Raw genomic sequence first — 57,671 nt, forward strand, 5'->3', positions numbered from 1 at the left:
GCCCCGGCGAGCCGGCGCAAAGCGCGCGCAACTTCCTCGGTTTTCGCGACGGTTCGGCCAACCCGAACTCCAACGACAACAAGGCGATGGATCAGATTGTGTGGGTCCAGCCAGGCAGCGACGAACCGGCCTGGGCCGCCAACGGCAGCTACCAGGCGGTGCGGATCATCCGCAACTTCGTCGAACGCTGGGACCGCACCCCGCTGCAAGAGCAAGAAAGCATCATTGGCCGGATCAAGACCAGTGGCGCGCCCATGGATGGCCAGAAAGAAACCCAGGTCCCGGACTACAGCAAGGACCCGGAAGGCAAGTTGACCAAGCTCGATGCCCACATCCGCCTGGCCAACCCGCGTACTGCACAGACCCAGGCCAACCTGATCCTGCGCCGGCCGTTCAACTACTCCAACGGCGTCAACAAAAACGGTCAGCTGGACATGGGGCTGTTGTTCATCTGCTACCAGGCTGACCTGGAGAAAGGCTTTATCAGCGTGCAAACCCGGCTCAACGGCGAGCCTCTGGAGGAATACCTGAAGCCGGTTGGCGGCGGTTACTTCTTCACCTTGCCAGGCGTCACCGGGGCCCAGGATTTCATCGGGCGCACGCTGCTTGATGCGACACATCCACAAACCACTGCCAAAACCTAAAACAAACCCCAGAGCGGAAATCGTCCCATGAAGAAGTCGTCTCTCGCATTGTCGTTGTTAATGAGCCTTTCGCCGCTGGCCGCCTTCGCCGCCACCGCGCCGCTGGACCTGGTAGGGCCGGTGTCGGACTACAAGATCTATGTCACCGAAGAAATCGGCGAGCTGGTCACCCAGACCCAGGCGTTCACCGACGCCGTGAAAAAAGGCGACCTGGCGACCGCCAAGAAGCTGTACGCGCCAACCCGCGTGCACTATGAGTCGATCGAGCCGATCGCCGAACTGTTCAGCGACCTCGACGCCTCCATCGACTCCCGCGTGGACGACCACGAGAAAGGCGTGAAAGCCGAAGACTTCACCGGCTTCCACCGCATCGAGTACAGCCTGTTCTCCGAGAACACCACCAAAGGCCTCGACGCCCTGGCGGACAAGCTCAACAGCGACGTACTGGACCTGAAAACCCGCGTGGACGGCCTGACCTTCCCGCCGGAAAAAGTCGTGGGTGGTGCTGCTGCTCTGCTGGAAGAAGTCGCCGCGACCAAGATCTCCGGTGAAGAAGACCGCTACAGCCACACCGACCTGTATGACTTCCAGGGCAACATCGACGGCGCGAAGAAAATCGTCGACCTGTTCCGTCCGCAGATCGAGAAGCAAGACAAGGCCTTCGTTGCCAAAGTCGACAAGAACTTCGCCACCGTGGACAAGATCCTGGCCAAGTACAAAACCAAGGATGGCGGTTTCGAGACCTACGACAAGGTCAAGGAAGCCGACCGCAAAGCCCTGGTTGGCCCGGTCAATACCCTGGCGGAAGACCTGTCCACACTGCGTGGCAAGCTTGGCTTGAACTGATCCAGACGCTGCATGCTCTCGCCCGGCCTGCCGGGCGAGAGCCTTCCTCAGGCTGACGCCACCTGCACTCCGTCCGAAGGCCGCAAGGCATCGCGGATAGTCCGCAGCTTCAAGCACGTTTCCTCGTACTCACTCCCGGGATCCGACTCGGCGACAATGCCGCAGCCGGCGAACAGGTGCGCCTCACAGCCTCTGATCAACGCCGAGCGCAACGCCACGGCAAATTCACCATCACCCTGCGCATTCATCCAGCCCACTGGCGCTGCGTACCAGCCACGGTCGAGCTGCTCGTGCTCTCGGATATAGGCCATCGCCTCACGTCGCGGCAAGCCACCCACCGCCGGCGTCGGGTGCAGGGCCTGCACCAGTTGCAGCAATTGCACCTGGGGATGCAAGCGGCCCATCACCGGCGTCAACAGGTGCTGCACGTTGGCCAGCCGGTGCAACTGCGGCTGGCTGGCAATGTCGAGCATCGCGCAATAGGGCTGCAATGCTTCGCGCAGGGTTTGAACCACCAGGGTGTGTTCGTGGCGGTCCTTGGGGCTGTCCATCAAGGCCTGGCCAAGTTCGGCATCGTGCTGCTCGTGACGACCACGCGGGCAAGTACCGGCCAACGCCACCGTGTTCAGCGTGCCACGAGTCACCCGCACCAGCCGCTCCGGCGTTGCGCCGAGAAAGCAGCTGTCACCACGGCTGAACGCAAACAGGTACGCCTGGGGATAGGCCGCCTTGAGGTTTTCCAGCAGCGGGCCACAGGGGATCGTCCGTGAGGTGGTCAACCGCACTTCGCGGGCCAGCACCACCTTGCGCAGGTCGCCGGCGTTGATGCGCTGCACGGCCGTCGCCACGGTGTCTTGCCATTGCTGCGCGCTGATGGTGTTTTCGTCGCTCGGTGTGCCGAGGGGAATCTCCTGGCGTGGCGCACTGGCGTAGCGGGACAGAAGCAACGTCCACTGGGTTTCCAGGCTCTGGGCGCAACGCACCGCGTCCGCCCCGGGCTCCAGCCACTGGCTGAAGATCACATGATGTTGCTCGGCTTCCCGCAGCAGCAGGATGCGCGGCAGCACCAGGGAGGTGGCGGCGAATGACTGCCATTTGAGCGAGCGTGGGCCCTTCGGGTCAAACGCAAAGCCGCCACACAGCAACGGCTGGCGCGGCCCCACCTGATGGGCCTGGCTGAGCAACGCCTGCCACGCCAGGGCACTGGCGTTGAAGCGGTCATCGGCCCCGGGGCTGATTTCCTCGGTACAACCAAAGCCGGCCATGGCCAGTGCGCCCCGGTCACTTGACCAGAACAGGCTTTGCCCGAGTACCTGGCGGTTGGCGGCAAATAACCGCAGCGGGTCCAGGCGCTCCGAGGCCAGGCTGAACACCACCAGCACTGCGCCGCCCTTCTCGCGCGCCAGGCGTTCGCCCTCGGTCAGCGCCTGAAGCAATCCCGGCAGACGTTCACTCATGCTCCGCTCCTTGATGCTGCTGGCGCCAGTGGCGCACTTGCTGGTCGATATTCCATTGGATGATCTGCGCAAACAGCGGGACCACGAACATCGGGTCCAACCCTTCGCGCTCGGCCCAGCGGCGGCGATGGGGCAGCATGGCGGCCACCCGCTCGGGGGCGGCGATGCTGGCTTCGTCAGGCTTGAACTGCGCCGCAGCTTTCACATAGGCCAACCGCTGGCCGAGAGCGCGGATGATCTGTTCGTCCAACGTGTCGATACCCAGGCGGACGTCTTCCAGCCCGCTGCACTGCTCAGGTGTTTTCATAGGATTCTCCGGTCATGGGGTCGACGGCCAGCACTGCCACGCCGGTTCGGCGGGGCTGCCCAGCAACAGTTCCAGGTGCTCGATCAGGTCGGCCTGACTGTCGCGCAGGTAAAAATGCCCGCCGTTGAAGGTTCGAAAGTCGGTGACCTGGCGCGTCACTTCCGACCAGGCATGGGCTTCCTCCCGATCGACTTCGCGGTCGGTGCTGCCCAGGCATACGCTCACGGGCACGTCCAGCAGCTCGCTGATATCGCCGCAGTAGTTTTCGATCAGGCGGTAATCATTGCGCAATGCGGGCAGGTAAAGTGCCTGCATCTCGGGTTCGTCCAGGGGTGATGGCGCACCACCCGACAGGCGCCGCACATCCGCCAGCAGACCGGCATCCGGGCCCTGGTGCAATTGGCTGTGACGTTGCCGGTGAGGGGCCGGATGGGCGGAGACGATCAGCCGTTGCAGGTCCTTGCCCTGGCGGTTCAGGCGCCGCGTCACCTCATAGGCCAGCGCCGCACCCATGCTGTGGCCGAACAGCACCAGCGGCCGGTCGGACAGGTCCCACAGCGCCCGGGTAATAGTGCCCGCCATCCATTCCAGGCTGCCGGGCCAGGTTTCACTCAGGCGCTCTTCGCGGCCGGGGTATTGCACGCTGACCAGTTCGATGTCAGCCGGCAACAGTGCCTGCCAACCGCTGAAAAATCCCGCGCTGCCGCCGGCGTGGGGCAGGCAGACCAATCGGCAACGCGGCGTTTGATGCTGCGGGTAACGTCGCAGCCATGGGCTGGGGATTTTCTTCATAACACGCCCTCCTCCAGTTCAGTGGTGACGTGGATCCGGGTCTGCGGCAACCAGCGCAGCACCTGACGCAAGCAGTCATCGGCGTCCATCACCTGGGCAGCGTAGTGCGTGCCTTCGGGCAGTTTGGCCAGTTGCAGGGCGCAGATTGCCGCCACTGTGCCGGTCAACGCCGAGCCGTCGGCGGCACGCAACCAGGCGGTGGCCTGCTGCGGTTCGCCGTGTTGCAGGCCTGCCATTTCGACTGCGAGCAACTGGTAAGGCGTGCGCCCTGCCAGGTCCAGCGCACTGGCCTGTACCAGGGCGGCAATGTTCTCTGCCGTGTGTCGCAGAGCCGGTGGCGAGCCCTGAATGCGCCCGAGTGCGGCCCGCAGGTGGCCGCCGTCGAACAGGTTGTAGGCCTGGGCTTCGCGCACCCGCAAGTCAGTAAACAAGCGCTGTTGCTCAGTGGTTAGATACGGGTGGGCCGTTACGGGACCGCCCACCAGCCAGGGCCGCTCGAAGTGTTCATCGACGAGTACGGCGGACTTGATTGCACGGCCATCGCACCAGCCCATCGAGGCCTGGCCATAGCCGTTGCCGAGGCTCAATAGAAAGTCCTCGGCCGCCGTTGTCGACAACCGCCCAAGTCCGACGGCATAGCAATGCACGGCATCGACGCGCTCGAACGACGCCGCAAGCACCTTGGGAAACAACCCCGACAGCCCGGGCAACATGCCGGCTGATAACACCACACGACGACCCGGCGGCAACTGAGCGGGCAGCAGCTGATGCAGCGGATCATCGCCGCCGACATCGATGTAATCGGCGCCACTGGCCAAAGCGGCCAGCGCCACCCGGTCGAGCACCTGGTAGCTGGGGCCCGCGCAATTGATCAGCAGGTCGCAGCCGCTGCAAAACGCCGCCAGGCTTTGGGCGTCCCACAGGTCCACTTCACGGATCTCGGCCTGCCCGTTCAACTCGCCGTCGTTAAAACGCTGCCCTTGCCCAGGGTCGCGACCGCCCAGGCGCAAGCGGCAATGGCCGACCAGCACCCGCGCAACCTGCCGACCGACATGCCCATAGCCGCCTACAATCCCGACTCTCACGCCGCCACCTGCGCCAGCCGTTCGAACGCGCGGGCCACGGCTTCGACCTGGGGGCTCTGCATGCAGCTGAAGTGGTCGCCCGGCACGTCCACCACCTGCAATTCGCCAAGGCACAGGGCCTGCCAGTATTGGCTCATGTCGCGGTGCATGCCGGGCAGTACCTGGACTTCACCGCACTGGCGGATAAACACCATGTCACCGTCGTAAGGCGTGGCCTGATGCAAGGCGACGGCGGCCAGGCTGTGGCGCAGCACCTGCAGTTGCTCGCGCAGCCAGTCCAGGTCGCTCAGTTGCGAGCCGGCGTGGCGCATCGCGTCTGCAATTGCCTGCAAGCGCTCATCTGCCGACTTGGATGCCAGGGCCCGCAGGCAGGCCAGGGCCGTGGCACAGTCGGGCTCATCCTGCAGCGCCAGCAACGCACCTTGGGGCACGCGGCCCGGAGTTTGGCGCAGCACCTTGGCAATCGCCCGCTCCATCGCCTGTTCATCCACCGGGTAACCCAGGGTGTGCGGGTCGGCCTGCATCACGCGGGCGAACACGTACTCCGCCAGCAGGTCATCCTCGATCATGAACGGCACGCGGTAGCTGCTGATCACTGTCAGTTGCAGCACCTCGATGTCCCTCGCCGCGAGGCATGACGCCAGCTCCGTCGCCAGCAACCCGCCGAGGCAATAACCGACGATGCTCACCTGGCGCCGGCCTTCGGCGTGCAAGGTGTCGGCATAACGCTCGGCCAGTTCACGAATCGCCGTAGCCGGTGCCAGAGCCAGGTAACCCGGTACATCATTGAGCACCAGCCCCTCCAGTGGCGCTTCTTCCCCGAGTGCAGCAAACAGCGCGCGATACGGTGCCAGGGTGCCGCTGCCATCATGGACAAAGATCCGCGCCGGGCCTTGCGCCTCCTCACGAATCCGCACCAGCGGCGACAGGCTCTCGCTGCCCTGCCCCCGCAGGTAATCCGCCAGGGCCGCAACGGTGGGCTGGTTGATCAACTGGCGCAGCAAATCCCCCCAGGGCACGTTACGGGCCTGGGGCAGGCTTTCCCGCAGGCGACCAACCACCTGCGCCACCAGCAATGAATCACCGCCCAACTCAAAGAAGCCCTGTTCACGGCCCACACTGGGCACCCGCAACAGGGTTTGCCAAACCTCTGCGATACTGCGCTCCAGCGCATCCAGCGGTGCAGCCCCGCTGTTGGCCTGTTGCGTGGCCTGGGCCATGCCGAGGTTGGCCAACGCCTGGCGGTCGACTTTGCCGTTGACCGTCAGCGGCATTTCATCCAGTACCCGCCACTCGGTGGGTACCATGTAATCCGGCAGGCGCTGGCCCAGATGCGCGCGCAACGCCTCCGGCTCAAGGGTCTGGCGCTCGGTCTTGAAGCGCGTGATGAACAGGTGCTGGCCGATCTGTGACATCGCATCGTCAGCTGCCGGCATGCACAGCGGCGTCTGCGCGCCGGCTTCCTGCAACAGTTGCTGCCACTGCTCGCGGCGGATGAACGTGGTGTCCTGCTCGGCGCGGAAATCCTCGAACGCGGTCAGGCCCTCCTTGAACTCCATGGACGCCATGATCTGGTAGGTGTCGCGGGTGGCTTCGATAAAGATCAGCCAGCCGCCGGGGGCGAGCATTTCCCGCAGCCGGGCGAGTACCTGGCTGGCATGCCGCGAGTTGTGCAGCACGTTGGCACACAGAATCACATCCAGGGAGTTGGCGGCGATGCCTTGGGCCCAGTGGTCGAGGTTCAGGTCAAACAGCCCGTAGCTGACCCACGGAAACTCGACGAAATGCTCCCGCGCTTCGTTGAGGAAAAACTGCGACAGGTCGGTGAACTGGTAGTCCACCGCCAAGCCGTCCAGGGCCGGAATCAGGTCGGCACTGGTGCCGCCCACGCCTGCGCCGATTTCCAGCAACTGCAGACGCCAGCCCGCCGGTTGCAGTGCGGCGATTTCCTGCACCGCCGCACACACCGCCTGGTTCAGGTACTGGCTGATCAGGTTCTTGCGATAGGCGCCTTCGGCGGTGTCGGTACGGCCTTCGGGAAACAGCAAGTGCAACGGGTCGAGCCGGTCGCTCATCAGGGCAGGCAATTGCTCCTGGCTTTCCCGCAGGTAGCGCAGCACTTCACCGCCCCAGCCCACACTCGGTTCCAGCGCCTCGATGCGCTGCCACAGCTGACGGTATTCAGCACCCGAGACCCGCAGTGACGAATAGGCGCCGGTGCCTGGGTTGCGGTCTACCAGTTGTTCGCGATGCAGCGCTTGCAGCCAGCGGCGGATCAGCCGTTCGTTGCGTGGCGCCACTTCGCACAGGCTCATGATCTGGGCCAGGTCGTGCTCGACGCCCGGTTGATCAAACAGCCCCGGGCGTTGCAGGGCCAGGCCCATGGAGAGCAACGCGGCACGCTCGACGCAATCGGACATCTGCGTAATCAGCGCTTCCGTCAGTTGGCCTTTCACGCCGTTGGCCGCCGCCAAGGCGTTGGGTGCCAACCGGGTCGGCCAAGGCAATGGAGTATCACGCAAAGTCCCGCGCACGCAGGCCTGCAAACGCCGCTCGAACGCGCCCTCGCCCGCAGCGACCACCACGGCCGATTCGACATGAGGATGACTGAGCAAGGCACTTTCGACTTCCGCCAACTCGATGCGATGCCCGCGAACCTTGACCTGGAAATCCTCACGGCCAAGGAACTCAATCAACCCGCTTTCAAGGTAGCGCCCCAGGTCGCCGGTGCGGTACAGCCGCTCGCCGCTGTGGGCATGCTCGATAAAACGCTCGGCGGTTTTCTCCGCGTCCCCCAGGTACCCCATCGCCAACCCCGTGCCGGCGATGAACAGCTCACCGGCAACGCCTTGCGGGCGATCGCGGCCTTGTTCGTCGAGCACCATGAAGCGTTGATTGGCCAGCGGCGCGCCGTAGGGAATGCTGCGCCATTGTGCGTCCACCTCGGTGATTGGATAGGCAATCGACCAGATCGCCGCTTCTGTGGCGCCGCCCAGGCTGATCAGTTGGAGCTCAGGCAACAACGCAGCGATTTCGGCGGGCAGGTTCAGCGGGATCCAGTCGCCGGACAGCAAGGCCAGGCGCAGGCTCTGAGGTGCCGCGGCCGGCACGGCTTGCAGGTAATGGGCAAGCATCTGCAACTGCGCGGGCACCGAGTTCCACAGGGTCACACCGTGCTCGCGGGCGCATTCGGCCCAGTGGGACGGGTCGGCGCGGCGTCCGGCGTCGGGCAACACCAGGGCGCCACCTACGGCCAGCAGGCCGAAGATGTCGTACACCGAGAGGTCGAAGCCCAGGCTGGCCAAGGCGAGTACCCGGTCTTCGGCGCCGATGGCGAAGCGCTGATTGATATCCACCACCGTGTTGAGGGCCGCCTGGTGACTGATCATCACACCCTTCGGAATCCCGGTGGAGCCGGAGGTGTAGATCACGTAGGCAAGTTGTTGCGGTGTCACCTGCGGCGCCGGCAGTTCACGTCCGGCACTGGCTGCGGCCTGATCAACGGGTATGCACTGGGTCACCTGGGCGGGCCAGGCCACGTCCTCGCTCAACCACGACTGGCTGAGCACCCGGCTGACCTCGGCGTTCTCAAGAATCAACGCGCGCCGCGCCATCGGCTGATTAGTGTCCAGCGGCAGGTACGCCGCGCCGGCCCGCAAGATCCCGAGTACACCGACCACCTGGTCGATGCCTTTTTCCATGCATACCGCGACCCGCTCGCCGGGCTGGCAACCGCCATCCAGTAACTGCTCGGCAATCGCCTCGGCACGGGCGGCGAGTTGCGCGTAAGTGAGCTGTCGCGCGCCCTGGATCAGGGCGACACGTTGGGGTTGCGCCCGGGCCTGGCGAAAGAACGGTTCATGCAGCAAGCCTGGGGGAATCGGCTGCGCCGTCTGGTTGATCAACTCCCGCACCAGTCGCTGGGGTGCCGGCAGTTCAAGGCAATCGTCCAGGGTCCAGGCCGAAGGCTCCCGCGCCAAGCGCTTGAGCAGACGTTCGAAGGTGTCGAACATCGCTTCCAGCATGGCCTCATTGAACACGCCCTGGCGAATGTCCCAATTGATGAACAGGCCGTTGTCGCGCTCGCTGACCTGGCAATCAATCAACACTTGCGGGGTCTGGCTGATGCCGTGCACCAGTTCTGCGCCGGGCATAAATGCCCCGCCGCCACTTTCGCCACCGGCGCCCAGGGTGCTGGTGAAGGCATAGGGCATCAAGGCCGCATCACGGCCTTTGCGCCGCGCCAGTTCGCGCAGTACTTCAATGCCGGAACACAGGCGGTGGTCCATGTCTTGCCACAGTCGCTCCTGCAACTGCTGGCTGCGTTCACCAAAGCTGCCGCCTTGCAGGGTCTGGACTTCCAGCAATTCCACCGAGCTGAAATCCCCCACCAGCCGATCGACCTGCGGGTGCAGCGACAGGCGATTGAGCAAGGTCAGGCTCAAGCAGAAATGCCCCTTGCGGCTCCAGCGCCCCAGGGTTTCGGCATAGCAGGAAAGAATCGCCGCCGACGCACCCACGCCGGCCGCCGCTGCATTCAGGCGCAGGGCGTTGAAATCCCGGGCCTCCAGGTTCAGGGCGCGGCGCTCGAAACGCGGTCCGCTGGGAGCGCCCTGCATGGGCAATTCCGGAGCACCGGGCAGGCTGTCGACCCGCGCCCACCAGTACTGGCGGTCACGCTGGTAACGCGGCTGTTCCCGCAACCGGCGCTCGCCCAGTACGTAGTCGCGAAAACTGATGGGCGCCGCCGGCGGCAAGGCTTCGCCACGATAGACCTGCTGCAACTCGGCCAACAGCATGCGCACGCTCTGGTAGTCGCACACCAGCAGATCCACTGAGAGATGCAGGCGCGCATGTTCACGGCCCTGGCTGACGCACAACTCGATCAGCGGCCACTGCTGGGGCGACGCCAGGCGAATTTCCATGCGTTCGCGCAGAGCGGCCAGTGCACGGCCGTCGTCTTCGCGCAGGTCATGCCGGGCGATCAGGTAATGCGGCACCTGGGGCAGGATTTGTTGGTAGCCGTCTTCCAGCACCACCGCCCGCAGCATGTCGTGACGCGCAATCAGATGGTTCCATGCCTGCTCCAGGCGCGCCGGGTCCAGTTCCCTGAGTTCAAATTCCAGGTAACCGTGGCACGCCACCCCGCCGTAGCTGAATGCCTGGGTGCGGCCCATCAGGTAAGCGGCCTGCACGTCGGTCAGCGGAAACGGTTCGCTGCGGGCAGCCAGGTCGGCCGAGACGGTGGGCATCACCGGTTCCATCAATTGCTGCAACAACGCGTCCTTGTGTTCGCGCAATTGTTGCAGGCGGCCTTCATCCATCACCCCGGCGGGCGCCCGGTAGCGCAGGCGGCCCTGCTCTTCCCAGAGTTCCACACCCAGTGCTTCGAGGTCCTGTTGCAGTTGCTGCAGTGTCATAGCGCACCCTCCACCATTGCGTTCCGGTTGACGTGGTCCTGTTCTCGTCGGGCGACAAGCCATTGGGCCTGGCGGGCGACGGTGGCCGCGTTGAAAAAGTCCTTCAGCGACAGTTCGACGTCGAACTGTCGGGCGATACGTTCGATCAGGCGAGCGGCCAACAGACTGTTGCCGCCGAGGGCGAAAAAGCCCTGGTTGCGTCCCACCAGGGGAATGTCGAGCAATTCGCGCCAGAGCCCGGCCAACAGTTGTTCGGCTTCGCCTTGAGGCGCGTCTTCATGCTCGGGTCTGGCGCCCTGGCGTTGCTCCTGCACCAGCCACAGCAGTGCGGCGCGGTCGACCTTGCCGTTGGCGCTCAGGGGCAGTTCGGTGAGGTTCAGCCAGTGGTCCGGCAACATGTGTTCCGGCAACCATTGGCAGAGCCACTGGCGCATGGCTTCGGCATCCGGCAGCGCGTCGCCCATCAGGGTTGCTGCCAACTGCGGGTTGGCCCCGGGCAACACCAGGGTGACGGCACGACTGACGGCCGGATGGCGTTCCAGGGCCACGTCGATCTCACTGAGTTCGATGCGGAAGCCACGGACCTTGACCTGCTGGTCCATACGCCCGAGAAATTCGAGGCTGCCGTCGGGCCAATAACGGCCCTGATCGCCGGTGCGGTACCAGCGTTGCCCGGCGTGCTCGACGAAGCGTTGGGCGCTGAGATGCGGCAGGCCACGATAGCCCTGGGCAACCCCGGCGCCGCCGATCCACAACTCCCCCGCCACCCAGTCCGGGCAATCGCGGCCCTGGCTGTCGACGACTCGAAAGCTTTGGTTATCCAGGGGTTTGCCGTAGGGAATCGAGAGCCAGTGAGCCGGCACTTCGTCGACGTCCTGGACGTTGGACCAGATGGCCGCTTCAGTGGCGCCGCCGAGAGCGGCGAACCGGGCGCTTTCGCCGGCTGCCAATCGCAGGCGGCGTGGCAGGTCCAGCCCGACCCAGTCACCCGAGACCATCGCCAGGCGTAATCCGCTCAGGGCATTCGGCTCGCGGGCCTTGAGGGTCAGCATGTCGAGCAACGCCGGTACCGAGTTCCACAGGGTCACGCGCTGCTGGCGGATCAGCCGCAACCATTCGGACGGCTCCTTGCGCCGCGCATCCGCTGGCAGCACCACGGCGCCACCGACACTCAGCAGGCCAAACAGGTCGTACACCGACAGGTCGAAATCGAGGGCGGAAACCCCGAGCACACGGTCATCCGCGCCCACCTGATAACGCCGGTTGATCGCGGCGACGGTGTTCAGCGCCGCCTGGTGGGAAACCTCGACGCCCTTGGGTTCGCCGGTAGTGCCAGAGGTAAAAATCACATAGGCCAGTGCGTCCGGCGCCACCTCGATCGGTTGTTTCAGGGCCCTGGCCGAACGCGCCTGGGCCAGGTCCACCACTTGCAAGTCCGCCAGCCATACACCGCGATCACGGTGGGCCGTATCGGTGATCACCACCTTGGCTCCGGCGCGTTGATAGATCATGTCGCGACGGGCTGCCGGCTGTTCGATACCCACCGGCACATACACCGCGCCCGCCGCCAATATGCCGAGCACCGCAACGATTTGCGCCTGGCCTTTGGGCAAGGTGATCGCCACCGTATCACCCGGTTCAATCCCCCACTGGCGCAGGGCACCTGCCACTTGCAGGGCCTGGGCCGCCAGCTCGGCGTAACTCAACTCAGCGTCCTCGGTGATCAATGCCACCCGCTGCGGGTGCACCTGCGCCTGTTGGAAAAAGCCATCGTGCAGCAAGCCTTTGCCATAGGCCCAGGGCGTGTGGTTGACCGCTGCACGGACCTCTTGCTGGCCTTGGGGCAACGGCAGCGGCGCGGGTTGGCGCCAGTCACCGGTACACAGCCACGCCAGCAGGTCGCCATAGGCGGTGAACATTTCGTCCAGCAGGCCTTCGGGGAACAGCGCATCTACCCCGTCCCAGTTGAGCAACAGGCCATCGGGCAGCGGATAGCTCTGGTGGTCAAGCCACACTTGGGGCGTTTGCGACAAGGCCCAGCCCGGTTCGCCCAGGTGCTGCCGGCAAGTGGCGTCGACAAACGCTTCGCCAAGGTTGCAGGCAAACACTACGGGGGCGCCGCCTTGCCGGGTGCGGGACAACTCACGCAGCACTTCCACACCAGGCCAGGCGCTGTGGGCGATGTCGCGGTGCAGTTGGCGTTGCAGGGCTTGCGCCTGCTGCGCGAAAGAACCCGCCTGGCGCTGGTCGATCTCCAGCAGCACCAGGTTGGAAAAATCCGCCAGCAGATGCGGGACGCAGGGGTGCAGCTCCTGGCGGTTGAACAGCGGCACGTTCAACAGGAAATGCTGGCTGGCGCTCCAGCGGCCCAGCACTTGGGTATAGGCGCAGCACAGCACGCTGGCCAGGGTCAGGCCGTGTTGGCGGGCCTGGTCTTCCAGGGCTCGCAACTGCGCGCGGCCGAGGCGCATCGCCAGGCGACGAAAACGCGGCGGGCCGAGGGATTGCGGCTCGTGTGCCAAGGGGAGTTGCGGGCCGTCGGGCAGGTCATCCAGACGTTGCAGCCAGTAGTCCCGCGCGCCGGCATCGCTGGTTCTGGTGGCGCCCAGGTAGTGGGCAAAATCCCATTCCAGACGTGGCAGCTGCGCCTCTTGCCCGCTGTAGATCAGCGCCAGATCCCGCAGCAGTACGCTGATACTCAGGACGTCCGCCACCAGCAAATCGATGTTCAGGTGCACCCGGCTGCGGCCGTCGGGCAAGCGGCTGAGTTGCACATCAAACACCTCGCCCTGGCGCACATCCAGGCAGCGGTGGGCCAGGCGCTCACGCAAGGCCAACTCATCCGGCCGTTCATGCACGGTCAACCCAGGCCACGGGCTGGTCGGCAGCACGCGCTGGCAAGTGGCGTTCGGGAAACAGGCGCGCAGCATGGGATGGCGGTGAGTCAGGCGCATCACCGCGCTTTCCAGGCGTTGAGCGTCGACCTGATACCCGTCCAGCTCCTGATACAGGTGACAGCCAACGCCCCCCAGCGGCATGGCCGGGTCGCGACCAAACCAATAAGCCTGCTGCAACGGTGTGAGGGCGAAATCGTTGTCGGCGGCGACGGGCTTGAGGTGCGTCGCCTGCCCGCGACGGCGGTCGATCAGCAACCACCAGGCCTCAAGGGTCGGCTGCTCAATCAGTTCGGCAAAGCTCACCTGCACACCTTCGCGGGCGAGCAAGGCCGGCAGGCGCATCATGCTCACCGAGTCCAGGCCCTGCTCGATCAGCGAGGCATCGGGCTCCAGGTCCTGGGGGGCATAGTCGAGCAACTGCGCGACACCGGCGCACAGCGCCTCGGGGCTGTGTGCGAGGCCGCCGGGTGCAGGATGAACGCATGCCAGTGATGGGTTATCGGTCATGGGGGACGGTCCTTTGGGGAACGGTAGGGTCTGGGCGCAAGCGCCAGCGATTGATCGCTTCGCGCTCGTGGAACAACTCGCGGTAACGGCCGGGCGTGGCCATCAACGCGTCATGGCGGCCGACCTGGGCCAACTGGCCGTGGTCGAGCAGCAGAATCTGGTCGGCATGGGGCGCCAAGGTCGGTTTGTGGGTGACCAGCACCACCGTGTGCCGGCGGGCCAGTTGCAACAGGGTCCGATTGACCCGCGCCTCGCTGATGGCATCGAGGGCGGCGGTCGGCTCGTCCAGCAGGATCAGCGACGCGTCCTTGAGCAACACCCGCGACAACGCCAGGCATTGGCGCTCGCCGCCGGACAGGCTGACGCCCTGCTCGCCCAGCACGGTGTGCCAGCCCTGGGGCAGGCGCTCGGCGAGGCGGTCGAGGCCGGTGGCGCGGGCGGCGTGTTGCCATTGCTCTTCGCTGGCGTCGGGGCGGCCCAGCAGCAGGTTGTCCAGCAGGCTGCCCGGCAACAGCGGGCTGTCCTGGAACATCAAGGCGACCTGGGTATCTCGGGCCAGGGCCGACAGTTGCCGCAGGTCGACACCGCCGAGGTGAATCGCGCCACTGCTTACATCGCTGAAGCGCGCCAGCAGGCGCAACAGGCTGGACTTGCCGGAGCCGGACGCCCCCACCACCAGGTTCAGCGAACGCTCCTGCAACGTGAAGTCGATGCCTTGCAAGATCGCCTGGCCCTGGCGGACCAGTCCTACGTCCCGCACTTGCACGTCGTAACCCAGGGCAGGTTGGGGTTCGAGAGGCTCAGGCAACCCCGGCATCTGCAGCAGGTGGCGCAGGCGATTCAAGCCGTGGCGGGTCTGGCGCAACGTGGTACCGAGGTTGACCAGCGCGCCCATTGGCTCCACCAGGCAGGTGGCGAGAATCGCCAGCGCCAGGAACTTCGCCGCATCGAGGGTGCCACCCAACACGGCATACAGGCCGCATAACAGGATGGCGCTGTAGCCGGCCTGCAACACCACCGCCAAACCCAGCGCGGCGGGAAAAGTGCGCCAGTGGGCGTGACGCTGTGCCTGTTGCTGCTGGGCCAGGGCCTCGGTGAGCAGGTCGAAACCTTGCTCGGTGCGCCCGCTGGAGCGCAGCAACGGTTGCTGGCGCAGAAACTCCATCACCCGGGCCGCCGCTTCATTGGCTGCGGCTTCGCTCAGTGCTTCAGCTTGCCCGCCCCAGCGCACGCCCCAGTGGTACACCAGCACCAGCAACGGCAACGCGGCCAGTGCCGCCAACGCCATGGAGCGGTCGTAGAAAAACAGCGCCAGCAGGAGTGCCAAAGGCGTCAACAGCGCATTGGCCATTGGCTGCAAAAGGTGCGCCGGGGTGCTCATGATTTGCAGCACGGTGTGAGTCACCAGGCGATTCAGTTCAGCGCTGCGCCGCTCCACAAACCATTCCAGCGGCAGTTGCACCAGCTTGTCACCAATGCGTCGGTTCAACGCCTGGGCTGCTTCTGCACCGGCGCGATAGCCCGCCAGCTGGGCATACCGGCGCAGCCAGAGGCACAACAAGGCCATGCCGGTGAAACCGATGGCCCAGGCCCAAGGCGTGGTGTTGCCGAACCACTGGGCAAAGGCCATCGGCAACAACGCCAACGCTGCGCCCTGGGCCAACGCACTCAACGCCATCGCCATCAGCGCACGCCGCAACAAGCCGGCTTCACGGGGTTGCAGGCTGCGTAACAGCGCGCGAATCATGCCCGTGCCCTCTTCAGTGCGGCCGCCGAAAACTGCTCAGCGGCCCACAGCCCGGCGTAAGTGCCCTGCTGGTCCAGCAAGCCGTGATGCGTACCGCGCTCGACAATCCGCCCGCCTTGCAGCACGACGATCTGGTCGGCGTCCTGGATGCTGCTCAAGCGGTGGGCGATTACCAGCACCGTGCGGGCACGGGCCAGGCGAGACAGCGCCTGCTGGATCGCGGCTTCGGATTCAGGATCACTGGCGGCGGTGGCTTCATCGAGAATCAGGATCGGCGCTTCACTGAGCATCGCCCGGGCAATGCCCAGGCGTTGCACTTCACCGCCGGACAGTTGCACGCCGGCTCCGAGGACGGTGTGATACCCCTGGGGCAGCGCGAGGATGCGCTGGTGAATCTGCGCGGCCCGGGCGGCGGCTTCCACCTCGATTTGCGTGGCGTCGGGGCGCGCCAGGCGCAGGTTGTCGAGGACGCTGGTGCGCAGCAGGCGCACATCCTGGAACACAAAGGCGACCTGGCGATACAAGGTGGCGCTGTGCATGTCCCGCAGGTCGACGTCGCCGATGCGGATCGCCCCGGCACTCACATCGGCAAAGCGCGCAAGCAAAGTGGCCAGGGTGGATTTGCCGGCGCCCGAGTCGCCCACCAATGCGGTCAGCGTGCCGGGCGGTAGATCCAGGTCAATGTCATGCAGCACCTGCGTGCCGTCGGGGTAGCGAAAGTCCACGCCTTCAAAGCTCACCTGGCGGCCCTTGGGCTCGCGGGATTCGCGAGGTTGCGTCAACGTCGCGCTGTTGAGCACGGTGGCGATACGGCTGGCGGCCATGCGGCCCTGCACCAGTGCATCCGCACCATGCCCGACGGCCGCGACCGGCGCTGCCAGGGCCGGCCCCAGCAGCAGGAACGGCAGCAGTTGCACCGGCATCAGCCAACCGCCAGCCACCAGCGACGCACCGCCCAACAGCACCAGGGCCAGCACCAGCAACGGCGAAAGCAGCACCTCGACACTCGCCCCAAGCCCGGCCCAGCGTTGGGCCCAGCAGGAAAAGAAACTGGCGAAACGTTCCACCGCACCGAAGAACTTTGACTGCACCCGATCGGCCCGGCCGAATGACTTGACCATGGCGATGCTCTGCACAAACTGCTGGGTGGCCAGGGACAGGTTGCCCAGCGCGGCGCCCAGTGCCTTCTGGTCATCCCGATAAGCCTGGGAGCGCAAGGCTCGCAGTCGCCACAGCGCCAGCGCTGGAGGCAGCAGCACCACAACGGTCATCGGCACACTTACCGTCAGCAGGTACAACAGGCACGCCAGGGGCGCCACCAATGCGGCGGCGAGGTTGTTTGGCAAGTGCGCCACCAGTTGATGCAGCGCACCTACGTCGTCGAGCAAAACACGGTCGACTTTTTGCCCACCACGGGCGCTGAACCAAGCCAGCGGAACCCGCGCCAAATGCGCGGCCAGCCGTTGGCGAACCTGGCGTTGCAGGTCGCTGTCGGCCAGGTGGGTCATCTGCAAGGCGGCAGCCAGCCCGAGCATGCGCAACAGCAAAGCGCCCGCACCGGCCAACAACCACCAGAACCCATCGTGCAGATCGAGTTTTCCGTCCAGCAACGACGGCGCCAACTCCGCCACCGCGATCAACGGCAGCAGGCCGATCAGGGTCGCCAGGGCTTGCAGCAGCATGGCGCAGATCAACCGGCCACGTACAGGCGCGAGCAGTTCACGCAGCGAGTCTTGATCAGCCACGGGCGGCGCTTCCCTCAGGTTGTTTTGCCCCGAAATACAGCTGCTGGATAGCCTCCCGCAGGTGCTTGCGGCTGACCTTGCCCACGCCGGTTTGCGGGAAACCGGGGATAAATTCGAAGCGGTCCGGCAGCTTGAAGGCCGCCAACCCTTGCTCACGCAGATGGCGCAGCAGTTCCGGCGGGCGCGGTGCCGTGCCACGGGGAATCACGAAGGCGCAGGTGCGTTCGCCGAGGTAGGCGTCCGGCATCGCCACCAAGGCCACATCGGCGACGGCAGGATGGCTGAGCAGGAGGTTTTCGACTTCTTCGGCGGCGATCTTTTCGCCGCCACGGTTGATCACGTCCTTGTCGCGACCTTCGACCATCAGGTAGCCGTCGTCGGTGAGCATTACCCGGTCGCCGGTGCGGTAGAAACCGTCAGTGGTAAACGCCTGGGCGTTGTGCGCAGGGTGGCGGTAGTAACCGCGAATCGTGTACGGACCACGGGTCAGCAATTGGCCGACCTGGCCCTGTATCACGTCCTGTTCGTTGTCGTCCACCACCCGGATTTCGTCGCCCGGGGACATGGGTTTGCCCTGGGTATGCAGGACTCGTTGCGGCGGGTCGTTGGGATCGGTATAGCAAATCAGCCCCTCGGCCATGCCGAACACTTGCTGCAAGCGGCAGCCGAGGGTGGGTTCCACGCGGCGGGCAGCCTCGAAGCTCAGTTTGGCGCCGCCGACTTGCAGCAGTTGCAATCCTGGCAGGCCCTGCCCGCGCGCCTGGGCGGCATCCAGCCAGACCAGCACCAGTGGCGGCACCAGCGCGGTATGGGTCACGCGTTCATGCTCGATCAGGGCGAAGCAGGTTTCGGCGCTTGGCGAGCCGCTCAGCACCACACGGCCGCCCATCAGCAAGGTGCCCATGAACCCCGGGCAGCACATGGGAAAGTTATGGGCCATGGGCAGCGCGGCGAGGTACACCGTGGCGTCGGTCAGGCCGCAACGTTCGGCGCTGGTCCGCACGTTGTAGAGGTATTCATTGTGGCGACGCGGGATCAGTTTCGGCACGCCGGTGGAGCCACCGGACAACTGGAAACACGCGACGGCATCCGCGGGCGGCGCAGAAAAGGTTGGCTGCGGGTCGTCCAGATAAAGGTCTTCGAGCGCGATGAATTCTTCAGCCTCACCGGCCACGATCACCCACGCAAGGTCGCCATGGGCCGCCTTCAAGCCACGGGCCATGCCCCGATAATCAAAACCTGCCGTGACGTCAGCGCAGAGGTATGCCCTGGCCTGGGCAAACTCGCAGAAGCGGCCGATTTCCAGATGACGATGGGCCGGTAACGCAAAGATTGGCCGTACGCCGAGGCGATACAGGGCGAAGCACACTTCGACAAAACCCACGCAGTTCGGCAGTTGCACCACCACGTTGTCCCCTGCCACCAACCCCAGCCGGGAGAACCCGCCGGCCAGTTGATCGACCCGTTGATCCAGTTGGCGATAGCTCACCCGCAGCGTTCCATCGGTGATCGCTTCACGCTCGCCAAAGGTGCGGGCGGCGTTGCGCAGCAGGTCGCCAAAGGTCTCGTCGCGCCAATAGCCTGCGTCGCGATAGCGTTGGGCAAACGCTTCGGGCCAATCGGGGCAGTCGTCAATGATAGTCATGGGGTCTCCAGAGTTTTTTTCGGCAATAAGGGGCCGATGCCGTGAACAAAAGGCCTGCGGGGCAAGGGTGAAAAGGGCTAGGGAGAATGGGTCATTGAGCGGTTCATCCATGAGTCGCCAAGGGCTGCGGAAATGAGAGTGATTATTAATAGGCAAAAGCCGCAGCACGGCAACCGGCAGGACATTCGTTTGCGCGGCTTTTTCTTTTGATTGCGCTACAGCGTGAGTTTCTGCGGCCTGCAGCGATGAGGCGTGGTCCGGGCTTTCGGCTAAAGGATAATCATTCTTAATTACAGGTAAGAAATTTCCTGCTAGCGTATGCCCCTCTTTTCCGGTTCACAGGGAGTCCGCCATGCTCAGCCCACACGCTGCGCCGCTACCGACCCAAAGGGATTTCACCCTCAATTTTCCCAACACTTTGAACACGGGTGCCGCCACCGTCGTGCCGGAAATCACCCTGTCCGCCGGGACTGTGTTGATGGACAGCCAGATGTGGATGCAAGAGCCGCTGTGGCAAGGTTTGAAGATCATCCTGGTGCTCAGCGGCCAGCTCAATTGCCGGGTCGAAGGCCAGCAGGAAGTGGAGATTCGCGGGCCGACCCTGTGCGCCGTGGCCAACCAGGGTGAACATTGTGGCGATCACCTGTTCGCCAGTGGTGTGCCGGTGCGCTACACCACCGTGCAGCTGGATTTCCCGTCGATCCGCAGCGTCGGCCTTGAGCCTGAGCGCCTGCTGGATAAACGCGGCGGCGGGCCGATGATGTTCTGCCAGCCCGCGAGCAAACCGTTGCTCGCCCTTGCCCAACAGATTTTCACCTGCCCGTTGCAGGGCCCTGCCCGCTCCTTCTATCTGGGCGGCAAGGCCCTGGAGCTGACAGCGCTGGGGGTGGAGGGAATTCTCGCGCAAACCGAGTCGCGCCCGGTGCAGGACGCCCATTGCAACTCAGCGGACATCGAACGCATTCATGCCGCCCGCGACCTGTTGCTCGGTTCGTTGCAGGCTTCGCCGTCATTGGCCGAGCTGTCTCGCGCAGTCGGCCTCAACCCGCGCAAATTGACCGCGGGCTTTCGTCAGGTATTCGGCACCAGTGTCTATGTGTACTTGCAGGAACAGCGCCTGGCCGAAGCCTATCGCCTGCTCGCCAGCGGTGAGACCAATGTGTCCAGCGCCGCGTACCGCGTGGGTTACAGCCCGGCGCATTTCTCCACGGCGTTTCGCAAGCGTTTCGGGGTTTCGCCCAAGGCGTTGCGCTGACGGGTTGTGAAAGTTCCGCCCTGCCCCGCAAACGAAAGAAATGATCGCTCGACCCAAAGCAATAGCCCTGCGTCACAACGCCTGGATGAGATACGTTTGCATTCGCATTGAACACCTCATCATGGAGTGAAGCATGGGCACCCGCGTTCTGTACCGAGACACCCCAGGTTTGCCAATCGATACCGCAGTCCCGCACTTGAAAACCAGTCGCAAGCCCTTGGCAACCCTGATCCATGGCGTTGCCCTGGGCCTGTCGCTGACCCAGATGAACCTTGTGCAGGCCGCCGAGGCGGACACCGATCACGCCCTGGTGCTCGACAGCAGCGTGGTCACCGGGACCCAAGCCGACAGCCCCACCGGACAACAGGCCGGCTACGTGGCCAAGCGTAGCCTCAGCGGGACCAAGACCGACACCGCGCTCAATGAAATCCCCCAGTCGATCTCCGTAGTGACCCGCGACCAGATGGACGCGCAGCAAGTGCAATCGGTGAGCGAAGCGTTGCGCTACACGGCCGGCGTGCAGGCCAACACTACCGCCGCCAGCCAGCGCTTCGACAACCTCTCGATTCGCGGCTTCGACGTGACCAGCACCGGCATGTTGCGCGACGGCTTACGTGGCACCACCACCCAGGCCTGGCCAAAAGCCGAAGCCTATGGCCTGGAACGCATCGACGTGCTCAAGGGTCCGGCCTCGGTGTTGTTCGGCCAGAACGCACCGGGCGGTGTGGTCAACCAGATCAGCAAGCGGCCACTGGACCAGTCGTTCCATGAAGTGCAGCTCCAGGGCGGCAGTTTCGACCGCGCCCAGGGCCAGTTCGACTTCAGCGGGCCACTGGATGACCAGAGGCAATTCCTCTATCGGCTGGTGGGCCTGGAGCGCAGCAGCGGCACCCAGTTCGATCACATCAAGGACGACAAAACCTTCATCGCGCCGTCGTTTACCTGGCGGCCGAACGACGACACCAGCCTGACCGTACTGGCCGATTACTCGGAGGATGAATTCGGCGCGCCCCGGGTGTTCCTGCCGACGGTGGGCACGCTCAAGCCGAACCCGAATGGCAAGGTCAAACACAACGTCTTTCTCGACGAACCCGGCCTGGACAACGGCCGCACGCAATACTCGCTGGGCTACCTGTTGGAGCACCGGATCAACGATGTGTGGAGCCTGAATTCCAGCGCACGTTATGGCCACGTCAACCTGCTGACCAACACCGCCAGCGGCATGTCCCTGGCGCCGGACCTGCGCACCTTGAACCGGTCGGCCTACCGCTTCCGCATCGTCGGCGACGTGTACTCCCTGGACAACAATGCCCAGGCCCGCTGGAACCTTGGCGAGGTGCAGATGGTGTCGCTGCTGGGGGTCGATTACCGGCGCACCCGTGAAGACTATTACCTCAACGGCGGCGCGGCATCGTCGATCGACATCTACAACCCGGTGCACGGGGGTGTGTTCGCGCCGAACACCCCGTTCGCCAGCACCTTGCAGCGCGCCGACCAGACCGGGCTCTACGCCCAGCAGCAGATGACGTTCAACGACCGTTGGGTACTGACCGTCGGCGGTCGCCAGGATCATTCGAGTGCGCGCACCGACAACCGCCTGACCGACACCGGGCAGAAGCAGGACGACAACAAGTTCACCTACCGTGCAGGCCTCGTTTACCTGGCCGACAACGGCCTGTCGCCGTACATCAGCTACGCCACCTCGTTCGACCCGGTGCTCGGCACTGATTTCTACGGCACCAGCTTCAAACCGAGCACCGCCAAGCAGTCGGAAGTCGGTATCAAGTACCAGCCGCCCGGGATCGACAGCTACATCACCCTGTCGCTGTTCGACCTGACCCAGCAGAACGTCAAGACCACCGACCCGAGCAACCCGCTGAACAGCGTGCAGACCGGTGAGGTCAACGTGCGCGGCGTGGAGCTGGAAGGCAAGGCCAGCCTCGCCAAGGGCCTGGACCTGCTGGCAACCCTGACCTACAACGACGCCGAAGTCAGCAAGAGCAACAACCCGCTGGAAAAAGGCAACCGCCCCACCGACACCCCGGAAAAAATGGCGTCGTTGTGGGCTGACTACACCCTGCCCTTTGGCCCGCTCACCGGGCTCGGATTTGGCGTCGGCGTACGCTATATCGGTTCCACCGAGGCCGATGCTGCCAACACTGTGAGCGTGCCCTCCTACACCTTGCTCGACGCGGCGGTGCACTACGATTTCGACAAGCTGATCCCGGCGGCCAAGGGCCTGCGCCTGGCGGTGAATGCCACCAACCTGACCGACAAGCACTATTACGAAGGCTGCTCCCTCTCCAGCTGCAGTGCCGGGTATGACCGCAGTGTCATCGCCAGCCTGCGCTATCGCTGGTAACTGCCATGCGTGGGTGGTGGCTTCGTGTGCATCGATGGCTGGCGCTGAGCGTCGGCCTGCTGCTGGCGCTGATTGGCTTGAGCGGTGCGCTGCTGGAACTCAAGGGGCCGATCCTGCGCTGGGAGGTCGGCAGCCAGGCCTTGGACCTGGCTCCGGTTGAACACGGCGCACTGCTGGATGACGCGCAGTGGATCAGCGCGGCACTGGGTGCCTACCCGCAATTTCAGAAAGTCTTTGGCGCCGCAAAACCGCGCCAGGGTTTCCTGGAATCGGACAACGCGATCGTCTTCGGAGCCCTGGAGGATCGGCCCGGCATCGGCATTGCGATGATCGATCCCTACAGTGCCGAGCCACGGGCATTTTTTGTGTTCGATGACCTGTGGCTGGCGAAGCTGGTGGCGCTGCACCGGGCACTGCTGTTGCCGCCGCCCATTGGCGCCGTCGCCCTGTTTGCCTGTGGCCTGGTGCTGCTGGGCTCGGTGGGCAGCGGCCTGTACCTGTGGTGGCCGGGGCGGCGCAGCTGGTGGAAAGCCGCCAGCTTGCGCCCGGGCAGCCAGGGCCTGCGCCGCCTGCGGGAATGGCACAACGTCGCAGCCGCCTGGCTGTGCCTGCCGTTGGCGGTGATTGCCGGCAGCGGCGCCTGGCTGGCCCGGCCCGACTGGTTCTTCGCCAACCCCGCCGCGATCAAACCGCTGTTCTCCGCCGCCCACGGCCACCTGTTGCTCGGGTTGCCCGGCGCGGCCCTGGCCTTTCTTTGCGGCCTGGCATTGCCGCTGCTCTATCTCACCGGGCTGTTGTTGTGGTGGCGCAAACGCGTCCGCCACGTGCGCCCAACTGTTCAAGGAAATTGTTCATGAAACACCCTCTGTTGTTGCAACGCGGCCTGCTGCTCGGTCTTGGCCTGTTAATGAGCGGCCTGGCCTGCGCCCACACCGTCACCGACCTGGCGGGGCGCAAGGTCGACGTACCGGACAAGGTCTCGCATATCCTGCTGGGTGAAGGCCGGATGATCTACTCGCTGTCGCTCCTTGAAGGCAAGAACCCGTTTACCCGCATCGCCGGCTGGCAAGGGGATTTTCGCGGCCTGGACGTGCAGGGTTACGCCGCGTTCCAGAAGCACTTTCCCGAAGCCGACAACGTACCGTTGGTAGGCGGCACCTCCGCCGAAACCTTCAGTGTGGAAAAGGCCCTGGCGGTACACCCGGACCTGGCGATCATGGCCTTGAGCGGCGGCCATGGCCCGAGCCCCGACAGCGAGGCGGTCAAGCAGCTGGAAGCGGCCGGCGTGGCGGTGATTTTCGTCGACTTCAGCGACCATCCGCTGAGCAACACGGTGCCGAGCATGCGCCTGCTGGGCAAGGCTCTGGACCGTAATCAACAAGCCGAGGACTACATCGCGTTTTACCAGGCCTCGCTGGCCAAGGTCACCGATACCCTGGCCAAGGCCGGGACGGTAAAACGGCCGAAGATCTTCATCGACATGCTCGCCGGCCTGCAGGATTGCTGTGGTTCGCCGGGCACCGGCAACTTCGGGGAAATGATCAAGCTCGCGGGTGGCCGGAACATCGCCGACGGGCGCATTCCCGGCCCGATCGGCACATTGAACGTCGAATACATTCTGTCCAGCGATCCGGATGTGTACGTCGCCACCGGCGTATTCGGCCACGGCCAGGGCGGTGTGACCCTCGGCTATTCGGCCACACCGCAGCAGGCCAACGACAGCCTCAAGCAAGTGTCCCAGCGCGCGCCGCTGAATGAACTGCGGGCGGTACGTGAAGGCAACGTGCATGGCCTCTGGCATATTTTCTATGACTCGCCGGAACACTTGATCGCAGTGCAGGCCCTGGCCAAGTGGCTGCATCCTGAGTTGTTCGCCGACCTGGATCCGGAACAGACCCGAGCCGAATTGTACCGGCGCTTTATGCCAATTCCGGCCAGCGGCGTATTCACCACGAGCCTTGTGCCGTGACGCAGGTGCAAGCCTGTGCGAGCGCCGATGGCGCAGGTGAGCGCTATCGCCACCGCCATGGACGACGGGTATTGCTGTTGTCGGCGCTGGCGTTGGCATTGGTGGTTTCCCTGGCGGTGGACATCACCACCGGGCCTTCCGGCATGAGCCTGACGCGCCTGTTGCAAGTGCTGTGGGACCCGGCTTCGATGCCGCGGGTGGAGGCGGTGATCGTATGGAATGTGCGCCTGCCTTACGCGTTGATGGCGGTACTGGTGGGCGCGGCACTGGCCCTGGCCGGCGCCGAAATGCAGACGGTGCTGGATAACCCGCTGGCCAGCCCGTTCACCCTCGGCGTTTCCGCCGCCGCCGCCTTCGGTGCAGCCCTGGCCATTGTGCTCGGGATGGGCATTCCTGGCGTGCCGGCGCAGTACCTGATTTCGGCCAACGCCTTTCTGTTCGCACTGGCATCGGTGGCATTGCTGTATCTGTTGGCACGCTGGCGTGGGTTTGGTGTGGAGAGCCTGGTGCTGTTCGGGATTGCCCTGGTGTTTGCGTTCAATGCGCTGGTGGCACTGCTGCAGTTTGTGGCGAGCCAGGACAGCCTTCAGCAACTGGTGTTCTGGACCCTGGGCAGCCTGGCCCGGGCGTCCTGGGAAAAGCTCGCGATCCTCGCTGCGGCGTTGCTGCTGTGCCTGCCGTTTTCCCTGCGTCAGAGTTGGGCGTTGACTGCCCTGACCCTGGGCGAGGAACGCGCCCGCAGTTTCGGGATTGATGTCGGCCGCCTGCGGGTGCTGTCGTTGCTGCGCATCAGCCTGCTGTCGGCGCTGGCGGTTTCGTTTGTCGGCACTATCGGTTTTATCGGGCTGATTGCTCCGCATATCGCGCGGCTGTTGGTGGGTGAAGATCACCGCTTGTTCCTGCCAGCGAGCGTGCTCAGCGGTGGCTTGATCCTGTCGATGGCGTCGATTGCCAGCAAGGCATTGATGCCCGGCGTGTTGATTCCGGTGGGGATTGTCACCGCACTGGTGGGAATTCCGTTTTTCATGGCGATTGTGATGCGTAACCGCCGAGGTGCTCTGTGACCGGATTAAGCACACAAGCATTGAGCATGCACTACGGCAGTCGCAGCGTGCTGCAGGACATTCATCTGCCGGCGTTGCTGCCCGGCACCATCACCGCGCTGATCGGCCCCAACGCTGCCGGCAAGTCGACCTTGTTGCGTGGCATCGCCGGACTGCACAAGGCGCACGGCCAGATCTGGCTGGAGGGTGTCGATCTCAATCGCCTGCCGCAAGTCGAGCGCGCGCAACAAGTGGTGTACCTGCCTCAGAGCCTGCCGGAGCGTACGCGCCTGTGCGCCTTCGAAGCGGTACTGAGTGCGGCCATGGCCGGCCATCGCGGCGCGGGTTTTGCGCCTGGGCGGCCGAGCCCGACGGTGCTCAAGGGCGTGGAAAAAATCCTCGCCGACCTCGACCTGACCGCCCTCGCCGACCGCCCGATCGATGCACTTTCCGGTGGCCAGCGCCAACTGGTGGGCCTGGCCCAGGCCCTGGTGCGCCAGCCTCGGGTGTTGCTGCTGGACGAACCCACCAGCGCCCTGGACCTGTATCACCAGTGCCAGGTGGTGGAAGCCATCACCCAGGCCACCCGCGAACGCAACCTGATCACCCTGGTGGTGGTGCACGACATCAACCTCGCCCTGGGCTTCAGTGATCAGGTGGTGGTGTTGCACAACGGTCAGTTGGCCGCTGCCGGGCCACCGCAAGTGGTGATCAATCAGGCGTTGCTGAAAAACGTCTATGGTGTGAGTGGCCGCCTGGAACAGGTGCATGGCCGCCCGCTGGTGATGGTGGATGCACGACTGCCCTTTTCTCCTGCCCTTGGATAACCGATGAACAGCTCCCAAGACGCTGCACTCGCGACTTTGCACACTGACCGCCCATTCAACCTGAGGCCGCTGCTGTTGGCCAACATGGCCTGCACCATGGCGATGATGGCATTTGTCTCGCTGATTGGCCCGATCGCTCGGGTGCTTGGCCTGGCCACCTGGCAGGCAGGTGCGGCGGTCACCGTGTCCGGGGTGATCTGGATGCTTCTGGCTCGTCCATGGGGCCAGGCCAGTGACCGACTGGGCCGGCGCCGTGTGCTGCTGCTGGGCACCGGTGGTTTCACCCTGGCCTACTGGGCGCTGTGCGTGTTTATCGATGCGTCCCTGCAACTGCTGCCATCGGCCATGTTGGCGTTTATCGGGCTGATTCTGGGTCGTGGCCTGATCGGCGTGTTCTACGCTGCGATACCGGTGGGCGGCTATGCGCTGGTGGCCGACAACATTGAGCCTGAGCACCGCGCCAAGGCCATGGCTTCCCTGGGCGCCGCCAACGCCTGCGGCCTGGTGCTGGGCCCGGCGATTGCTGCGCTGTTGGCGCGTCACAGCCTGAGCCTGCCGTTTTATGCGATGGCGGTGTTACCGCTGTTGGGATTCTTGTTGCTGCTGGCCAAATTGCCGCGCCAGGAGCTGCACCTCAAGCAGCCGCCCAAGCCGGTCAACCTCTCGGACCCACGCCTGCGTCGACCGTTGGTGGTGGCGTTTGTCGCGATGCTGTGTGTGTCGATCGCGCAGATAACCGTGGGTTTTTTCGCGTTGGATCGCTTGAAGATGAACCCGGCCGATGCGGCACAAACTGCCGGTATCGCCCTGACCATGGTCGGGCTGGCGTTGATCTGTTCGCAACTGGTAGTGCGCAAACTGGAGTGGCCGCCGCTGCGGATGATTCGCATCGGTGCGGTGGTGTCAGCCCTGGGATTTGCCGGCAGCATGTTCGCTGATACGGCCTGGATCCTGTGGCTGTGCTTTTTTGTGTCCGCGGCCGGCATGGGCTGGATCTTCCCGTCTTTCGCGGCGCTGGCGGCGAATGCGGTGGATGCGTCGGAGCAAGGCGCCACGGCAGGTTCGGTGGGTGCGGCCCAAGGCCTGGGCGTGGTGGTCGGGCCGTTGGCCGGGACCTTGATCTACGCGATCGAACCTCGCCTGCCCTACTTGGTGGCGGCGGCGCTGCTGCTATTGATCGCGTGCTGGCCGGCGGCACGGCAACCAGGTAACACCCCAGGTTGAGCTACCTGTTATTTCTGACAGTAGACGTCCATCCCTGAAAAGCCTCTGATAAAGCGCGTGGCCACAGCATTAGCTGAGGCCACCTACCTTTTCTGGAGACAAGCACCATGAGCGACGACCTGAATGACTTGACGACATTTACTGACAGAAATTGGAATGGCTGGCACCCGGACCGCCCAGACACCGCAAAGCTTGAGCCACGGACGCCTGGGAACGATCACGAGTCTACCTCACCAATGCATCCGATGCGGTTCATGAGATGGGTATCTCCAAGTCCTACTCATTCATAAAGGGCACTGAATACACAGTGATCTTTGAATACCGGACCCTATCGGAAACGGACATCATCGTGTTGGCGGGAGGCTTGGAGCAAGCATACGGGCCACATCCACCGTCTCCCGGCTGGACGCGCCTGACTGTCCCTCTTCCGTACGTGAAAGAGGACGGAGGCACTCACCCAATCTCAATCAGACTCTGGTCAAGAAGTGCAGGCAGCGAACCCCATCGCTACGACTTGGACAACATTCTTGTCAGGTCGATTCCGGATTAACCTGCAAGGTCACGGGCCCTACAAAATCCGATACAGCAAACGCTCGATCCGCACCCGGCTGACCCGGCGCAAGAACTTGCCGACGGCCGCCGGGTACTCCACCAGGGTTTCCAGCTGCTGGTAGCGTTCAATACGCGAGGTGTGCTGGAAAATCTCGGCAAGCTCGGTGCGCCGTGGCCCTACCCACTCACCCTTGGGATCATCGATCAGCAAGGCGTTTTCCAGGTCGAGGCGAAACGCTCGTGGGTTGATGTTGTTGCCGGTCAGCAAGGTGTAGCGCTGGTCGACCCACATGCCCTTGAGGTGGTAGGTGTTGTCGCCGTCGCGCCACAGGTGCAGGTTCAGCTGGCCGCTGTCGATCATGCGCTGGTGGCGCTTGGCGAAGCGACGCAGGCTTATTTCGTAGAGATACGGTAGCGCGGCGATGACCTTGAACGGCTCGCTCGGCGGGATGTAGAAGTCGTTGGCAGTCTTGTCGCCAACAATGATGTCAATCTTCACCCCGCGGGCCAGGGCGCGGTTGATTTCCCGGGTCACCGGCAGCGGCAGGTTGAAGTACGGCGTACAGATAGTCAGCTGGTGCTGGGCGCTGGCAATCAGCTCGCAGATCACCCGGCTCAGGGGGTTGTTCTTGCACACGCCCAGCAACGGACTGACCGTCAGGCTGCCGTTGGGCAACTGCCCCGCCGTGGTGTCATACACCGCGTGTTTCAGGCGGCTGCGCAGGTCGCCGATGTCGTTGCGCAGGCTGCGGGTGGTCGGCGGGTTGGGCAGGTCCAGGCGATGCACCGCCTTGGCGGCCACCAGGCCGTGCTCCACCAGGTGCTGCATCGAGTCGGCCAGCGCCTTGTTGTGGATCAGGTGATAACGGTCATAGCGGTACTTGTCGAACTTGTGCAGGTACACGTTATTCAGGCTGGCGCCGCTGTACAGCACGCTGTCATCGATCACGAAGCCCTTGAGGTGCAGCACGCCGAACAGTTCGCGGGTTTGCACCGGCACCCCATACACCGGCACTTCGGTGCTGTGGGACTCGGTCATGGCCTGGTACCAGGCGCTGTTGCCCGGCTGCTTGCCGGCGCCGATCAAACCACGCTGGGCCCGCAGCGAGTCGACCACCACCACGATATCCAGCCCGGGCCGGGCGGCCTTGGCAGCATGCAGCGCGTCGTAGATCTCTTGTCCCGCCTCATCCTGCTGCAGGTATAACGCCACGATGTAGATGCGCTGGGTGGCCTGGGAAATTTTCTCCAGCAGGCAACGGCGGTACTCGGCGGCGCCGGACAGCACCTCGATCGCGTCGGGCGTGAGGGGAAAACCGCGCAGCTTGGGCAACAGGGAGCGTTTGAATAACGACGGCATAGGGCTCGCAATGGGTCGAATCCGAAGGACTCCAGAGCTTACACCATGGGCTGGCTCAGGTCTTCCCGCCCAGGGTTAAAAATAATTAATTGACCAAGGAGAACGATCGTTCTACTGTAATCTCCATGAACGATATCACTCGCGACATTATCCTCGACGTCACCGAAAAGTTGATCTACCGAAATGGCATCGCTGCCACCGGCATGGATCTTCTGGTGAAAACCGCCGGCGTCTCCAGAAAGAGCGTCTACCGCTACTTCGCCAACAAGGACGAACTGGTGATTGCCGCCCTGCAACGCCGCGACGAGCGCTGGATGCAGTGGCTGCGCAACGAAGTTGAACACCACTCCACCACGGGCGAGCGCCTGCTGGGTGTGTTCAGCGCGTTGAAAACCTGGTTCGGCTCCGATGACTTTCGCGGCTGCGCCTTCATCAACACCAGCGGCGAGACCGGCGACCCGCACAACCCGGTGCGCCAACTGGCCAAGGCCCACAAACAGAAACTGTTCGAGTACGCCCTCGAACTGTGTCAAGCACATGGCACCCCCGACCCGGAACGCCAGGCCGCGCACCTGCTGATCCTGATTGATGGCGCCATTACCGTTGCCCTGGTGATGGGCGACACCACCGCTGCCGATAATGCGCAATCCATGGCGCGAACCCTATTGCAACTTTGACCTGACTTTTAAACCTGTTAAGGAGCCGTCCCATGTCATCCAACGCAGAAATACGCCCGCCGTTGCCGCCGTTTACCCGTGAGTCGGCGATTGAAAAAGTTCGCCTGGCCGAAGACGGCTGGAACTCCCGGGACCCGCAACGGGTGTCCCTGGCCTATACCCTGGATACCCAATGGCGCAACCGCGCCGAGTTCGCCCACAACCGCGAAGAGGCCAAGTCCTTCCTGACCCGCAAATGGGCCAAAGAGCTGGATTATCGGTTGATCAAGGAGTTGTGGGCGTTTACCGGCAACCGCATTGCGGTGCGCTATGCCTATGAATGGCATGACGACTCCGGCAACTGGTTCCGCTCCTACGGCAACGAGAACTGGGAGTTTGACGAGAACGGCTTGATGGCGAACCGGTTTGCCTGCATCAACGACATGCCGATCAAGGAAAGCGAGCGCAAGTTCCACTGGCCGCTGGGGCGGCGTCCGGATGAGCATCCGGGGTTGTCGGAGCTTGGGTTGTAGGCTCGACGCTACACAACTGTGGGAGCGGGCTTGCTCGCGAAGGCAATGGCTCAGCCAACATCTCCAGCGACTGACCCACCGCTTTCGCGAGCAAGCCCGCTCCCACATTGGTATTTGCCGTATCCGTCAGTCCTGGTTCAAACCCACCCGATACAACACGCCGTTATCTTCATCCGTGAGCACGTACAGGTAACCATCCGGGCCCTGGCGCACATCGCGGATCCGCGCTTTCAGGCCGCCCAGCAGTCGCTCTTCGTGGATGACCTTGTCACCGTCGAACTGCAAGCGAATCAACTCCTGGCTGACCAATGCCCCGATAAACACGTTGTGCTGCCAGGCCTTGAACCGGTCAGCGTCGTAGAACGCCATGCCGCTCACACCCGGGGATTTTTCCCAGACGTGGTGCGGTGCAACGGTGCCTTCGACTGTCTTGCCCTTGGCCTCGGGAATCGGCGTCAGGGAATAGTTGATGCCATGGGTTGCCAGGGGCCAGCCGTAGTTTTTGCCCCGCTCGATGATGTTGATTTCATCCCCGCCGCGCGGGCCATGTTCGTTTTCCCAGAGTGTGCCGCTCCACGGGTTGAGTGCCGCACCCTGGGGGTTACGCTGGCCGTAGGACCAGATTTCCGGCCTCACGCCTTCCTGGCCGACGAAGGGGTTGTCTTCAGGTATACGACCGTCCGGGAAGATCCGCACCACTTTGCCTTGCAGCTTGTCGAGGTCCTGGGCGGTGGGGCGGTCGTTGTTTTCCCCGAGGGTCACGAACAGGTAACCATCGCGGTCAAACACCAGCCGCGAGCCGAAGTGGTTGCCCGTGGACAGCTTGGGCTCCTGACGCAGGATCACCTTGAAGTCTTGCAGGCCGCTCAGGTCATCGCTCAAGCGCCCACGCCCGACTGCGGTGCCTGCAGTGCCATTCGTGCCGCCGCCCTCGGCGTAGGACAGGTACACCAGGCGGTCCTCCTTGAAGTCCGGCGACAGCACCACGTCCAGCAGGCCGCCCTGCCCTTTGGCAAACACCTTCGGCACGCCACTCAGGGGCGCGGACAGTTTGCCGTCCGGGCTGACAAACCGCAGGTTGCCGGGACGTTCGGTGACCAGGAAGCCTTGCTTGTCCGGCAGGAACGCCACCGCCCACGGGTGATCGAGGCCCTTGGCAATCGGGGTGACGGTGATACTCCCTTGCTCGCTGGGAAACTGTTGGGTGGCGGCCGCCGAGACAGGCAGCGCCAGGGGCAGCAAGGCAGCGGCGCAGAAGGTCGCTAGAAGGGTTTTGCGTAACAGCATACGGTGGGTTTCCTTGTCGTCTTTACACACTCAATCGCCGCGATTGCCATTGGCGTCACGGGTGGGAGCCTTGGGCTGGATAGCCGGCGGGGTCTGCGCGCCGTCACGGCGCTGGACGCTGTTGCCGATACCGCCGTTTTGCAGGGTCGGCGGCCTCTGTGCCGGCGGAATATAGGTGCCTCGCGCTGCCGGCGCGTTGGGCTGGGTGCCCTGCATGCTGTTGGGATTGGCCTGGTGGATGGGGCCGTTGTAGGGGTTGTTGCTGGTGCCGGGCAGGTTTTGCGCCTGTGCCAACGAACTCAAGGCCAGGCCCAACGCCAATACGGCAAGGTTGCGCAAACGGGTGTTCATGACAAAGCCTCTCTGGGCGCAAGTAATACGTGCTTTCGATAACACGCTACGCCTTGGGTTCGGCTTTGGTAACTAAATAGTTTCTCATCAGGTGTAACACGATCTGTCTGAAACCCTGGTGCCAGCCGGCTGGCCAGGGAAACTTTTGCCGAATCCGCCCTGTCACCTGAAGACCACACACTTCAGGAATACCGACATGCCACGGGCTATCTGGAAAGGCGCAATCAGTTTTGGCTTGGTGCACATCCCCGTGTCACTGGTCTCGGCCACGTCCTCCCAGGGCGTCGACTTCGACTGGCTGGACAAACGCAGCATGGACCCGGTGGGTTACAAGCGCATCAACAAGACCACCGGCAAGGAAGTCACCAAGGAGAACATCGTCAAGGGCGTGGCCTACGAGAAAGGTCGCTACGTGATCCTCAGCGAAGACGAAATCCGCTCGGCCCACCCCAAGTCCACCCAGACCATCGAAATCATCGCGTTTGTGGCCAGCGACCAGATCCCGTTGCAGAACATCGACACGCCCTACTTCCTGGCCCCCGACAAGCGCGGCGGCAAGGTGTATGCCCTGCTGCGCGAAACCCTGAAGAAAACCCGCAAGGTCGCCCTGGCCAACGTGGTGCTGCACACCAAGCAGCACCTGGCGGCACTGATGCCGCTGGAGTCGGCGCTGGTGCTGGTGATGCTGCGCTGGCCTGCCGAAGTGCGTGGCCTGGGCGAGTTGGAATTGGGCAGCGACGTGACCAAACCGACATTGGCCAAGGGCGAACTCGACATGGCCAAGCGTCTGGTGGAAGACATGAGTGCCGACTGGCAGCCGGACGAATACCGCGACAGCTTCCAGGAAAAGATCATGGCGCTGGTGGCGAAGAAGGCCAAGGCCGGCAAGATCGAAGACGTGGAATCCAGTGAAGGTGTGGATGAGCGCAAATCTGCGGACGTGATCGACCTGACGGAGTTGCTCAAGCGCAGCCTGGCCGGCAAGCCCGCGACCAAGGCTGCAGCCAAGAAACCTGCCGCGAAAAAGACCAGCAAGGCTTCATGAGGTAGACCGCCATGGCCAAGCCCCTGAGTGAATACAACGCCAAGCGCGACTTCGACGTGACCGCCGAACCCGCCGGCAGTGCGCCTCGCGCCAGGAACCGGGCGCATGCCCTGTCGTTCGTGATTCAAAAGCACGATGCGCGCAACCTGCATTATGACTTTCGCCTGGAGCTCGACGGCGTCCTCAAAAGCTGGGCGGTGCCCAAGGGCCCAAGCCTCGACCCGAGCCAGAAGCGCCTCGCGGTGCATGTGGAAGATCATCCATTGGGCTACGGCAGTTTCGAGGGCAGCATTCCGGCAGGCCAATACGGCGCTGGCGATGTGATCGTGTGGGATCGCGGTGTATGGCAGCCCCACGATGACCCGCACAAGGCCTACGCGGCCGGCAAGCTGAAGTTCAGCCTGATCGGCGAAAAACTGGCAGGCGACTGGACGCTGGTGCGCACCCGACTCAAGGGCAGCGGCGACAAGGAGCAGTGGTTGTTGATCAAGGAGAACGATCAGCAGGCACGCCCGGTGGCTGACTACGATGTGGTCCAGGCTGAACCGAAAAGCGTGCTGAGCGACGCAACGGTGGGGGCTGCGAAAAAGCCCGCAGCGCCGAAGAAAGCCAGGCGCAAGCCCTCAACCGACCTGCCCGATCAACTCGCGCCACAGCTGGCGACACTGGTGGACCGTGCACCGGAAGGCGATTGGGTGTACGAGATCAAATTCGACGGCTATCGCATCCTCGCGCGGATTCGCGATGGCGAAGTTCGGCTGTTCACCCGCAATGGCCATGACTGGACCGATCGCCTGCCACGCCAGGCCAAGGCCCTGGAAGCCCTGAAGCTCAAGGACAGTTGGCTTGACGGTGAGGTGGTCAGCCTGAACGCCGACGGGCTGCCGGATTTCCAGGCGCTGCAAAACGCCTTTGATATCGGCCGCAGCCTGGACATTGTCTATTACCTGTTCGATGCGCCGTTCCTGGACGGCCGCGACCAGCGCGAAGCCGCTGTCGAAGAGCGCCGCACCGCACTGAAGGACGCGGTTAGCCGCAGCAAGAGCAAGCTGCTGCGCTTCTCCGAGTCCTTTGCTGCCAACCAGCGGGATATCTTCGAAAGTGCCTGCGACCTGGCGCTGGAGGGCGTGATCGGCAAACGTGCCGGCAGCCCCTACGTTTCCAGGCGCAGCCCGGACTGGATCAAGCTCAAGTGCCGGCTGCGCCAGGAATTTGTGATTGTAGGGTTCACCCGCCCGCAAGGTTCGCGCAGCGGGTTTGGCGCGCTGTTGCTGGCGGTCAATGATGACAGCGACCTGGTGTATGCCGGGCGCGTAGGTACCGGATTCGATCAGGCCGCGCTGAAAAAGATCAGTGCACAGTTGAAGGCGCTGGAACGCCAGACTTCACCGCTGGCCAAGCCCCTGACCAGTGCCCAGGCACGCGGCGTGCACTGGGTCGAGCCGCAGCTGGTGGGCGAAGTGCAATTTGCCGAATGGACCCGCGAAGGTGTGGTGCGCCAGGCGGCGTTTGTCGGGCTGCGCACCGACAAGCCGGCGGAGCAGATTGTGCATGAGCAGCCGCGGACGGCCAAATCGCTGAAGGAAAAACCCCGCAAAAAGACGGCGGGCACCGGCGCCGTGGCTGGGGTCAGGATTACCCATCCGGACCGAGTCATCGATGCCCAGAGCGCTACACAGAAACTGCAACTGGCACAGTTCTATGAGGGCATCAGCGAATGGCTCCTGCCCTTTCTGCGCAACCGGCCGGTGTCCTTGCTCAGGGCACCGGAAGGCATTGCCGGCGAACAGTTTTTCCAGAAGCACTCCGAGCGCCTGGCGATCCCGAATATCAAGCAACTGGACCAGGCCCTGGACCCGGGCCATGCGCGGCTGATGGAAATCGACAGCCCGGCCGCGCTCATCGGTGCCGTGCAGATGGGTACCGTCGAGTTGCATACCTGGGGCGCTACCGCTGACAAGATTGAAACCCCGGACCTGTTTGTGCTCGACCTCGACCCGGACCCGGCACTGCCGTGGAAAAGCATGCTTGAAGCGGCGCAACTGACCTTGTCGGTACTCGATGAACTGGGGCTTGAAGCGTTCGTCAAGACCAGCGGCGGCAAAGGCCTGCACCTGGTGGTGCCGCTGGCGCGCCGCGACGGCTGGGACTCGGTAAAGGCCTTCGCCAAGGCCATCGCCCAGTTCATGACGCTGCAGTTGCCTGAACGCTTTACCGCGACTTCGGGCCCGAAGAATCGCGTGGGCAAGATCTTCATCGACTACCTGCGCAACGCCCGGGGCGCCAGCACGGTAGCCGCCTACTCGGTGCGGGCGCGGCCCGGCCTGCCGGTATCGGTACCGGTGAGTCGTGATGAGTTGAAGAGTCTGCACAGCGCCCAACAATGGACGGTGGCTAACCTGCACGAGCGTTTGCAGGGTTTGAAGAAGGACCCGTGGGCGGGTTATGCCAATCGGCAGAAGATCAGCAAGAAGATGTGGGAGAAGCTGGGGGCGCATCCGCCAGGCTGATGCGCTCCGCTGCCCGGTTCAGATGAGGATGAAGATCGCGGCCAGGCCGGCAAAGATCGCCCACTTTTCCAGGTAGTAACGGGTGCGGTTGCGTTTCTTCAACTCCTTGCCCCGCAGACGAATCTTGTACAGGCGGGTAAATGCACGGTTCAGGCCGCCGGTCTTGTCACCGGCATCGTTGGGCGAACCGGCCGCAGCCATCACATTGCGGCTGAACCAACGGTTGAACGCGGCCGCCCAGCGGTACTTCATCGGGCGTTCGATATCGCAGAACAGAATGATCCGGTTCTGCTCGGTGGTGTTTTCGGCGTAATGGATGAAGGTCTCGTCAAACATCACCGGCTCACCATCGCGCCAGTAGTAGTTTTCACCGTCCACGTTGATGTAGCAGCCCGGAGAGTTGGGCGTGTCCAGGCCCAGGTGGTAACGGTAGGAACCGGCATACGGGTCACGATGGCGTACCAGCTTTGAGCCCGGTGGCAGCTCGGCAAACATCGCGGCCTTGATCGAGCCGATGCTTTGCACCAGCTCGGTGGTACGCGGGCACAGCTTCATCGCCGAAGGATGGCTGTCGCCGTACCACTTCAAATAGAAACGCTTCCAGCCCGACTTGAAGAACGAATTGAAACCCACGTCATTGTACTGGTCGGAGCGCTTGATCTCGCCTGCGCGCAGCAGGTTCTGGCCTTCCTCGCGGATCTCTTGCCAATGCTCCTGAAGCGGGCTCAGGTCGGGAAAGTCGCTGGGGGACAGGTACGGTCGGCTGGGCAGTTTGGAAAAGAGGTAGAGAAAGCAGTTCACCGGAGCCAGGAAGGTCGAGTGATCACTGAGCTGGCGCCCCAGCTTGTGGCGCACCCGGCCACGCAGGTGGACATACGCAATAGAGGCAACGTAGAGAGCAACAATGATGAGTTTCAAGGTATTCGTCACAAGTCAGAAGAGAACAGGCTGCTCCCGCGTGCCCACAACGGCCGAGGATTGAAGATGCAGCACCTGAAATCACAATTCACAAAACCGGCAACACGAACGGCTGGGTGACAATCCGGTCGTGGCCATTGGCAGCTATTTTAGCCACACTTTGTAACCAAAGGTTAATCAAGATTTGTGAAAAGGTGTCCAGTGAGTGTGCCAGGAAGAGCAGCAGCGGGCTTGCCGGGCGGCCTGCCCGCTGCTGAAGGCGTCAGACTTTCGGTTCGTCATCCTTGCGTGTACGCAGAGAAAGCCGATATTCATCCAACTCCGAGTAAGGTACGGCTTCGCGTCGTGCCAACAGATGGCGGCCCAGCGCAATCAGTACACCCACGGTCAACCCTGCCAGCAGGCTCAGTATCATAACCAGGGCTTTCTTGGGCTTGATCGGGCTCAGCGGCTCTTGGGCACGACGGTCAATGGTTACCAGCTTGAGGCCACTCATGTCGATATTCAGGCCTCGCAAACGCGCGACTTCCGCTCGTAACGGTTCAACATCCTGCAAGAAAATGTCTTCATTCCCGCGATTTTTTAGCACCTCCACTTCACGGTTGACCTCCAGCATCTGCAACTCTTTGCCAATCTGTGCAATGCGGCTGTTGGTAAAGTCGTCGCTGGTACGCGCCTGCAACGCGGCACGTTCCGCCTCAAGCGCCTCTGTACCGAGGAAGTACAGCGGGATTTTCTGGTTGTTGACCTCGGTGCGCATTACTTGATTCGAGCCGCTACGCGAAGCATCTGCCATGGACGAAGGAGTGGTCGGGGTCTTGATGCCCATCGACTTGGCGATGGAAATGGCCTCCGCCAGCTCTGCCAGCCGGTCCGTGCGCTCCATTTTCATCTGTAAGCGCAGGGCACCCAGTTCGTCCTCCAGCTTGGCCCGTTTGAGCCTGTCGGCTTCAAGCAGCTTGGCAATCTTCGATTCCTTGTCGGTTTCGTAATTGGAGCGCGCCGCGTCGATTTTGCCCTTGAGTTCGTTCAAGCGGTTATTGACGATCACTTTAAGGTCAGCACCGACCTGGGCACGTTCCGAATCAATTGCGTAGTCTACAAAGCCGTTGAGAATCGCTACCCCGTCGATGTCTGCCGGGTATTCCAGCTCAAGCTTGATATAGCTGCTCAGGGAGTCGGACTTCTTGGGATCGGGCAGGCTCAGGTTGATGGAGTTTCGATTGAATTCTTCAAAACTCTGCTCGAGGCTTTGCCCGGTTTTCTGGAACGCCTTGAACAGGTCCTCATGGGACTTGAAAAACCCCAGGCGCGCTTCGTATGAGTCCAGTTGCGCCCCCACTTTGTTCAGGGCGTCGGCCGGCGGCAACTTATAGACTTCGGAGCGGTTCAGAGCATCCAGCTCATTGATGGCAGCCGGGCGCAGCACACTGCTGACCTGATACTCCCGCGGGGCCAGAAAAGCGTAGCCCGCCCCCAGCACCCCTGCCAGAATCGTACACCCCAGCACCAACTTCTTTTGCCGCCAGATACCATGACACAGTTCAAACAGATCAATTTCGTCCGATGCCGCATGAGCGTGGAGCCGAGGAGTTTTATTCAAAACTGATGCACCTTAAAAAGTCGACAGTCAGCGGTCACACATATTCATCAAATACTGAATGGCCGCTTGAAAATCAGGGACAACGCCCTGTACACAAGACACGAACGGTCTACCGATGGTCATCGGACCACCTCGATCATGGAAAAATCCCACATCACCGTAGATTGTTTTCGTTCAGATTACGCAGGAGCCCCTACCCTGGTGCTGAGCGTAGACGAACTTGTAAAGAACCGTTTCCGAATCAACGCACAAAATGGCGCTAAATACCCGTGAATACTGGGAAAATTCGTACGCAACAAAGAGAAACCAGACAATTCTCACAAAATCGATTCAGCTTATCCGTCAGGCATCTACGCACCAAGGTATTGACTGCTCGTTTTTTAACCAAAAAGGAATTTATATGACACCTGCTTCAAATGCGGATTTCCAGGCGCTCCAGGGGGCATGGGAACAAACGGCGCTGGAAGACAATGGTGTGCTCAATCCCACGGATGAACACAGCGCGCCAGGCGCGATCACGACAATCTCGGGCGATCAATTCCAGGTGGTGACGGTCGACGGCGAGGTTTTACTGGCAGGCAGCTTCACGCTCGATGCCAGCACGGCACCCAAAAGCATTACCTGGGTTGACTCGATGGGAGAGGATGCCGGCAAACAGTTACCCGCGAGTTACCGGCTGGAAGGTGATCACTTCGTGTTTATTGCGGCAGATGAAGGCATGCCCCGCCCTACCCGCTTCAGTACCGGCCCAGGGCAAACCATGCGCACGTTCGTGCGCAAACCCTGACACGGATATACATCCGTTCCTGCGACATGGTTTTCACATGGCCTTCACGTGTTGACCTATAGGGTGAAGGCTACCTACTCCAGTGAACACCTTGGCCCGTCTACCCCACGGGCCTTTTTTTGCCTGCACGGCAGCCAATCAGCACGGGCGCTTGATGGCGGTGAGGGTGTAGCACGGGGCAGTTGAGCGGGCTGGTTTTGATACCTGGGCTGACAGCATGTCCATTGCGTCTCCAATATGTTCCGGTCATTGCGACAAAAGAAGTCCGCCCTACACCGAAAGCCTCGCCATCCTTGAACCGGTAAAGAGCCTTCACTGTAGGGCGAACGGACGGAAAATAAGCCAGGCTTATTGGATGTTCAACTGTTAACAATAAAAAGCCCTGAAAAAGCCTCGATCAGCGCTATTTTTCGATGCAAATGGCTCCACTTTGTAAATGTTTTTGCTTGTATTGCCATACGAGTGCAACGCCGCCTTCAGAAACTATACCTTCACGCCATGGGTCACTACTGCTACCGACCTCTTGCCTGAAGACCGTGCCATGGCCACTCGCTCTGACCTGCGCAACACCCTATCCCTGGACAGCCTGAACTTCTTCCTGGCGGACGTGCGTGACGGACTGGGGCCGTACCTGGCGATTTATCTGCTGGCCGTGCACCACTGGGACCCCGCCAGCATCGGCGTCGTCATGACACTGGCCGGCATCGCGGCCCTTCTGACCCAGACGCCGGCCGGCGCATTGATTGACCGAACCCGCAGCAAACGGGCAGTGATCGTGATCGCCGCGCTGCTGGTGACTGCCAGTTGCCTGCTCCTGCCCTTCGTCAGCTCCTTCAGCCTGGTGGCGCTGACCCAGGCGGCCAGTGCAGCGGCGGCCTCGGTGTTTGCGCCGGCCATCTCGGCGATTTCCCTCGGGATCACCGGGCCGCGCGCTTTTACCCGGCGCACCGGCCGCAATGAAACCTTCAACCACGCCGGCAACGCGGTGGCGGCCCTGCTCGCTGGTGGGTTCGCCTACCTGTTCGGCCCGGTGGCGGTGTTCTATCTGATGGCAGTCATGGCTGCGGCGAGTGTCATCGCGGTCAGCTGCGTGTCAGCCCAGGCAATCGACCACGAAGTCGCACGGGGTTTCGACCCTGCGCATGGCACCGGCCATGAACAACCGTCGGGATTGGCCGTGCTTCTGGCGAACAGGCCCTTGATGCTGTTTGCCATCTGCTGCGCGCTGTTTCACCTGGCCAATGCGGCCATGCTGCCGCTGGTCAGCCAGAAGCTGTCGCAGATCAACCTGCAGATGGCCACGCCGCTGACCTCGGCCTGCATCGTCGCGGCCCAGTTGGTGATGGTGCCGGTGGCCTGGCTGGTGGGCGTGAGGGCCGACGTGTGGGGGCGCAAGCCGTTGCTGCTCGCCGGTTTCATGATCCTGCCGCTGCGGGGCGTGTTGTATACGCTGTCCAGTGATCCTTATTGGCTGGTGGCGGTGCAGATGCTTGACGGGGTCGGCGCCGGGGTGTTCGGCGCGCTGTTTCCGGTGATCGTCAAAGACCTCACCCAGGGCACCGGACGCTTCAATGTCAGCCTGGGCGCGCTGTCCACGGCATTCGGCCTCGGCGCGGCCTTGAGCAGCAGCCTGGCAGGTTTTGTCGTGCAGTGGGCGGGTTACAACGCCGCGTTCCTGACCCTGGCCGGCGTGGCGGCCGTCGCATTGGGGCTGGTGTGGGTGGCAATGCCGGAGACTCGGGCGAATCCATCCGTGCAGCGCCATACAACTCCCGCCTGACATATGCGACAATGCGCGCCAAATTCCAACATGCACCCATTTTTCTGCTCAGCGACTGGGCCCCAAGCCTTGATGTCGCTGCCGACGTATGCCCGTTGGCCTGGGCCACAAAATGGGCCCGGCTCAAATTAGCGCACTCCAAGCTATTGATAGGTAAAGTAATTGATCTCCACAGCTAACATCACCATGCAGTTCGGCGCCAAGCCGCTATTTGAGAACGTTTCGGTCAAGTTCGGCGCAGGCAACCGTTATGGCCTGATCGGTGCCAACGGTTGCGGCAAGTCGACTTTCATGAAAATCCTCGGTGGCGACCTCGACCCGTCGGGCGGCCAGGTCATGCTGGAGCCGAACGTGCGCCTGGGTAAACTGCGCCAGGACCAGTTCGCCTACGAAGAATTCACCGTACTCGACACCGTGATCATGGGTCACGAAGAGCTGTGGAAGGTCAAGGCCGAGCGCGACCGCATCTACTCGCTGCCGGAAATGACCGAAGACGACGGCATGGCCGTGGCCGAGCTGGAAACCGACTTCGCCGAGATGGACGGCTACACCGCCGAATCCCGCGCCGGTGAGTTGTTGCTGGGCCTGGGTATCGGCATCGAGCAGCACAACGGCCCGATGAGTGAAGTGTCACCAGGCTGGAAGCTGCGTGTATTGCTGGCCCAGGCGCTGTTTTCCGATCCGGAAGTGTTGCTGCTCGACGAGCCAACCAACCACCTGGACATCAACACCATCCGCTGGCTGGAAAACATCCTGACCCAGCGTAACAGCCTGATGATCATCATCTCTCACGACCGTCACTTCCTGAACAGCGTCTGCACCCACATGGCCGACCTGGACTACGGCGAGCTGCGCCTGTTCCCGGGCAACTACGACGAATACATGACCGTGGCGACCCAGTCCCGCGAGCAGTTGCTGTCGGACAACGCCAAGAAGAAAGCGCAGATCTCCGAGCTGCAATCCTTCGTCAGCCGCTTCTCGGCCAACGCCTCGAAAGCCAAGCAGGCCACTTCCCGTGCCAAGGCGATCGACAAGATCCAGCTGGCCGAAGTCAAGCCATCGAGCCGCGTCAGCCCGTTCATCCGCTTCGACCAGACCAAGAAGCTGCACCGCCAGGCGGTCATCGTCGATCGCATGGCCAAGGGCTTTGACGGCAAGACGCTGTTCAAGGACTTCAGCTTCCAGGTTGAAGCCGGCGAGCGCGTGGCGATCATCGGCCCGAACGGTATCGGCAAGACCACCCTGCTGCGTACCCTGGTCAACGAACTGACCCCGGATGCCGGTACGGTCAAGTGGACCGACGCGGCTGAACTGGGCTATTACGCCCAGGACCATGCTTCGGACTTCGAAGACGAGTCCAACCTGTTCGACTGGATGGGCCGCTGGACCAAGGAAGGCGAGCAAGTGGTTCGCGGTACCCTGGGCCGCATGCTGTTCTCCAACGACGAGATCCTGAAGTCGGTGAAGGTGATTTCCGGTGGCGAGCAAGGTCGCATGCTGTTCGGCAAGCTGATCCTGCAAAAGCCGAACGTGCTGATCATGGACGAGCCGACCAACCACTTGGACATGGAGTCCATCGAGGCGCTGAACCTGGCGTTGGAGAACTACCCGGGTACGCTGATCTTTGTCAGCCATGACCGGGAGTTTGTGTCGTCCCTGGCCACCCGCATCATCGAGCTGAGCCCGAGTGGGGTGATCGACTTCAGCGGGACTTATGACGATTACCTGCGTAGTCAGGGTGTGGTTTTCTAAGAGCCGCCGGTAGTTTGAAATGCGAAAGCCCCGTCCAGTGTGATGGGGCTTTTTTTTGGGATATGGCTCTGCTTTTCTGTGGGAGCCGTCGAGCTTTAGCGAGGCCGCGATAGCGGTGTGCCAGGCAACATCTTTATTGACCATGCCGCCGCCTTCGCAGCCTTGCTACAGCTCGACAGCTCCCACACTTTACCGCGTCAGCTTTAGTTGTCCCGGGCCAGGGAGGCCCCATGGATCCAAAGCCGGATAGGCACGGGCCGCAATATCATCAAATATAGTTAGCCTGCTTCCTTTTACCCCAAGCCCTTGCCATGATGCCCTCACCGCCCGCCCGCGAACGAGTCCCCATGCCTGCCACACAGCCCGCCGCCCCTAGCTCCTTGTCGATCACCCTGCAGATCGTCTCCATCGTTTTCTACACGTTTATCGCGTTTATCTGTATCGGCCTGCCGATTGCCGTCATCCCCGGCTATGTCCACGGTGAGCTTGGTTTCAGCGCGGTGGTCGCCGGGATAACCATCGGCTCGCAATACCTGGCCACGCTGCTCAGCCGCCCCATGGCCGGGCGCATGTCGGACAACGTGGGCACCAAGCGCGCTATCGTGCTGGGCCTGAGCGGGATTCTGCTGAGCGGGGTGCTGACGTTCATCGCCACGCTGGTGCAAAGCCTGCCGTTGCTAAGCCTCGGCATATTGATTGTCGGCCGGCTGTTACTCGGCGTCGCGCAGGGCCTGATCGGCGTCGGCACCATCAGTTGGTGCATGGGCGCGGTCGGTGCCGAACATACGGCACGATCGATCTCGTGGAACGGCATCGCCTCCTACGGTGCGATTGCCATTGGTGCGCCGCTTGGGGTGGTGATGGTTGCCGACTACGGCTACACCAGCCTCGGAATCGCCCTCACGGCACTTTCCGCCCTGGGCCTGCTGCTGATTCGCAACAAACCTTCGGTGCCCGTGGTGCGCGGCGAGCGGCTGCCCTTCTGGGCGGTATTCGGGCGTATCGCGCCGTTTGGCGCCAGCCTGTGTCTCGCATCGATTGGCTACGGCACACTCACCACGTTTATCACCCTCTACTACTTGAGCCGTGGCTGGACCGGCGCAGCCTGGTGCCTGACGGTATTTGGCGTGTGTTTCATCCTGTCACGGCTGGTGTTTATCTCTGCCATCAACCGCTTCGGCGGCTTCACCGCGGCGATTGCCTGCATGACCATCGAAACCCTGGGCCTGACGCTGTTGTGGCTGGCACCGTCCACCGGCGTGGCCTTGATCGGCGCCGGGCTGACCGGCTTTGGTCTGTCGCTGGTGTACCCGGCGCTGGGCGTGGAGGCGATCAAGCAGGTGCCCAACAGCAGCCGGGGCGCCGGGTTGAGTGCATATGCGGTGTTTTTTGACCTGGCGCTGGCCATTGCCGGGCCGGTGATGGGTGCGGTGGCGCTGAACCTGGGCTACTCGTGGATCTTCTTCTGCGCCGCCCTGCTCTCGGTCACCGGCCTGGGCCTGACGTTGCTGCTCAAGCGCCGCGCTTACTGATCAGCCGTCTGCAAGCCCGCCCGGGTGGATTGCCCGAGGGTGTGATTAAAGAACCGCCCGGCCTCGGAAATCAGGTCGCGGTGGATGCTTTCACGGTCAACCCCGTCGGCATCGGTGCACATGGCGGGCATCGCGGCCAGTTGGCTCTCGTCGCAAGGCGCCATGAACACAAAGTGCCCTGCCCCGGCCAGCAGCTTGAAGTCCGGCGGCTCCGGCAGTTTGCGCGCCAGGGCCTCGGCGTTCTTGTCCACGGCCACCAGCTTGTCGCCGTCGCCGCTGTAGAGCAGTACCGGTACATGCACGTCCGCCAGGGTGTGGCGGCCAAACATCAGGCTCAACGGCGCCATCAACATCAAGGCATGGATACGCGGGTCGGCCTGCGGTTGCAGGTCGTCGCGGTCGACGATCAACTCGCCCTTGGTGGTGCAGGCGTCGCGATCTTCCGGGCGCTGCTGGCAGTAGCGGCGCAGGCGGTCGAGGTCCGGCTTGGCGCCGGCGAGGATGAGCGCGGTTTCGCCACCGGCCGAATAACCGATGACGCCTACCTGGTCGACGTTGACGAATGGCGACAGCATCGGGTCGCCGAGGGTGGCGGTGATCGCTTCGGAAATCTGGATCGGGCGCCCGTACAGGTTGCTCAAGGTGCCCAGCCGGCTGTGATCCTTGTAGTTGTCGCCAGGGTGCAGCACCGCCACCACCACAAACCCCTTGCGCGCCAGGGAGGTGGCGAGGTCGTGCAGGGCCAGGGGCGTGCCGGTATTGCCGTGGGACAGCATCAGCATTGGAAAGCGGCCGATGGCGATTTTCGAGTCTTCAGTGGCGGCGATGTGATAAGCGCCCACCTGAGTGGTGTGTTCCAGGCCGGTGGACGGGTAGAACGCGACGGCTTTCATCGGCTGCAGATCCAGCGGGTCGAGAAAAGTCATGCGGTGGAAGCCCACACTCCAATGGGGGTGCGGCGCGGGCGCGGCTTGCACTGAAATCAGGCCGCCGAGCAGGGAGAGAACCAAGACTGCACAAAGACGCATCATGGGGATGTCCACCTTTGTTGCGTAAGCCCGCGTAGCTGTTGAAGTATCCATGGTTCAGGCGCTCGGACTGGCAGGGTTTACCCATGCGTGCATAACCTGGGCCAAAGTAGTGACAGCGGGTAAACGAAAAAACTCCGTACTCCGATCGCTTTTCAGGCGAGCAGAATACAGAGTTTAGGCGCCTCGAATCAGATTGATATCGAGGAACAGCAAAATTTACACAAGTCTTACGCTGCGGCGAACAATTGTTCGTTGATCACTGCGTTGGCGTCGCTGATCGCCTTGCTGCGCACTTCATCGCCATAGCCCAGGCCGTGGGCGCGGACGATTTCGATGTCGGTGATGCCGAGGAAGCCCAGCAGTACTTTCAGGTAGTCTTCGTGAGCCACACCGGTCGGCTGGCCAACGTGCAGGCCGCCGGAGGTCGACACGATGATGACTTTCTTGCCACCGGCCAGGCCTTCAGGACCGTTTTCGGTGTAGCGGAATGTCTGGCCGGCGACGGCGATACGGTCGATCCAGGCCTTGAGTTGGGTCGGGATGGTGAAGTTGTACATCGGCGCAGCCAGGACGATGGCGTCGGCCGCGAGGAATTCGGCGAGGGTGTTGGCGCTCAGCTCGGCTTCATGTTTCTGTACGGCATCACGCAGTTCGGCAGCGGTGCCCAGTGCACCCAGGGTCACGCCGGAAAAGTGGTTGATACCTTCGCTGGCCAGGTCACGGTAGGTCACTTCAACGCCTGGCTCGGCCGCCTGCCAGGTCTTGACGACACCTGCGCTCAACTGACGGGAAACCGAGTTGTCGCCGAGGATGCTGGAATCGATATGCAACAGTTTCATGGTTAATCTCCAAGTAAGCATCGCCAAGGGCGACGGAATGGAAATAAGCCTACAGATGAAACCAATCAGCGATTAGTCAGGCAATATGCGATTATTCGTCCCACTGACAGGACAATAGGCCGACCATGCAAGATCTGAATGACCTCTACTACTTCGCCAAGGTGGTGGAAGCCGGCGGTTTCGCCGCTGCCGGGCGACTGCTGGGGATTCCCAAGTCGCGGCTGTCGCGGCGCATTGCCGAGCTGGAAGAACGCCTCGGCGCCCGCTTGCTGCAACGTACCACCCGCCAACTGACCCTCACCGCCGTGGGTGAACGCTACCTGCGCCACTGCCAGGCAATGCTGCTGGAGGCGGAAATGGCCGACGAGGCAGTGGCCAGCATGTCCAGCGAACCCCGCGGTCGGCTGCGGGTCAGCAGCCCCGTGGGCCTGGCTCACCAATTCCTGCAGACCGTGGTGGCGGAGTTTCTCACCGCCAACCCGCTGGTGCAGTTGGAGATGAACCTGGTCAACCGCCGCGTCGACCTGGTGGCCGAAGGCATTGATGTGGCCTTGCGCGTGCGCGAGCTTGGGGATGAAGACCCGCTGCTGGTGACCAAGCGCCTGCGCCAGGCCCAGACCGCGATTGTCGCCAGCCCCGACTTTGTGCGTGAGCGGCAGATCGACACCCTGGAAGACCTCAAGCAACTGCCGGTGCTGGGCGCCCTGGAAGCAGACCGCATGGTGCACTTCCGCATGCTCAGCCCGGAGGGCAGCAGCCACGACCTGGTGATGGAAGCGCGGCTGGGGATCGATGATTTCCTGGTACGCAAGGCCTGCGCCCTCGCCGGCCTGGGGTTTACCGTGCTGCCGATGATGTATTGCGAGGAGGAATTGGCCAACGGCCAATTGGTGCAGCTCTTGCCCGAATGGTCATTGCCGGGCGGCTGGTTGCAGGCGGTGTACCCACATCGGCGCGGCGTGTTGCCAGCCGTGCGGGCCTGGATCGACCACCTGGATAACGCCTTCAAAGGTTGCGGAGACCGTTTGCTATGAGAATGACCGAAGAACAAGTCGCCACGTTTTGCCTGGGCTTGCCCGGCGCGCGGGAAGATTACAAATGGGGCGGCGTGCGGGTGTTTTCGATTGCCGGCAACAAGATGTTTGCCTTGCAGAACCTGCGGGGTGACTCGCTGGCGTTCAAGGTCGACAAGGAGCTGTTCCTGGGCCATGTGGATCGCCCCGGCATCCACCCGGCGCCGTACCTGGCGCGGGCGCAGTGGATCATCATGGAAACGCCCTACCCGCTGGGCGCCGAGGAACTGCGTGGCCTGTTGCAGCGCTCCCACCAGTTGGTGGTGAGCAAGCTGCCCAAGCGCACGCAGGTCGGCTTGTTGCTAGAAGATCGAGAGTAGCGTGCCACCCAGGAACAGCTGATCAATCCAGAACACCTGGTGCAGCAACACGATCAGCCAGAACACCACCTGATAAGACACCTTGCGCGTCTTGTGGCGGAACACCTGCTGGGCAATCAACGCCCCCGGCCAACCGCCTGCCAGCTCCACCGCGTGCAGGACGTTTTCCGGGGTGCGCCAGCTGTCTTCGCGAGCCTTGCGCTTGTCGCTCCAGTACAACAGGAACGCCACCACGCTGACCACGCCATAGGCCACCAGCGGGATCAGCGAAACCCCGCGGTACCCCAGCAGCGCCGCACCAAGCAGCGGCGCGGCGCACAACAGTGCAAACACCAACGCCTTGAAGCGTGGATGCTGGATGATCATGGCTTGACGGCCGACCAGTCGATCCAGCCGAACTGCCAGGTGGCCAGGATCACCAGGCCGAAGGCGATCCGGTACCAGGCGAACGCCGCGTAGCTGTGGCTGGCGATGAACTTGAGCAGCGCCTTGACCGCGATCATCGCGAAGATGAACGAGGTGACAAAGCCGATGGCAAACACCGGCAGGTCATCCGGCTGGAACAGGTGACGGTACTTGTAGCCCGAATACACCGCTGCGCCGACCATGGTCGGCATCGCCAGGAAGAACGAGAACTCGGTGGCGGTCTTGCGTGACAGGCCGAACAACAGGCCGCCAATGATGGTAGCGCCCGAGCGCGAGGTGCCCGGGATCATGGCCAGGCACTGGGCGAAGCCGACTTTGATCGCGTCCTTCCAGGTGATGTCGTCGACGGTTTCGGCGTGCACTTCATGCTGGCGGCGCTCGGCCCACAACATGATGACGCCGCCCACCACCAACGCCGCCGCAACGGTGATCGGGTTGAACAGGTAGTGTTTGATCAGGTCGGCGAAAATCACCCCCAGCACCACCGCCGGCAATACGGCAATGATCAGGTTGACGGTGAAACGCTGGGCATTGCGCTGGGTCGGCAAGCCAATGACCACGTCGAGGATCTTGCGTCGAAACTCCCACACCACCGCCAGGATCGCGCCCAGCTGGATGATGATATTGAACGCTTCAAAGCGTTCGCCACCGAAGTTGATCAAGTCGGCCACGATAATCTGGTGCCCGGTACTGGAGATCGGCAAAAACTCCGTCAGCCCCTCTACAACGCCGAGTATCAGTGCCTGTACGGCGGTCCAAAGATCCATCGATTCCCCCAAAGGTCATGCCCACGGCATGCCTCGTTGATATTTTTTAGACGTTCACTAACGAAGAGTGCGCTGCAAGCACAGCGCAAATAATCAAGGCCGAACTGCGAAAATTCCGTGAAAAATCAGGCAGGACTCAGGTTTTTTGATTCTGGGCCGAAAGCCTATCAGACAAGCCGGAAATGTCGATGCAGCACCCAAAATTATAAGAACACGGAGTGACAGGACCATGAACAGTTTGCGCAATATGTCTATCAGCCGGCGCCTCTGGCTGATCCTGATCGTCGCCGTGCTGATGCTGCTAACCCTCGGCCTGCTTATGCTCAAGCAGATTCATGGCGACCTGTACCAGGCCAAGAGTGAGCAGACCCAGCGCGTGGTGCAAACCGCCAGCGGGATCCTGACTTATTATCACAGCCTCGAAACCAGCGGCGTCCTGAGCCGTGAAGCGGCGCAGAAGCAAGCCTTGAGCGCGGTACGTGGCTTGCGCTACGGAAAGGACGACTACTTCTGGATCAACGATCTCACGCCCGTGATGATCATGCACGCGGCCAACCCCAAGCTCGACGGCCAGAACCTGTCGGCCATCCGCGATCCGGACGGCTTTGCGGTGTTCAACGAGTTCGTGATCCTGGCCAAGGCCAAGGGCGCCGGGATGGTGAATTACCGCTGGCCCAAACCCGGCGCCGATGCGCCGGTGGCCAAGACCTCCTATATACAGCTGTTCGAACCCTGGGGCTGGATCATCGGTTCCGGCGTGTATGTCGATGACGTGCAAGGCGAGTTCCGCGGCCAGGTGTGGAAAGCCTCGGTGGTTGGCCTGGTGATCGCGCTGATCATGGCCCTGCTGGTAGTGCTGATAGCCCGCAGCATCGTGCGCCCGTTGCAGCAGGCAGTGAATGCGATGGCCAATATCGCCAGTGGCGAAAGCGACCTGACCCGCACCCTCGACACCCATGGCCAGGATGAAGTCACTCAATTGTCGCGGCACTTCAACAGCTTTACCGCCAAGCTGCGGCAGGTGGTAGGCCAGTTGCAGACCTGCGCCAACGCCTTGGGCCAGTCGTCCACCGAGCTGGGCAGCAACGCCAGCGATGCCCATGACCGCAGCCAACAGCAATCGCAGCAGATGGAACTGGTGGCGACGGCGATCAATGAAGTCACCTATGGCGTACAGGACGTGGCCAAAAATGCCGAGCATGCCGCCAGCGAAATGCGCGATGCCCAGGTGCAGGCCGAACAGGGCCAGCTCAATATCGATGGCAGCCTGCAACGGATCGACCAGCTCTCCGGCACCATCAGCCAGGCCGTGGAGGTGATCCGGACGCTGTCGACTGAAAGCACGCAGATTGGCGGCGTGCTGGAAGTGATCCGCTCGATTGCCGACCAGACCAACTTGCTGGCCCTCAACGCCGCCATCGAAGCGGCCCGCGCCGGGGAGCAAGGCCGTGGTTTTGCGGTGGTGGCCGACGAAGTACGGCTGCTGGCCCAGCGCACGCAAAAATCCACGGCAGAGATCCAGGTGATGATCGAGCGCCTGCAAGGCCATTCGGAGGCAGCGGTCAAGGTCATCAGTGACAGCCACCAGGCCTCGCAACTGACCATCGAACAAGCAGGCCAAGCGGGAGCGAGCCTGACTGCCATCGGCCAGGCGCTGCGTAATCTCAACGGGCTGAACGCCTCGATTGCCAGTGCCACGTTGCAGCAGGCGCATGTGGTGGAAGACATCAACCAGAACGTCACCCAGGCAGCCGGCTTGTCCCACAGCACCGCGCTGGCGGCGCAGCAGTCCAGCGTCGCGAGTGCGCACTTGAAAGGCCTGAGCGAACAACTCGACAGCCTTCTGCGCCAATTCAAGGTCTGACGCCGATGATCGTTCCCACGCTCTGCGTGGGAACGCATCCTGTGACGCTCTGCGTCACCGTTGCGCAGAGCCGGGACGCGGAGCGTCCGGAACTGCATTCCCACGCAGAGCGTGGGAACGATCTATCGTCGCACCGCCGCTCCCACATTGGTTACAATCAGCGCCCTCTTCGACTCCCCCAAGGAACCGCCATGTCCGGGCTTGAACTGTTTGCCGCCGCCCTGGGGGTGATCGCTGTCTGGTTGACGGTTAAACAGAACCCGTGGTGCTGGCCCATCGGCCTGGTGATGGTGCTGCTGTACACCTGGATCTTCTTCGATGTGAAGCTCTACTCCGACATGCTCCTGCAAGTGATCTACGCCGCCCTGCAACTCTACGGCTGGTGGCAGTGGACCCGCGCCGGTGAGGTCAAGCAAGGCCGGCAAGTCACCAGCCTGGGCCTGCAACCGATCCTGCAAGGCCTGGCTGTGGGTGCTGTGGGCAGCCTGTTGCTGGGCGCAGCCATGGCCCACTGGACCGACGCCGCCCAACCCTGGCTGGACGCGGCCCTGACCGGCTTCAGCCTGGTGGCGCAGATGTGGATGGCGCAAAAACGCGTGCAGTGCTGGCTGTTGTGGATCACCGTGGATGTGATCTTCGTCGGGCTGTTCCTCTACAAAGGCCTGTACCTCACCGCCGCGCTCTACGCCTTGTTCACCGTGATCGCGGTGCAGGGCTGGCGTGAATGGCGCGCCGACCCGGCGTTGCACGCATGAAGGTGGTGGTACTGGCCGGCCCGGAATCCAGCGGTAAAAGCTGGCTGGCCGCCCAGTTGCAGGCACATTTTGGCGGGGTGATGGTGGGCGAATACGTGCGCGATTTCATCGACCACCACCAGCGCGATACCACCCTGGCGGATATCCCGGAGATCGCCCGGGGCCAGTTGGCCTGGGAAGATGCCGCCCGCGCCGCGCAGCCGGCGTTGCTGATCCTCGACACCAACCTGCTGACCAACAAGCTGTGGAGCCAGACCCTGTTTGGCGACTACCCGGCGTGGCTCGACAGCGAACTGCTCGCCCGCCACTACGACCTGCACCTGCTGCTGTCGCCGGAAGACGTGGAGTGGACCGCCGATGGCCAGCGCTGCCAGCCGGAGTTTGCCGATCGCCTGGCGTTTTTCCAGGCCAGTCGTGACTGGCTGGAGCAACATCATCAGCCGTTACGGGTCATCCGTGGGGATTGGCAAGCACGCCAGGACCAGGCCTTTTCAGCTGTGGAACAACTGCTGGATTGACCGGCGGGGACGGTTTTCATGCACCGCTCGTTACGCATGGCCCACTTTCAACGCTCTGGCACGCAGGGCTGAAGACCGGTTATCGGGTCAACGCAGTCCTCTACCCGGGGCACAGGTCAATCCTTAAAAGGAGATTGGCCTATGAACATGCGCATCGTTGCCCGCTTGATCAACTTGCCCGAAGACCGTGGCGTTCGTGTTGAAACCGCCGCCCATCACATCCTGCTGGTGCGTTCGGGTAGCGAGGTTCGTGCCTATCAGGCGGATTGCCCCCACGCCGGGGCGCCCCTGGAGCAAGGCGTGGTCTGTGACGGGAGGATCATTTGCCCGTGGCACAAGGCGGCCTTCCGGGTGGATGACGGCCAGGTCTGCGAGCCGCCCGCGCTGGTGCAGCTCAAGCAGTACCCGGTGGAGATTCACGACGGCGTGGTCAGTGTGGGCGACGAGGCACTGCCCTCGCCCGTTGCCCCGCACACCAACGATTCGCGCTGCTTTATCGTGATTGGCGCCGGTGCAGCCGGTTCGGCGGCCGTGGCCACGCTGCGCCGCAAGGGTTTCAGCGGCCGGTTGTTGTGGATCGACCAGGAACAGGACCCCGCCTACGACCGCACCGCCCTGAGCAAATTCGTCATCTGCGGCGAGATGCCGCCGCAGGAAACACCGCCCTTGCTGGACGAGGCCACCTGCCACGCGTCGCGGATCCACGGCGAAGTGCGCCATCTCGACCCTCAAGCCAAGCGCCTCGAGCTTGCGGACGGTCGCCATTTCGACTACGACGCCGCACTGCTGGCCACCGGCGGCGAAGCCAGGCCGCTGGATATTCCGGGCACCGTACTCAACAACGTGTTCGTGTTGCGCTCCCGGGACGATGCGGCGCGTATCGTCAAGGCGGCTCAACCGGGCTCGTGCGCAGTGATCATCGGCGACAGTTTTATCGGCCTGGAAGCCGCGTCCGCCTTACGCAAGCGCGGGTTGACGGTGCAGGTGGTGGGCCGTCACGAGATTCCGCTGGCGGCCCAACTGGGCAAGCGCATCGGTGCCTCACTGCGCCAATTGCATGAAGCCAACGGCGTGATATTCCACACCGCCAGCGAGCCTGCACGCCTGGAAGGCCACATGGACGTGACGACGGTGGTGCTGAAAAACGGCCACAGATTGGCCGCAGACCTGGTACTGATAGGCGTCGGCGTCACGCCTGCCACGGGGTTTGTCGAGGGGCTGGAAAAAGCCGAGGACCAGTCGCTGAAAGCCGATGCCGGTTTGTCCCTCGCGCCCGGACTATGGGCGGCGGGCGATATGGTGACCTTTCCATGGAACGGCCAACCCGTGCGCATCGAACACTGGCGTGTGGCGCAGCAACTCGGGGTGCTGGCGGCGCGCAATATGCTGGGCGCACAACAGGTGTTTGCCGATGTGCCGTTCTTCTGGACGTATCACTTCGGCAAGACCTTTGAACTGCTGGGCCACCCCCGCCACTGGAATCAGCTCCACGTGGAAGGCGACCTGCAGCGCCACGACTTCATCGCCCTGCTCTGCCAGGGCGACGAAGTGGAAGCGGTAGTTGCCTGTGAACATCAGCGGGCCATGGCGCTGCTCTCGCAACGCCTGAAGCACCCGCTGAAGAAGGCCGAGGTGCTGGAGCTGATCCGCGGGCTTTAGTAGCCCAGGGACAACCCGGTATTGCGCCGAGGGTCGTTGGCCCCATAGAAACGGTTATTGCCGACCGGCTTGCCGTCCAGGGACGGCGCGCCTACCAGGATCGCCGCCAGGTGGTTGGCGTCCTGCGGGCCGGCAAACTTGTGGCCCCAGCCTTCGAGGATTTTCTGGGTGTCGGGGCTCAGGGCAAAGCGTTCGATATTGGTCGCCTCAGGCAGCCATTGCTGGTGGAAACGCGGGGCGTCCACGGCTTCCTGGATGTTCATCTTGTAGTCGATCACGTTGAGGATGGTCAGCAACGTGGCCGTGATGATACGGCTGCCACCCGGCGTACCCACCACCATCACCGCCTTGCCATCCTTGGTGACGATGGTCGGGCTCATGGACGACAGCGGCGTCTTGCCCGGAGCAATGGCGTTGGCTTCGCCCTGCACCAGGCCGTACATGTTCGGCACGCCGATCTTGGAGGTGAAGTCGTCCATTTCGTCGTTGAGGATCACCCCGGTCTTGCTCGCCATCACGCCCGCGCCGAACCAGTCGTTGAGGGTGTAGGTCACCGAGACCGCGTTGCCCCACTTGTCGACGATGGAGTAGTGGGTGGTGTTATTGCCTTCGTGGGGCGAAACGCCCGGCTTGATGTCCTGGGAGATCCCGGCTTTCTGCGGGTCGATGGCGGCGCGCAGTTTGGCGGCGTAATCCTTGTCCAGCAGGTGCTCAACCGGGTTCTGCACGAAGTCCGGGTCGCCGAGGTAGCTGTTGCGGTCGACGTACGCGTGGCGCATGGCTTCGATCTGGTAGTGCAGGCCCTGGGCCGAGTGATAGCCGAGGTCGGCCATCGGGTAGCCTTCGAGGATGTTCATGATTTCGCAGATGACCACCCCGCCCGAGCTCGGTGGTGGTGCGGACACCACGTGGTAGCCACGGTAGTCACACTCGATGGGCGCCAGTTCGCGGGTCTTGTATTTGTCCAGGTCGGCTTGGGTGATGATGCCTTTGCCCGATTGGCTGGAATCCACAATCGCCTTGGCTACCCAGCCTTTGTAGAAGCCATCGGTGCCCTTGGCGGAGATTTCCCGCAGGGTTTTCGCCAGGTCTTTCTGCACCAGCTTCTGGCCCACCAGCATCGGCTCGCCTCCGTGCAGGAAGATGCCGCGCAGGTCTTTGTCTTTCTTGAATTCGTCAGTAGCGGTGTGCAGCAGGTCGACATCGCCCTGCTCCAGGGCAAAACCGTCTTCGGCCAGCTTGATCGCCGGGGCGATGACCTGGGCGCGCTTGAGGGTGCCGTATTTGCTCAGCGCCAGTTCCATGCCCGACACAGTGCCGGGAACGCCGACCGCCAGGTGGCCCTTGGAGCTGAGGTCCGGGACCACGTTGCCGTCCTTGTCCAGGTACATGTCGGCGGTCGCGGCCAGCGGGGCTTTTTCGCGGAAATCGAGGAAGGTCTTGCGGCCGTCGGCCAGTTGCACGGTCATGAACCCACCGCCGCCCAGGTTGCCGGCCGCCGGGTACACCACGGCCAGGGCGTAGCCCACCGCCACCGCCGCATCCACGGCGTTGCCGCCGGCCTTGAGCACATCCACGCCCACATGGGTCGCCAGATGCTGGGCGGTGACCACCATGCCATTTTCGCCAGCCACCGGGGCCTGGGAGGCCGCCTGCACGCCGCTGACAGTCAGCACCAGCGCGGTGGCAATCAAAGTTCGGGTAAACGGTTGGTATTTCATCCCTGGCTACTCTGTTTATTAGAAGAACTCGAAAGTAATACTTTTCCGATCCAAGCCCCAGCGTTATGCCGCGTTTGTGACAGAGCCTGTCGGTAACGGAATAATGCCCATGCTATATTCCGGGCCTTTACGCCGCGCAGCAGAGGCTTTTCGATGGTGATCAAGAAGACCGGTATCCGCGCCCAGCAAGCCGACCAGACCCGCGCGCGGATTCTCCAGGCGGCGGTCAAGGTCTTCACCCGCGACGGCTATTCCGGCGGGCGTGTGGAAAGCATTTCCCGCGAGGCCTACTCCAACGACCGCATGCTGTATTACTACTTCGGCAGCAAGGAGCACCTGTTTGTGTGTGTGCTGGAGCACATCTATGAACAGTTCAACAAGGCCGAAAGCAAGCTCAAGCTCGACCTGACTGCACCGGTGCAAGCGTTGCAGGCGCTGGTGGGGTTTATCTGGAATTACTACGTCAAGCATCCCGAGTTTGTGGCGATCCTGAGCATCGAGAACCTGCACCAGGGCAAGCATGCGAAGCAGTCGGGTGAACTGCGGCGGTTGTCCGGGGAGGCGGTTGGGGTGTTGCGGCCGATCATCGAAGCGGGCCAGGCCCAGGGGCTGTTTCGTGAAGATGTGGACATCAAGCATGTGTACTTGATGATTGCTTCGTTGTGCTACTTCTATAACTCCAACCAGCACACGCTGAGTTCGTTTTTGGGGGAGGATTTGGCGGATAAGACCCAGCAGCGGGATTGGCTGGGGTTTATCAGTGATCTGGTGTTGCGCGGGGTATGCGTGACACCGCCCATCCAACGGTAGAACCTGGATCTAAATGTGGGAGCGGGCTTGCTCGCGAATGCGGTGTATCAGTCAATATATTTGGCGACTGACGAACCGCTTTCGCGAGCAAGCCCGCTCCCACATTTTTTGACCGTGTGAATCAATGGGTACCGGGATTGGCTCGCAGGTGTGCCACGGTTTGCTCCAGGCCTTCCCACTGCGGTGCATGGGGTGCGAAGCGCCCGCGCAGGTAGGCGGCCAACTCCGCCACTTGGGTGTTCGACAAACTGTCCTTGAACGCCGGCATGTAACCCAGATCCTTGGTCGCCGGAGTGCTGATCCCTTGCAAAATCACCTTGATCAGGTTGTCCGGTTGATCGCTGTGCACATTGGTATTGGTCGCCAGTGACGGGCTGACGCCGAACAGCTTCGGGCCCTGTCCGTCGGCATGGCAGGCCTTGCATGAACCTTCGAATACCCGTCGCCCATTGGCATTGGGCACCGTCGCAGCTGCCACCACCTGCGCTTCGGCGGCGCCGCTGTCGTTCAGCGAAGCCAGGTACACCGCCATCGCGCGGATGTCGGTCTTGGGCAGTTTCGCCAGTTCAGTCACGACCGGTCCCATCGGCCCCGTTGCCACGCCATGGGCATCGGAATAACCAGTGCTCAGGTAGCTGAACAATTGGTCTTCGGTCCACGGGGTCGGCGCCTTGGACAAGCCATTCAAGGCCGGCGCTTCCCAACCGTCCACCCTGCCGCCCGCGAGGAACGCCTTGCCGCCCTTCTCCGCCCCCATCAGGTTGCGCGGCGAATGGCACGCCGCGCAGTGCCCCAAACCGTTGACCAGGTAAGCGCCACGATTCCATTGCTCGCTGCGCTGTGGCTGCACGCTGATTTCCCCACGGCGCAGGAACAGCGCATTCCAGCCGGCCATCAACGGCCGGATATTGAACGGAAACTTCATCGCATTCGGCACCGGTGCCTGGCTCACCGGTGCCTGGGACATCAGGTAGGCATACAGCGCCTGCATGTCGGCATCGTTGATATTGCGAAACGCCGTATAGGGAAACGCCGGGTACAGGTTGCGCCCGTCGCGGCCAATGCCGTCGCGCATCGCCCGCTCGAACGCCGGGTAGGACCAGTTGCCAATCCCGGTTTTCTCATCCGGGGTGATGTTGCTGCTGTAAAGGGTGCCGAACGGCGTGTGCATCGCCAGCCCGCCGGCATTGGTGGCACCGCCCGGTGCCGTGTGGCACACCGCGCAATCCCCCACGGCGGCCAGCAAGCGCCCACGCTCCAGGGTGGCCTTGGACCAGGTTCCGGCGCTGGGCGGTGTGATCGGGGCAATTTCGCTGTGAAACGGCCACGCGGTAGCAGCCATGCCCAGCACCGCGCCAAAGGCGGCGAACAATGAGCCGAACAACCATTTGCGGCGCTTTTCCGGGGACTTCGCCGGCTCGCCCAGGGTGCCTGCATTCAGCGCCGCCAA

Annotated in this window: 44 protein-coding genes (1 of these 44 running past the window's edge); 24 read left to right on the forward strand and 20 right to left on the reverse strand. The window is 62.8% G+C overall.

The window, feature by feature from the left end; all coding sequences use genetic code 11:
* On the forward strand, positions 1-644 hold a 644-nt coding region (locus HX873_RS19985), incomplete at its 5' end, for a Dyp-type peroxidase (RefSeq protein ID WP_177123092.1).
* Between the two features lie 27 nt (positions 645-671).
* Entirely contained in the window at positions 672-1,490 is an 819-nt protein-coding gene (gene efeO, locus HX873_RS19990; protein WP_003218415.1) for an iron uptake system protein EfeO, read from the forward strand.
* Between the two features lie 47 nt (positions 1,491-1,537).
* On the opposite strand, the gene HX873_RS19995 is transcribed toward efeO, so the two are convergent.
* The 9 genes from HX873_RS19995 to HX873_RS20035 are packed head-to-tail and all read right to left on the reverse strand — an operon-like array spanning position 1,538 to position 19,092.
* On the reverse strand, positions 1,538-2,947 hold the full coding sequence (locus tag HX873_RS19995; RefSeq protein ID WP_003218416.1) for an isochorismate synthase: 1,410 nt from the start codon (positions 2,945-2,947) through the stop codon (positions 1,538-1,540).
* A complete protein-coding gene (locus HX873_RS20000) occupies positions 2,940-3,254 on the reverse strand; it encodes an isochorismate lyase (protein WP_003218417.1) in 315 nt (104 codons plus the stop codon). The genes HX873_RS19995 and HX873_RS20000 overlap by 8 nt, the downstream gene beginning before the upstream one ends.
* 12 nt (positions 3,255-3,266) lie before the next feature.
* A complete protein-coding gene (locus tag HX873_RS20005) occupies positions 3,267-4,046 on the reverse strand; it encodes a thioesterase II family protein (protein ID WP_003218418.1) in 780 nt (259 codons plus the stop codon).
* Positions 4,043-5,131 (reverse strand): saccharopine dehydrogenase NADP-binding domain-containing protein, encoded by a 1,089-nt coding sequence (locus HX873_RS20010; protein ID WP_023658858.1) that lies wholly within the window; start codon positions 5,129-5,131, stop codon positions 4,043-4,045. The genes HX873_RS20005 and HX873_RS20010 overlap by 4 nt, the downstream gene beginning before the upstream one ends.
* Entirely contained in the window at positions 5,128-10,551 is a 5,424-nt protein-coding gene (locus tag HX873_RS20015) for a non-ribosomal peptide synthetase (RefSeq protein WP_003218420.1), read from the reverse strand. Before HX873_RS20015 ends, HX873_RS20010 begins: the two co-directional genes overlap by 4 nt.
* Positions 10,548-13,955, reverse strand: a complete 3,408-nt coding sequence (locus HX873_RS20020; RefSeq protein WP_177068070.1) for a non-ribosomal peptide synthetase — start codon at positions 13,953-13,955, stop codon at positions 10,548-10,550. Before HX873_RS20020 ends, HX873_RS20015 begins: the two co-directional genes overlap by 4 nt.
* Positions 13,945-15,702, reverse strand: a complete 1,758-nt coding sequence (locus HX873_RS20025) for an ABC transporter ATP-binding protein (protein WP_003218423.1) — start codon at positions 15,700-15,702, stop codon at positions 13,945-13,947. Before HX873_RS20025 ends, HX873_RS20020 begins: the two co-directional genes overlap by 11 nt.
* Positions 15,699-17,447, reverse strand: coding sequence for an ABC transporter ATP-binding protein (locus HX873_RS20030; RefSeq protein WP_003218426.1), 1,749 nt, complete (start codon positions 17,445-17,447; stop codon positions 15,699-15,701). Before HX873_RS20030 ends, HX873_RS20025 begins: the two co-directional genes overlap by 4 nt.
* On the reverse strand, positions 17,440-19,092 hold the full coding sequence (locus HX873_RS20035; RefSeq protein ID WP_003218428.1) for a (2,3-dihydroxybenzoyl)adenylate synthase: 1,653 nt from the start codon (positions 19,090-19,092) through the stop codon (positions 17,440-17,442). The genes HX873_RS20030 and HX873_RS20035 overlap by 8 nt, the downstream gene beginning before the upstream one ends.
* A 352-nt stretch (positions 19,093-19,444) precedes the next feature.
* Here HX873_RS20035 and HX873_RS20040 point away from each other — a divergent pair, with 352 nt between their 5' ends.
* From HX873_RS20040 to HX873_RS20070, 7 genes are all read left to right on the forward strand, one after another.
* Positions 19,445-20,347, forward strand: coding sequence for an AraC family transcriptional regulator (locus HX873_RS20040; RefSeq protein WP_003218429.1), 903 nt, complete (start codon positions 19,445-19,447; stop codon positions 20,345-20,347).
* Positions 20,348-20,480: 133 nt separating this feature from the next.
* The gene (locus HX873_RS20045) at positions 20,481-22,709 is read left to right on the forward strand and encodes a TonB-dependent siderophore receptor (RefSeq protein ID WP_003218431.1); all 2,229 of its coding nucleotides are present in this window, start codon (positions 20,481-20,483) and stop codon (positions 22,707-22,709) included.
* 5 nt (positions 22,710-22,714) lie between these two features.
* Positions 22,715-23,566 (forward strand): PepSY domain-containing protein, encoded by an 852-nt coding sequence (locus HX873_RS20050; protein ID WP_003218433.1) that lies wholly within the window; start codon positions 22,715-22,717, stop codon positions 23,564-23,566.
* Positions 23,563-24,678, forward strand: coding sequence for an ABC transporter substrate-binding protein (locus HX873_RS20055; RefSeq protein ID WP_003218435.1), 1,116 nt, complete (start codon positions 23,563-23,565; stop codon positions 24,676-24,678). The genes HX873_RS20050 and HX873_RS20055 overlap by 4 nt, the downstream gene beginning before the upstream one ends.
* The gene (locus tag HX873_RS20060; protein WP_023658859.1) at positions 24,675-25,742 is read left to right on the forward strand and encodes an iron ABC transporter permease; all 1,068 of its coding nucleotides are present in this window, start codon (positions 24,675-24,677) and stop codon (positions 25,740-25,742) included. Before HX873_RS20055 ends, HX873_RS20060 begins: the two co-directional genes overlap by 4 nt.
* A gap of 26 nt (positions 25,743-25,768) precedes the next feature.
* Positions 25,769-26,548 carry an ABC transporter ATP-binding protein gene (locus HX873_RS20065; RefSeq protein WP_003218440.1) on the forward strand — a complete coding sequence of 260 codons (780 nt, stop codon included), beginning with the start codon at positions 25,769-25,771 and terminating at the stop codon, positions 26,546-26,548.
* Between the two features lie 3 nt (positions 26,549-26,551).
* A complete protein-coding gene (locus HX873_RS20070; protein WP_003218442.1) occupies positions 26,552-27,772 on the forward strand; it encodes an MFS transporter in 1,221 nt (406 codons plus the stop codon).
* A gap of 568 nt (positions 27,773-28,340) precedes the next feature.
* Here HX873_RS20070 and pssA read toward each other — a convergent pair.
* Positions 28,341-29,684, reverse strand: a complete 1,344-nt coding sequence (gene pssA / locus HX873_RS20075) for a CDP-diacylglycerol--serine O-phosphatidyltransferase (RefSeq protein ID WP_003218446.1) — start codon at positions 29,682-29,684, stop codon at positions 28,341-28,343.
* A gap of 125 nt (positions 29,685-29,809) precedes the next feature.
* On the opposite strand from pssA, the gene HX873_RS20080 reads away from it, so the two are divergent.
* Both HX873_RS20080 and HX873_RS20085 read left to right on the forward strand, forming a co-directional pair.
* On the forward strand, positions 29,810-30,361 hold the full coding sequence (locus HX873_RS20080; protein ID WP_134326690.1) for a TetR/AcrR family transcriptional regulator: 552 nt from the start codon (positions 29,810-29,812) through the stop codon (positions 30,359-30,361).
* 32 nt (positions 30,362-30,393) lie between these two features.
* A complete protein-coding gene (locus HX873_RS20085; protein ID WP_003218450.1) occupies positions 30,394-30,873 on the forward strand; it encodes a nuclear transport factor 2 family protein in 480 nt (159 codons plus the stop codon).
* A gap of 126 nt (positions 30,874-30,999) precedes the next feature.
* Here the strand turns inward: HX873_RS20085 and HX873_RS20090 are convergent, their stop codons facing one another.
* Positions 31,000-32,160, reverse strand: coding sequence for a PQQ-dependent sugar dehydrogenase (locus HX873_RS20090; protein ID WP_003218452.1), 1,161 nt, complete (start codon positions 32,158-32,160; stop codon positions 31,000-31,002).
* Positions 32,161-32,190: 30 nt separating this feature from the next.
* Entirely contained in the window at positions 32,191-32,511 is a 321-nt protein-coding gene (locus tag HX873_RS20095) for a hypothetical protein (RefSeq protein WP_008436188.1), read from the reverse strand.
* A 196-nt stretch (positions 32,512-32,707) separates the two neighbouring features.
* Between HX873_RS20095 and HX873_RS20100 the strand changes: the two genes are divergently transcribed.
* On the forward strand, positions 32,708-33,556 hold the full coding sequence (locus HX873_RS20100; protein ID WP_177123093.1) for a Ku protein: 849 nt from the start codon (positions 32,708-32,710) through the stop codon (positions 33,554-33,556).
* Between the two features lie 11 nt (positions 33,557-33,567).
* Positions 33,568-36,066, forward strand: coding sequence for a DNA ligase D (gene ligD / locus HX873_RS20105; protein WP_008436179.1), 2,499 nt, complete (start codon positions 33,568-33,570; stop codon positions 36,064-36,066).
* An 18-nt stretch (positions 36,067-36,084) separates the two neighbouring features.
* On the opposite strand, the gene lpxO is transcribed toward ligD, so the two are convergent.
* A complete protein-coding gene (gene lpxO / locus HX873_RS20110) occupies positions 36,085-36,984 on the reverse strand; it encodes a lipid A hydroxylase LpxO (RefSeq protein ID WP_008436177.1) in 900 nt (299 codons plus the stop codon).
* Positions 36,985-37,246: 262 nt separating this feature from the next.
* Complete coding sequence (locus tag HX873_RS20115) at positions 37,247-38,587, reverse strand: LPS O-antigen chain length determinant protein WzzB (RefSeq protein WP_177042251.1); 1,341 nt, start codon at positions 38,585-38,587, stop codon at positions 37,247-37,249.
* 400 nt (positions 38,588-38,987) lie between these two features.
* Here HX873_RS20115 and HX873_RS20120 point away from each other — a divergent pair, with 400 nt between their 5' ends.
* The 4 genes from HX873_RS20120 (at position 38,988) to HX873_RS20135 (ending at position 44,438) form a co-directional block, all read left to right on the forward strand.
* The gene (locus HX873_RS20120; protein ID WP_177042280.1) at positions 38,988-39,374 is read left to right on the forward strand and encodes a TIGR03067 domain-containing protein; all 387 of its coding nucleotides are present in this window, start codon (positions 38,988-38,990) and stop codon (positions 39,372-39,374) included.
* A 541-nt stretch (positions 39,375-39,915) separates the two neighbouring features.
* On the forward strand, positions 39,916-41,154 hold the full coding sequence (locus HX873_RS20125; RefSeq protein WP_177123094.1) for an MFS transporter: 1,239 nt from the start codon (positions 39,916-39,918) through the stop codon (positions 41,152-41,154).
* A gap of 162 nt (positions 41,155-41,316) precedes the next feature.
* Positions 41,317-42,906: an ABC-F family ATPase gene (locus tag HX873_RS20130; protein ID WP_008436174.1), complete on the forward strand. Its 1,590-nt coding sequence runs from the start codon at positions 41,317-41,319 to the stop codon at positions 42,904-42,906.
* Positions 42,907-43,253: 347 nt separating this feature from the next.
* Positions 43,254-44,438: an MFS transporter gene (locus HX873_RS20135; protein WP_177081646.1), complete on the forward strand. Its 1,185-nt coding sequence runs from the start codon at positions 43,254-43,256 to the stop codon at positions 44,436-44,438.
* Here HX873_RS20135 and HX873_RS20140 read toward each other — a convergent pair.
* Entirely contained in the window at positions 44,432-45,469 is a 1,038-nt protein-coding gene (locus tag HX873_RS20140; RefSeq protein ID WP_008436172.1) for a dienelactone hydrolase, read from the reverse strand. The genes HX873_RS20135 and HX873_RS20140 overlap by 7 nt on opposite strands.
* A 227-nt stretch (positions 45,470-45,696) precedes the next feature.
* Positions 45,697-46,308 carry an FMN-dependent NADH-azoreductase gene (locus tag HX873_RS20145; protein WP_003215366.1) on the reverse strand — a complete coding sequence of 204 codons (612 nt, stop codon included), beginning with the start codon at positions 46,306-46,308 and terminating at the stop codon, positions 45,697-45,699.
* 125 nt (positions 46,309-46,433) lie between these two features.
* Between HX873_RS20145 and HX873_RS20150 the strand changes: the two genes are divergently transcribed.
* Both HX873_RS20150 and HX873_RS20155 read left to right on the forward strand, forming a co-directional pair.
* Positions 46,434-47,342 carry a LysR substrate-binding domain-containing protein gene (locus HX873_RS20150; protein WP_177123095.1) on the forward strand — a complete coding sequence of 303 codons (909 nt, stop codon included), beginning with the start codon at positions 46,434-46,436 and terminating at the stop codon, positions 47,340-47,342.
* Complete coding sequence (locus HX873_RS20155; RefSeq protein ID WP_032899493.1) at positions 47,339-47,701, forward strand: MmcQ/YjbR family DNA-binding protein; 363 nt, start codon at positions 47,339-47,341, stop codon at positions 47,699-47,701. The genes HX873_RS20150 and HX873_RS20155 overlap by 4 nt, the downstream gene beginning before the upstream one ends.
* On the opposite strand, the gene HX873_RS20160 is transcribed toward HX873_RS20155, so the two are convergent.
* Positions 47,684-48,067: a DUF1294 domain-containing protein gene (locus HX873_RS20160; RefSeq protein ID WP_177123096.1), complete on the reverse strand. Its 384-nt coding sequence runs from the start codon at positions 48,065-48,067 to the stop codon at positions 47,684-47,686. The genes HX873_RS20155 and HX873_RS20160 overlap by 18 nt on opposite strands.
* Positions 48,064-48,894 (reverse strand): undecaprenyl-diphosphate phosphatase, encoded by an 831-nt coding sequence (locus tag HX873_RS20165; RefSeq protein WP_003215357.1) that lies wholly within the window; start codon positions 48,892-48,894, stop codon positions 48,064-48,066. Before HX873_RS20165 ends, HX873_RS20160 begins: the two co-directional genes overlap by 4 nt.
* Before the next feature lie 229 nt (positions 48,895-49,123).
* Here HX873_RS20165 and HX873_RS20170 point away from each other — a divergent pair, with 229 nt between their 5' ends.
* The 4 genes from HX873_RS20170 (at position 49,124) to HX873_RS20185 (ending at position 53,690) form a co-directional block, all read left to right on the forward strand.
* Positions 49,124-50,758, forward strand: a complete 1,635-nt coding sequence (locus HX873_RS20170) for a methyl-accepting chemotaxis protein (protein WP_177123097.1) — start codon at positions 49,124-49,126, stop codon at positions 50,756-50,758.
* Positions 50,759-50,949: 191 nt separating this feature from the next.
* Positions 50,950-51,513, forward strand: coding sequence for a nicotinamide riboside transporter PnuC (gene pnuC, locus HX873_RS20175; RefSeq protein ID WP_177123098.1), 564 nt, complete (start codon positions 50,950-50,952; stop codon positions 51,511-51,513).
* On the forward strand, positions 51,510-52,031 hold the full coding sequence (locus HX873_RS20180) for an AAA family ATPase (RefSeq protein WP_177123102.1): 522 nt from the start codon (positions 51,510-51,512) through the stop codon (positions 52,029-52,031). The genes pnuC and HX873_RS20180 overlap by 4 nt, the downstream gene beginning before the upstream one ends.
* Positions 52,032-52,172: 141 nt before the next feature.
* A complete protein-coding gene (locus HX873_RS20185) occupies positions 52,173-53,690 on the forward strand; it encodes an FAD-dependent oxidoreductase (RefSeq protein WP_177123099.1) in 1,518 nt (505 codons plus the stop codon).
* Here HX873_RS20185 and ggt read toward each other — a convergent pair.
* Positions 53,687-55,411, reverse strand: coding sequence for a gamma-glutamyltransferase (gene ggt, locus HX873_RS20190; protein ID WP_003215346.1), 1,725 nt, complete (start codon positions 55,409-55,411; stop codon positions 53,687-53,689). The genes HX873_RS20185 and ggt overlap by 4 nt on opposite strands.
* Before the next feature lie 153 nt (positions 55,412-55,564).
* Here ggt and HX873_RS20195 point away from each other — a divergent pair, with 153 nt between their 5' ends.
* On the forward strand, positions 55,565-56,221 hold the full coding sequence (locus HX873_RS20195; RefSeq protein WP_177123100.1) for a TetR/AcrR family transcriptional regulator: 657 nt from the start codon (positions 55,565-55,567) through the stop codon (positions 56,219-56,221).
* A gap of 121 nt (positions 56,222-56,342) precedes the next feature.
* Here HX873_RS20195 and HX873_RS20200 read toward each other — a convergent pair whose 3' ends face one another.
* On the reverse strand, positions 56,343-57,671 hold the 3' portion of the coding sequence (locus tag HX873_RS20200; protein ID WP_177123101.1) for a molybdopterin cofactor-binding domain-containing protein. 2,208 nt of this gene lie beyond the right edge of the window; the window shows 1,329 of its 3,537 coding nt (coding positions 2,209-3,537); the start codon falls outside the window, past its right edge; the stop codon is at positions 56,343-56,345.

It is taken from the genome of Pseudomonas sp. P7758, assembly GCF_013386485.1.
Lineage (GTDB): Bacteria > Pseudomonadota > Gammaproteobacteria > Pseudomonadales > Pseudomonadaceae > Aquipseudomonas.

What these genes read in the sequence shown, in the direction of transcription:
- efeO (WP_003218415.1), top strand. Translation starts at nt 672, where the DNA reads ATGAAGAAGTCGTCTCTCGCATTGTCGTTGTTAATGAGCCTTTCGCCG.
- HX873_RS19995 (WP_003218416.1), bottom strand. Translation starts at nt 2,947, where the DNA reads ATGAGTGAACGTCTGCCGGGATTGCTTCAGGCGCTGACCGAGGGCGAA.
- HX873_RS20000 (WP_003218417.1), bottom strand. Translation starts at nt 3,254, where the DNA reads ATGAAAACACCTGAGCAGTGCAGCGGGCTGGAAGACGTCCGCCTGGGT.
- HX873_RS20005 (WP_003218418.1), bottom strand. Translation starts at nt 4,046, where the DNA reads ATGAAGAAAATCCCCAGCCCATGGCTGCGACGTTACCCGCAGCATCAA.
- HX873_RS20015 (WP_003218420.1), bottom strand. Translation starts at nt 10,551, where the DNA reads ATGACACTGCAGCAACTGCAACAGGACCTCGAAGCACTGGGTGTGGAA.
- HX873_RS20020 (WP_177068070.1), bottom strand. Translation starts at nt 13,955, where the DNA reads ATGACCGATAACCCATCACTGGCATGCGTTCATCCTGCACCCGGCGGC.
- HX873_RS20025 (WP_003218423.1), bottom strand. Translation starts at nt 15,702, where the DNA reads ATGATTCGCGCGCTGTTACGCAGCCTGCAACCCCGTGAAGCCGGCTTG.
- HX873_RS20035 (WP_003218428.1), bottom strand. Translation starts at nt 19,092, where the DNA reads ATGACTATCATTGACGACTGCCCCGATTGGCCCGAAGCGTTTGCCCAA.
- HX873_RS20040 (WP_003218429.1), top strand. Translation starts at nt 19,445, where the DNA reads ATGCTCAGCCCACACGCTGCGCCGCTACCGACCCAAAGGGATTTCACC.
- HX873_RS20045 (WP_003218431.1), top strand. Translation starts at nt 20,481, where the DNA reads ATGGGCACCCGCGTTCTGTACCGAGACACCCCAGGTTTGCCAATCGAT.
- HX873_RS20050 (WP_003218433.1), top strand. Translation starts at nt 22,715, where the DNA reads ATGCGTGGGTGGTGGCTTCGTGTGCATCGATGGCTGGCGCTGAGCGTC.
- HX873_RS20055 (WP_003218435.1), top strand. Translation starts at nt 23,563, where the DNA reads ATGAAACACCCTCTGTTGTTGCAACGCGGCCTGCTGCTCGGTCTTGGC.
- HX873_RS20065 (WP_003218440.1), top strand. Translation starts at nt 25,769, where the DNA reads ATGCACTACGGCAGTCGCAGCGTGCTGCAGGACATTCATCTGCCGGCG.
- HX873_RS20070 (WP_003218442.1), top strand. Translation starts at nt 26,552, where the DNA reads ATGAACAGCTCCCAAGACGCTGCACTCGCGACTTTGCACACTGACCGC.
- pssA (WP_003218446.1), bottom strand. Translation starts at nt 29,684, where the DNA reads ATGCCGTCGTTATTCAAACGCTCCCTGTTGCCCAAGCTGCGCGGTTTT.
- HX873_RS20080 (WP_134326690.1), top strand. Translation starts at nt 29,810, where the DNA reads ATGAACGATATCACTCGCGACATTATCCTCGACGTCACCGAAAAGTTG.
- HX873_RS20085 (WP_003218450.1), top strand. Translation starts at nt 30,394, where the DNA reads ATGTCATCCAACGCAGAAATACGCCCGCCGTTGCCGCCGTTTACCCGT.
- HX873_RS20090 (WP_003218452.1), bottom strand. Translation starts at nt 32,160, where the DNA reads ATGCTGTTACGCAAAACCCTTCTAGCGACCTTCTGCGCCGCTGCCTTG.
- HX873_RS20095 (WP_008436188.1), bottom strand. Translation starts at nt 32,511, where the DNA reads ATGAACACCCGTTTGCGCAACCTTGCCGTATTGGCGTTGGGCCTGGCC.
- HX873_RS20100 (WP_177123093.1), top strand. Translation starts at nt 32,708, where the DNA reads ATGCCACGGGCTATCTGGAAAGGCGCAATCAGTTTTGGCTTGGTGCAC.
- ligD (WP_008436179.1), top strand. Translation starts at nt 33,568, where the DNA reads ATGGCCAAGCCCCTGAGTGAATACAACGCCAAGCGCGACTTCGACGTG.
- HX873_RS20120 (WP_177042280.1), top strand. Translation starts at nt 38,988, where the DNA reads ATGACACCTGCTTCAAATGCGGATTTCCAGGCGCTCCAGGGGGCATGG.
- HX873_RS20125 (WP_177123094.1), top strand. Translation starts at nt 39,916, where the DNA reads ATGGCCACTCGCTCTGACCTGCGCAACACCCTATCCCTGGACAGCCTG.
- HX873_RS20135 (WP_177081646.1), top strand. Translation starts at nt 43,254, where the DNA reads ATGCCTGCCACACAGCCCGCCGCCCCTAGCTCCTTGTCGATCACCCTG.
- HX873_RS20140 (WP_008436172.1), bottom strand. Translation starts at nt 45,469, where the DNA reads ATGATGCGTCTTTGTGCAGTCTTGGTTCTCTCCCTGCTCGGCGGCCTG.
- HX873_RS20145 (WP_003215366.1), bottom strand. Translation starts at nt 46,308, where the DNA reads ATGAAACTGTTGCATATCGATTCCAGCATCCTCGGCGACAACTCGGTT.
- HX873_RS20150 (WP_177123095.1), top strand. Translation starts at nt 46,434, where the DNA reads ATGCAAGATCTGAATGACCTCTACTACTTCGCCAAGGTGGTGGAAGCC.
- HX873_RS20155 (WP_032899493.1), top strand. Translation starts at nt 47,339, where the DNA reads ATGAGAATGACCGAAGAACAAGTCGCCACGTTTTGCCTGGGCTTGCCC.
- HX873_RS20160 (WP_177123096.1), bottom strand. Translation starts at nt 48,067, where the DNA reads ATGATCATCCAGCATCCACGCTTCAAGGCGTTGGTGTTTGCACTGTTG.
- HX873_RS20165 (WP_003215357.1), bottom strand. Translation starts at nt 48,894, where the DNA reads ATGGATCTTTGGACCGCCGTACAGGCACTGATACTCGGCGTTGTAGAG.
- HX873_RS20170 (WP_177123097.1), top strand. Translation starts at nt 49,124, where the DNA reads ATGAACAGTTTGCGCAATATGTCTATCAGCCGGCGCCTCTGGCTGATC.
- pnuC (WP_177123098.1), top strand. Translation starts at nt 50,950, where the DNA reads ATGTCCGGGCTTGAACTGTTTGCCGCCGCCCTGGGGGTGATCGCTGTC.
- HX873_RS20180 (WP_177123102.1), top strand. Translation starts at nt 51,510, where the DNA reads ATGAAGGTGGTGGTACTGGCCGGCCCGGAATCCAGCGGTAAAAGCTGG.
- HX873_RS20185 (WP_177123099.1), top strand. Translation starts at nt 52,173, where the DNA reads ATGAACATGCGCATCGTTGCCCGCTTGATCAACTTGCCCGAAGACCGT.
- ggt (WP_003215346.1), bottom strand. Translation starts at nt 55,411, where the DNA reads ATGAAATACCAACCGTTTACCCGAACTTTGATTGCCACCGCGCTGGTG.
- HX873_RS20195 (WP_177123100.1), top strand. Translation starts at nt 55,565, where the DNA reads ATGGTGATCAAGAAGACCGGTATCCGCGCCCAGCAAGCCGACCAGACC.